Origin of the sequence: Salmonella sp. 32120201201600049SM (assembly GCF_017572835.1) — a bacterium.
Taxonomy (GTDB): Bacteria; Pseudomonadota; Gammaproteobacteria; order Enterobacterales; family Enterobacteriaceae; genus Salmonella; species Salmonella enterica.
In genome coordinates this window covers 171,811-229,481 of record NZ_JAGESA010000005.1, presented here as the reverse complement: position 1 = coordinate 229,481, position 57,671 = coordinate 171,811, and the positions used below count along the sequence as shown (strand labels likewise).

Below are 57,671 nucleotides of genomic sequence, written 5' to 3'. Positions count from 1 at the left end.
TTCGGTCAGCGCGTCGATCAGCGCCTGGTTTATCGGCATATCCATATACTGCTGGCTGAAATAACGAATCGATTCGTTGATTACATCGCCGGTACGGCGCACGTTCTCAAAGTTACGCATATGAGTAACCGTCGGCCAGGCGGCGGTACGGTTGCCCCACAGGCGCAAACCGGAGCCATAGCTGTTGAAGATGGTGGTGATGCCGTTTTCATTCAGTTGATTCACTTCGCTTTGCGGATCGTCGATCATCGCTGACAGCGAGCGCTCTACGCCGGTAATGCCCTGAATTTCCTGATTGGAGTTGCTCCACCAGAAGCCTTTTTCCAGATCCACTTTGGCACGCAGGCCAGCGGCGCGGGAGGAGAGCGGCTCCAGGACTTCGCTGTCCGTCGCGCTGTCGTACACTTTAACGTGCGGATAGCACAGACGCGCGCGATCGGAACTGGTATTGAAGTTAATCGCCCCCTGCGGGCCGCGCCCTGCCAGAACCTGCTGGAAAGTCGTGCCGATGGGCGCATCAATGTAGGTAATGGCTCCCAGCGCTTCTGCCTGAGCGATAAGCTTAACGGCGACCGAGTTTTGCGTACAAAAGACCGGCGCAATCAGGATCTTTGCGTAAAAACCAAACTGGTTCCAGGTGTCCTGTAACAGCTTCATGCCGGTACGGTCACCCGCCGTGTTTACCGCGCCAACAATATCGGCGGCAGTCACTTTGGTGGGGTCCGCGTAAGTATAATTTACATAGGCCTGAACGCCGGGTTTCAGGTTGGTCCCCATGCAGGTGATTTTACCGGTCAGCATATCAATGGTGTAATCGGTGCCTTTGATATAAGCGTTTCCGGCGTTCGTGCTGCGGCCAATGTTCATCGTTTGCACGGCCCCGTGCTTGAGTTGAATCTGACCGTTGTCATCAACCTTCACGGTTTCACTGGGAATGGTACTTTTGTGTACCGCCGGATTCAGCACGTTAATCACCACGACCGTCCCTGCGCCGTGATCGTAGATCGCCTTCAGCGCCTGCGGGATGGTGAAATTTGCCAGACCTGGACCAAACTGCGCCGCGTCGCTTTCAGAAAGACACAGCGTCGGCTGGTTAACCGGGCCGCATGGCGCGGTGCCGATCAGACCAATAACCGCAGATTTAACCGCCTTCACCGGACGTAGGCCGGTTTCGATCTCAATGGTCTCTACACCGTGCAGGTAATTAGCTGCCATGGACAATTTCCTCTTCGTTAATTTTTGCTTCTTCCGTGGCGACGGGGGTCAGATGGCGGCGTGCAACCATCGTCATCACCCACTCATTATCTTCCGGTAGCGAGATTTCGCTATTGGGCCACAGTAAGACTTCCTGACCGTCGGCGAGCGTGACGCCGCTTGCCGGGCCACTGTAGATATATTTCATTGAATTTCCTCATAATTAACGATTGTCAGCAGGGGGGGGGCCTTGCTTTCCTGTTCCGCGATAAACAGGGTGCTGGCGGTCATATCCAGGGCGTAACGGCAGAAGTTTGCGGCGTCGCCGATATATTTTTCGCTTTCCAGCCAGAGCGGACGATCACAGTCGGGAAGTTCAATGCCCCCCAACGAGCGACGTAGACGATCCAGCGCGTTTATCGCGTCACTTATTTGCGGAACAATAACGGTGGCGGAAATCCGGATTAGTTGTTTTTGTACTGTGGCATCCGTATTTTCTGGTTCGGCAAAAACCGAACCGCAGTAGTGAATTAATACCGTTACCTGCTGTCCTGTTGGGATATATACTTTCGCATCGGTTGATGAAATATGTATATCCATATCAGGGTTTAATTCACGTAGTCTATTCGCCACGGTATGTATAACAGATAATGTTTCCATATACGGTTTTCCTTGATTTACCGGGAGAGATAATATTCTCTCTTCGTTATCGTTCAGACGTATTTTGATGTATCAGGCATCAGGCGTCTTTTAATCTCCTTTAGAGAAAAAAGTTAAAACAAATAAAAAATCCCCGGCGTATAAACGACGGGGATTTGTTTAATGGTTACCTCGTTGAATCAGTTCTATTTTGCTATATAGCGCATCCAGTTTTGCTTCCAGAACGGCCTGGCCGCGAAGATAATCCTCGCGGCGGACATAATGCAGCGGTAAATCGGCGCGAAATTCCAGAAATTCTCTCTCCAGCCTGGACCAGCCCGCTTCTGATTCGCGCCGGGCAGCTTCCAGTGCTTCAAAACGTTCATTCAGCCGTTTTTCAATTTGCGCCAGCAGAAGTTTACCAGCGGCAAACATTAATCCAACAAACGAAAGTAAGAGGGAGATGACTTCCCAAAAATCGATACTGAGTTTCATTACTCCCTCTGATTAATGAATGCAGCTAGCCTGCCCCCATTGCAAATAACGGGGAGCATGTTGGTATAAAATCGCTTTGGGGTAGTGACGATTCTCGCGCCAGTTTGCGGCGCTGCGCCCGGCGTTAACGCGTTCTACATGTTCAAACCAGATGGACGCATCCAACCCCTTTGCGGCGGCCAGCTTTTTATCTCTGTTAACCCAGCCTTTCCCGCCGTTATAGGCGCTCAGAGTGAAAGCCATTCGCTGGCAGCTATTTTTTGCTGACATGCTTTTCCACAACTGGCGGTCATACTGTACCAGCGCGCGTATCGCCCAGGCGGGATTAAACGGCTTGTTTTCGTGGAGTTCCGGGTACAACTGGCTCACCCATTTTGCCGTTGCAGGCATAAATTGCGCCATACCCTGCGCGCCAGCCGGAGAAAGCGCGTCAGGCGCCCAGCCGGATTCCTGATGTAGTTGCCCGGCAAAATCCGCAACGGGGGCGTTAAGCCCCCAGATTTCGCGCGCGGTACGAATCACTTCGTTTCGCCATTGCAGAGAAGCGCGCGGCGGTTCGGCAGCGTCGGCAGACAAGAAAGTCATAGCGCAGACCAGGCATACGTATTGATAACGCATCGTTACAGCCCCAGCGCGACGGCAAGGCAAATTGCCGCAACGATGATCGCGCGACGAATCATCGCCGCGGCGCAGCACAGCGATTCTTCCCAGGGGCAAAAGGAGTCGGGACGCGCCCAGGGGAAAAGACTGCGGTCGAGCCAGTAACCCAGCACCGCTGATAACGAAACCAGGCTGAGTTTATAGATGACGACCGGAATTTGCGCTGATGATGTCCAGCCGATAAGCGCAAACAGTACGACAGAGGCAATCAGCCAGCCGGAAAGTCGGGGAACAATAATTTTTCGCATACTCTATCTCCTGATAATTGAGAGAGAAGTATCGCTTTTCCCCATAGCGGAAGAACGAAAAGGGCTTTAATAAATAACTTTAAAAAATGTTTAGCGCATGGTGTCAAATGCCAACAAATAAACGAATAAATAAAGCTTTCGGGGCAGGGGGTAGAGGCTGCCTGCGGAGAGTCAGTATGTGTCTGTGGCAGGCTACGATGGCGGTATTGCTGCGTCATAATAATCTTTGATTAAAATTATCTTATTGATTTTTAAAGTCAGTTTAAAAACTCACGCGATCGTGAGGAAAGCGATCTTTTTGATCGAACGCAGAAAAAAATGCAAAAAATTAACTGTATATACATACAGTATTGTGTAAAATGATGACATCAGTGAAGGCTTACTTCACCTATAAAATAAATACATATTATAAATTGAAAGCGATATATACATTCTTTTAATTTATAATTAAATGCCGTTGATAGTAAATATTTATATATATTTTGAATATATTGATAGGTAGTTATTGCACCGTTTTTTACGCTTCCCTTTTTGGTGCCGTCACGGGGAGCATGGTGCTGGATATGGAGATAAAATATGATTCAGAAATCAAAAGAAATGGTTCGGCTTCCGGAGATTATTAACGATCTGGCGTTTCATGCGTCGCAGGTACTTATTGAAAGCATGAATATTGATAGCGCGTCAGCCGAAAATGCCGGTCAGGCAATTGCTGACAGAATGATGCGCAACTGGGGCGGGCAAAGCATTTATTTCCCCAAAGGTATCTCTGGTCGGGCTTCGGAACGGGATTATCAGATTTACAGCGAGTGCGATGGGCGTAATTATGCGGAGCTGGCCAAAAAGTACAATTTGACACTGCAGTGGATCTATAAAATCGTTAAGCGGGTCCACACGGAAAAACAGCACCAGCGGCGTATGTTGTAAGCGATATCGGGTATGGCGTATAGCGACAAGCGCTATACGCCGGGAGCTGCGACAGGCCGGATAAGGCGCTTGCGTCGCGATCCGGCAGCGTATTGCCTGATAGCGCTCACCCGCTGTCGTGTCAGGGCGATTATTCAAATAAGTTCTGATGTAGCTTTTGCACCACTTTCTCGGCATCGTCTCCCGGCACGAGGAAGCACAGATTGTGGCTGGAGGCGCCGTAACAAATCATGCGAATGTTGAACGGTTCCAGGACGCCAAACACTTCTTTACCAACACCGCAGGCTTTTGACAGGTTGTTGCCAATCAGCGCGACCAGCGCCAGTCCTTCTTCGACTTCGACCCGACACAACGCGGAAAGCTCCATCAATAAGGATTGGGTCAGTAACGTATCGCCCGTGGAGGTGGAGCCGGTAGTATCCAGCGTCAGCGCGACGCTCACCTCCGAAGTGGTAATCAGATCTACCGAAATATTATGCCGCGCCAGAATGCCGAACACCTCTGCCAGGAAACCTCGTGAGTGCAGCATATTCAGGCTGTGCAGCGTCAATAGCGTTTGATTGCGGCGCAGCGCCAGCGCGCGGAACAGCGGCGGGTTTTGGGTTTTATTGCACACCAGCGTACCGCCCGCTTGCGGATCTTTACTGGAGCCAACGAAGACCGGGATATCGCTGCGCACGGCCGGGAGTAAGGTGGCTGGATGCAGTACTTTTGCGCCGAAGGTTGCCATCTCCGCCGCTTCTTCAAAGTCGATTTCATCAATTCGCTGCGCGACGGGCACTACGCGCGGGTCGGTGGTGTAAATACCGGGCACATCTGTCCAGATATCAACCCGCGCGGCATGGAGCGCTTCAGCCAGCAACGCTGCCGTATAGTCGCTGCCGCCGCGGCCTAACGTCGTGGTGCGGCCTTTGCTTTCACTGCCGATAAAGCCCTGAGTAATGACCAACGTTTCGCTCAGGCGCGGGAGCAACTGCTGCGCGGCCAGTTCCGCAAGCGCTGCGACGTCCGGTTCCGCACGACCAAAGCGATCGCTGGTACGCATCACTTTGCGCACGTCGAACCAGTGGGCCTGTACGTCGCGTTCACGCAGGATCTCAACAAATAGCAGGGTAGACATCAGCTCGCCGTGGCTGACCAGTTCATCGGTCAGGGCTGCCGATGTCGCCAGCGATGCCGCCTCCGCCAGAATAGTGATGTTTTCCAGCAGGCGTTCAATCTCTTCGCGAATGACATTCGGATGACGCAGACGATCAAGGATATCGAACTGGATTTTACGGATGGCGTCGAGCGTAGCGAAACGTTCGCCGGGCTCCATCCCTTCGGCCAGCGCCACCAGCAGGTTAGTGATGCCGGCAGACGCGGAAAGCACGACTAAACGAACATTGGTGTCGGAAAGTACGATATCCGCGCTACGGTTCATGGCGTCAAAATCAGCGACGCTGGTACCGCCAAATTTGGAAACAACGATCTCTGTCATATCAACCTCGTGTCAGGAAATGAAAAACGCGACCATGGCACAAGGGCAGAACAGAAACCGGTGCAGGCGCAAATGTAAGTAACGTATTTATAAATAAAAGTTGTGGCCTGGACTGTCAACGTTGGGATTATGCGGATTTTTTATGCTGAGTTTAGGCTCAGTAACAGCGCTTATAACCCCGATACCCATTTGCCGCCTTTCTGCACCTCGAATTATTTAGGGTATATACTTTTTATCCTCATTCGACAGTGCCTGGGGCAACGGCACTAAAACAATCACACTTTTCTGTGACTGGCGTTACAATCGATCCCAGTCACAATTCTCAAATCAGAAGAGTATTGCTAATGAAAAACATCAATCCAACGCAGACTTCTGCCTGGCAGGCGCTCCAGAAACACTACGATGAAATGAAAGACGTTACGATCGCTGAGCTTTTCGCGAACGATAGCGACCGTTTCGCTAAATTTTCCGCGACGTTTGACGATCTGATGCTGGTGGATTTCTCCAAAAACCGCATCACCGAAGAGACGCTGGCAAAATTACAGGATCTGGCGAAAGAGACCGATCTGGCCGGCGCGATTAAATCCATGTTCTCCGGCGAGAAGATCAACCGCACCGAAGACCGCGCCGTGCTGCACGTGGCGCTGCGTAACCGTAGCAATACGCCGATCATTGTGGACGGCAAAGATGTGATGCCGGAAGTGAACGCCGTGCTTGAGAAAATGAAAACTTTCTCGCAAGCGATTATCTCCGGTCAGTGGAAAGGCTACACCGGTAAGGCCATCACCGACGTGGTGAACATCGGTATCGGCGGTTCCGACCTCGGCCCGTTCATGGTGACCGAAGCGCTGCGTCCGTATAAAAACCATCTGAACATGCACTTCGTCTCTAACGTCGATGGCACGCACATCGCTGAAGTGCTGAAGAAAGTGAACCCTGAAACCACGCTGTTCCTGGTCGCGTCGAAAACTTTCACCACCCAGGAAACCATGACCAACGCCCACAGCGCGCGCGACTGGTTCCTGAAAAGTGCAGGCGATGAAAAACACGTGGCGAAACACTTTGCTGCGCTCTCCACCAACGCCAAAGCGGTCGGCGAATTTGGTATCGACACGGCCAATATGTTCGAGTTCTGGGACTGGGTCGGTGGTCGTTACTCGCTGTGGTCTGCCATCGGGCTGTCCATTATTCTGTCCGTCGGTTTCGACAACTTTGTCGAGCTGCTTTCCGGCGCGCACGCGATGGACAAGCATTTCTCCACCACTCCGGCGGAGAAAAACCTACCCATTCTGCTGGCGTTGATTGGCATCTGGTACAACAATTTCTTCGGCGCGGAAACCGAAGCCATTCTGCCGTACGACCAGTATATGCACCGTTTCGCCGCCTACTTCCAGCAGGGTAACATGGAATCCAACGGTAAATACGTTGACCGTAACGGCAACGCCGTGGATTACCAGACAGGCCCAATTATCTGGGGCGAACCAGGCACCAACGGTCAGCACGCGTTTTATCAATTGATTCACCAGGGTACTAAAATGGTGCCGTGTGATTTTATCGCCCCGGCTATCACCCATAACCCGCTATCCGATCATCATCAGAAGCTGCTGTCTAACTTCTTCGCGCAGACCGAAGCGCTGGCGTTTGGTAAATCCCGCGAGGTGGTTGAGCAGGAATATCGCGATCAGGGTAAAGATCCGGCGCAGCTTGAACACGTTGTGCCATTCAAAGTGTTTGAAGGCAACCGCCCGACCAACTCTATCCTGCTGCGTGAAATTACACCGTTCAGCCTGGGCGCGCTGATTGCGCTGTATGAGCATAAAATCTTTACGCAGGGCGCCATCCTGAACATCTTTACTTTCGACCAGTGGGGCGTTGAGTTGGGTAAACAGTTGGCTAACCGTATTCTGCCGGAGCTGGGCGATGATAAAGCTATTTCGTCCCATGATAGCTCTACCAACGGTCTGATTAACCGTTATAAAGCCTGGCGCGCCTGATGGCGCTGCGCTTATCCGGTCTACGTAATGCATAGCGTCTGTGGGCCGGATAAGGCGTTTCGCCGCCATCCGGCAAAAAGAGAATAAGATAATAAAAAGGCCGATATTCACATCGGCTTTTTTTATAAGATAATTCTGCTTGTCCGTCTTTATCCCCACAATTTTATATTGAGCTTAATCCTAAAATAAGCAATAACCAGAAAATCACTCTGCGTTATTTTCAGATTATACGGATGCTGATGTCTTTTAGTTTAATTTTAACTTATTGATTTTATTTGTTTGTTAATTAAATAATGTAGGCGTTACTTCTTTAAAGTTTAATTATCCTAAAACCTCGCTGTTATTTCTCCCGGACATAATCCGCCTGCTTTGGTTGTGTATACTCGGTAGCGCCCGAAATTCTTTTGGGTAAATCTCCATTCATTCAATGAAGGGAAATTATGATGAAAAAAATACTGTATGGCATTTTTGCCATAACCGCGCTTGCGGCGACATCTGTCTCGGCAGCCCCCGTTCAGGTGGGTGAAGCGGCAGGGTCGGCAGCGACGTCGGTATCGGCGGGAAGCTCCTCCGCTACCAGCGTTAGCACCGTAAGTTCGGCGGTGGGCGTCGCGTTAGCGGCAACCGGCGGCGGCGATGGTTCCAATACCGGAACCACGACCACCACGACCACCAGTACCCAGTAGTATCGGTACGTTTAACCATAACCACACTCCGGTGTGGTTATTTTGCCCCTCTGGAGAAGCGTCGTGAAGCGACTCGCACTTATCCTGATTTGCCTGCTATTACAGGCGTGTTCGGCCACCACCAAAGGCCTGGGCGATTCACTGTGGGACAGTTTGTTCGGTACGCCAGGCGTACAGCTAACGGATGACGATATTCAAAACATGCCTTATGCCAGCCAGTACATGCAGCTTAACGGCGGTCCTCAACTGTTTGTGGTGCTCGCTTTCTCGGAAAACGGGCAGCAGAAATGGGTGACGCAGGATGGCGCGACGATCGTGACGCAGCATGGCCGTCTGGTCAAAACTCTGCTCGGCGGCGACAACCTGATCGATGTGAATAATCTGGCGACCGACCCGCTGGCGAAACCAGGACAGATTATCGATGGCGCGACCTGGACTCGCACCCTGGGCTGGACCGAACATCGCCAGGTGCGTTACGCCACCGCCCGTTCCGTTTTTACATGGCGAGGGACCGATAGCGTTAGCGTCGGCAGTGAAGAGACCGCCGTGCGGGTGTTAGATGAAGAAGTGACGACCGATCAAACGCGCTGGCGTAATCGCTACTGGATTGATAGCGAAGGCCAAATTCGCCAGACGGAACAGTATCTGGGCGCGAATTACTTTCCGGTGAAAACCACGCTGATTAAGGCGGCAAAATCATGATGAAAAGGACGATAAGCGCGCTGGCGCTGGCCTTTATCGCGTCATCCGCCTTTGCCAGCGGCACTGTTACCGTTTTTACCCAAGGTAATAGCGAGCCTAAAACGCTGACAGACGCTGAGCGTCTGCTCGATTTAGTCGGACAGCCGCGCCTGGCAACGAGCTGGTGGCCTGCGGCGGTGATAGGCGAAGAACAGGCGACCGTGACGGCGCGTCAACAGCAGCAGGAACTTCTCGGGCGACTGGCGGCGCTCAGCGCTGAGGAAGATGGCGATGCGGCGACGATAAACACACTGCGCCGACAGATTCAGGCGGTGAAGGTGACGGGCAGACAATTAGTGAACCTTGATCCTGACGTGGTTCGGGTGAGCGAACGAGGTAACCCGCCGCTGCAAGGTCACTACACGCTCTGGGTCGGGCCGCAACCCACGCAGGTGACGCTCTTTGGCTTGATTAGCCAGCCGGGCAGCCAGCCGTTCGTCCCTGGGCGGGACGTCGCCAGTTATCTTGAGGGGCAGCGCTTACTCAGCGGCGCGGATCGTAGCTATGCCTGGGTGGTTTACCCTGATGGACGCAGCCAAAAAGCGCCGGTGGCTTACTGGAATAAACGTCATATCGAGCCGATGCCCGGCAGCATCATTTTTGTCGGTTTTGCCGATTCCCTTTGGCGCGGCACGCCGGAGGCGATAAATGCCGACATTCTTCATACCCTGACGCAGCGGATACCGGAATAATGAAAAAAACACATCTGCTCAGCGTGCTGGCGCTGGGTATTAGCGCGGCCTGCCATGCCGAAACATATCCAGCCCCTGTTGGGCCTTCACAATCTGACTTTGGCGGCGTGGGCCTGCTGCAAACGCCGACAGCGCGTATGGCGCGTGAAGGGGAGATGAGCCTGAACTATCGCGATAACGATCAGTACCGCTACTACTCGGCTTCGGTTCAGCTTTTCCCGTGGCTGGAAACCACGTTGCGCTATACCGATGTCCGTACGAAAAAGTACAGCAGCGTGGAATCATTCTCCGGTGACCAGACTTACAAAGATAAAGCGTTTGATGTGAAACTGCGGTTGTGGGAAGAGAGTTACTGGATGCCGCAGGTGGCGGTTGGCGCGCGCGATATCGGCGGGACGGGGCTGTTTGATGCGGAATATATTGTAGCGAGTAAGGCCTGGGGGCCATTTGATTTTTCATTAGGTCTCGGCTGGGGCTATCTTGGCACCAGCGGCAATGTGTCTAATCCTTTCTGTTCGTATAGTGATAAATTCTGTTCGCGTGATAACAGTTATAAAGAGGCAGGTTCCGTCGACGGTAGCGATATGTTTCACGGCCCGGCTTCGCTGTTTGGCGGCGTGGAATACCAGACCCCGTGGCAACCGCTAAGCCTGAAGCTGGAGTATGAAGGCAATAACTATCAGCAGGATTTTGCGGGTAAACTGGAACAGAAGAGCAAGTTTAACGTCGGCGCCATTTACCGCGTCACCGATTGGGCCGACGTTAACCTCAGCTACGAGCGCGGCAACACCTTTATGTTTGGCGTTACGCTGCGCACCAATTTCAACGATTTACGTCCCGCGTATCATGACAATTCACGCCCGCAATACCGACCACAGCCGCAGGATGCCATCCTGCAACATTCGGTAGTGGCTAATCAATTAACGTTATTGAAATATAATGCCGGTCTGGCGGACCCGAAAATCCAGGTCAAAGGCGATACGCTGTACGTTACCGGCGAACAGGTGAAGTACCGCGACTCCCGTGAAGGGATCGTGCGCGCTAACCGGATCGTCATGAACGATCTGCCGGAGGGGATCCGCACGATCCGCGTGACGGAAAACCGCCTTAATCTGCCGCAGGTCACCACTGAAACCGATGTCGCCAGCCTGAAACGCCATCTGGAAGGCGAACCGCTGGGACATGAAACTCCGCTGGCGCAAAAACGCGTGGAGCCGATCGTGCCAGAGAGTACTGAACAGGGTTGGTATATCGACAAGTCGCGCGTTGATTTTCATCTTGATCCCGTGCTGAATCAGTCGGTAGGCGGCCCGGAAAACTTCTATATGTATCAGTTGGGCGTAATGGGAACTGCGGATCTGTGGGTCACGGATCATCTGCTCACCACGGGCAGCGTGTTTGCCAATATCGCCAACAACTACGACAAATTTAACTACACCAATCCGCCGAAGGATTCGCATCTGCCGCGGGTGCGTACGCATGTCCGTGAGTATGTGCAGAACGATGTTTATGTGAATAACCTACAGGCCAACTACTTCCAGTATTTTGGCAATGGTTTCTATGGGCAGGTCTATGGCGGTTATCTGGAGACCATGTTTGGCGGTGCCGGGGCGGAAGTCCTGTATCGCCCGGTAGACAGCAATTGGGCGTTTGGTCTGGATGCCAACTACGTGAAACAGCGTGACTGGCGTAGCGCGCAGGATATGATGAAGTTTACCGATTACAGCGTGAAGACCGGACATTTGACCGCATACTGGACGCCGTCGTTCGCCCAGGATGTGCTGGTGAAAGCCAGCGTTGGTCAGTATCTGGCGGGCGATAAAGGCGGTACGCTGGAGATCGCCAAACGCTTCGATAGCGGTGTTGTTGTCGGCGGTTACGCGACGATTACCGATGCGTCGCCGGATGAATATGGGGAAGGGGATTTTACCAAAGGCGTATATGTTTCCGTGCCGCTGGATATCTTCTCGTCCGGCCCAACCCGAAGTCGTGCGGCAATTGGCTGGACGCCGCTGACGCGTGACGGTGGTCAACAGCTTGGCCGTAAGTTTGGCCTGTATGATATGACCAGTGACAGGAGCGTAAATTTCCGTTAATACTCAGGCCGGATAAGGCGTTTACGGCGCTATCCGGCAAATTATCTTATTGAACAAAATATAAACATAAATAAAAAATATAGATGCCCGTCACATTTGTGCGTTATACAGAAACCTCGCCGCAGAGAAAGAGGGGGCTGTTATGATGCCATTATCGCGCTCACGTCTTGAGTTTATCGCCACGATTTTACAAAACGTACTAAATTTGGGGCTGCTTACCCTCGGTCTGATCCTGGTCGTTTTTCTCGGTAAAGAGACGGTTCATCTGGCGGATGCATTATTCGCGCCTGAGCAAGCCAGCAAATATGAACTGGTGGAAGGGCTGGTGATCTACTTTCTTTATTTCGAATTTATTGCGCTGATTGTGAAGTACTTTAAGTCTGGCCTTCACTTTCCGCTGCGCTATTTCGTGTACATTGGGATCACGGCGATTGTGCGTCTGATCATTGTCGATCATAAAACGCCAATGGATGTATTACTCTATTCGGCGGCGATCCTCCTGTTGGTTATCACGTTGTGGTTATGTAATTCGAACCGACTACGGCGAGAATAGGCGTCGCCACACCGTAACGGACGTATGGCGTGGCAATAAATTAGCCGCTGTCTATAACGCATAAAAAAAGCGCTCCGAAGAGCGCCAAAATACGACCATAAGTGGGGATAACATAACTTGAGGGCAGTGGCATTGCCCGTTGCCGGGCAGGTACTTCGATAAAACTTAACCTTTCACACCCCCTGCCGTCAGGCCGTTGACCAGCCAACGTTGCGCCAACAGGAACACCAGGGTGATAGGAATAGCGGAAAGGACGGCGGCGGCGGCAAAGTCGCCCCACAGGTAGTTTTGCGGGTTGAGATATTGCTGCATACCCACGGCCAGCGTATAGCTGTCCACATCGCGCAGTAACAACGAGGCGACCGGAACTTCGGTAATCGCTGCGATGAACGACAGAATAAACACCACCGCCAGAATCGGTACGGAAAGCGGCAGCAGCACCAGGCGAAACGCCTGCCACGGGGTTGCGCCATCCAGCGCGGCGGCCTCTTCCAGCGAACTGTCGATAGTTTCGAAGTAGCCTTTAATCGTCCAAACATGCAGCGCGATGCCGCCAAGATAGGCGAAGATCACGCCGCCATGCGTATTCAGACCGATAAATGGAATGTATTGTCCCAGGCGATCAAATAACGCATACAGCGCTACCAGAGACAAAACCGCCGGAAACATCTGGAAAATCAGCATCCCTTTGAGCAGTGTTGCTTTACCTGGAAAACGCATTCGTGCGAAAGCGTAGGCGCAGGTGGTGGAGAGCGCCACGATGCCGATGGCGGTAATACCGGCGATTTTCACCGAGTTCCACAGCCACAGCAGGACCGGGAAGGGAGGCGGCGTTACCCGACCATCCGCATGTTCCACGCTGAAACCCAGCGCCAGCCGCCAGTGTTCCCAGGAGATTTTATCCGGGATCAGGCTTCCGGTGGCGAAGTTCCCTTCACGTAGCGAGATAGCGATGACCATCAGCAGCGGGAACATAATCGCTGCGATGAAAATCAGCAGCCCCAGGTGCGTGATGAGGAGACGCAGTTTCTGAGATTTGGGTTGGACCATAGCCATTGTTATTATCTCCCTTAATCAAACTTCATACGCGTGGCTTTCAGGTTCACTATTGCCAGCGCGCCTACCAGCAGGAAGATCAGCGTGGCAATGGCCGCCGCCAGACCGAAGTCCTGACCGCCGCCGCCTTCAAAGGCGATACGGTAGGTGTAGCTGACGAGTAGATCGGTATAACCGGCAGGCGTGGTGGTGCCGAGACGGTCTGGCCCGCCGTTGGTCAATAACTGAATCAGGACAAAGTTATTAAAGTTAAAGGCGAAGCTGGCGATCATCAGCGGCGTTAGCGGCTTAATCAGCAGCGGTAAGGTGATCTTAAAGAAATTCTGAAATGGACCGGCGCCGTCCATTGCGGAGGCTTCGTACAGGTCATCCGGAATCGCTTTCAGCAGTCCCATGCACAGGATCATCATGTAGGGATAGCCCAGCCAGGTATTCACGATAATCACCATTGCCCGCGCGGTGTTGGGGTCGCTGAACCAGGCAGGTTTAATGCCGAACAGCGCGCTCAGCATCATATTGATTTCACCAAAGCTTTGGTTGAATAACCCTTTGAAAATCAAAATTGAAATAAACGACGGTACGGCGTAGGGCAGAATCAGCAGGACGCGGTAGATAGCTTTACCTTTCAGCGCTTCCCACTGTACGAGGCAGGCCAATACCATCCCAACCGCCACGGTTAACACCACAGTGAGGACCGAAAAGACCACGGTCCAGACGAAGATAGCGAAAAAGGGCTTCTGGATCCCTTCGTCGGTAAAGACGCGCGTAAAGTTTTTCGCGCCGATAGTAACGGTATAACCAGGACTGAGTTTTTCATCACCCCAGCTTCCGTCGGCGTTGATCGACTGATAATAACCGCTATCGTTGTTTGGCCGGTATTTTACGCCGCTCTGGTTATTGGTCAGCAGGCCGTCATCAGCCAGTGTGTACAGCGGACGGGTACCGGAAAACTGACGCAGCGAGCTCATAATCACTTTGCTTTCATCCGGCAGGACGGCGGTTATCTGGTTCAACGCCAGACGGTTCTGGGTGATTATTCGCAGATTGGCGCGTTCGCCGCCCGGCAGGGCATCAGTCTCTTTCAGCTGTAATTTTTGTTCGCCGCCGAAGGAAAATGCGTCAGACAGGTAATGTTTGCCCGTTTCTCCGTCGGTGAGGGCCAGTTGCCACTCGTCGCCGGTCGGGTAAAGACCGAAGTTATAGGTTTTTCCTGCCTGATAAGAACGGTCCATCAGCACTTGCTGGGCGCGTTCAAAGGTGAGCTGGTTGGTGCTGCTGTAGTTAGTAAAGGCGATAGCGATGGTGCACACCAGCGGGAATAGCACAAACAGCCCCATGCCGGCGAGGCCAGGGTAAACGTAGCGCCAGGCGTAGGTTTTACGATTTGCGAAAATATACAGGCCAGCAGAGCTTAAAATCAGCGTCATGATGGCGAACAGATACTCCCCTTGTACGTACATTAAAACTACAAGGTAACCCACCAGCAGGCCCAGCAGACCAATTACTGACCATTTAAGCTGGTCGCTTTGCCACCAGTGTTTCTTTTTAATGACATCCATGGGGGTTTTCCTCTACAGCGTTGAAACTTCCTGGCCGGAGATGTGCCTGATGGCGCTGCGCTTATCAGGCCTACGGTGTGTTGTAGGCCGGATAAGGCATTTATGCCGCCATCCGGCACAGGCTCGCGGCATTACTTAGTGATACGGCTTTGTGCATCTTTCAGCGCGGCATCCACGGTTTGACGGCCGCTGGCGGCGTTGATCACAGCCGTACGTACCGCATACCAGAAGGCGGACATCTGCGGAATATTCGGCATGATCTCGCCTTTCTGGGCGTTATCCATGGTGGCGGCGATACGGGGGTCTTTCGCTAACTGCTCCTGGAAAGATTTCAGCGCCACGGCGCCCAGCGGTTTATCTTTGTTCACCGCTTCCAGACCCTGATCGGTCAGCAGGTAGTTTTCGAGGAACTCTTTCGCCAGCTCCTTGTTCGGGCTGGCAGCGTTAATCCCCGCGCTCAGCACGCCGACGAACGGTTTCGAGGGTTTACCTTTGAAGGTCGGCAGCAGGGTGACACCGTAGTTGACTTTGCTCTTGTCGATGTTCGACCATGCCCACGGACCGTTGATGGTCATTGCCGTTTCGCCTTTATTGAAGGCCGCTTCGGCGATGGAGTAATCGGTATCGGCGCTCATATTTTTGTTCTTGATCATATCGATCAGGAAAGTCAGGCCCGCTTTCGCGCCGGCGTTGTCGACGCCAACGTCTTTCACGTCATACTTGCCGTTTTCAAATTTGAACGCGTAACCGCCGTCAGCAGCGATCAAAGGCCAGGTGAAATACGGCTCTTGCAGGTTGAACATTATCGCCGACTTCCCTTTCGCTTTTAGTTCTTTATCCAGCGCCGGGATCTCTTCCCAGGTTTTCGGCGGGTTCGGGACGAGGTCTTTGTTATAAATCAGGGAGAGGGCTTCAACGGCGATGGGGTAGGCGATCAGCTTGCCGTTATAACGTACCGCATCCCAGGTAAACGGATAGAGTTTGTCCTGAAACGCTTTATCCGGAGTGACCTCCGCCAGCAGACCAGACTGCGCGTAGCCGCCAAAACGGTCGTGCGCCCAGAAGATAATGTCAGGACCGTCGCCGGTGGCTGCCACCTGCGGGAATTTCTCTTCCAGCTTATCCGGGTGCTCAACGGTCACTTTAATGCCGGTGTCTTGCTCAAATTTTTTACCGACCTCGGCCAGACCGTTATAGCCCTTGTCGCCGTTGATCCAGATAACCAGTTTACCTTCTTCAATTTTGGCGAGAGCCGGGGCGGAAATCATCATCGTCGTAAGTGCGGATAATGCGAGGATGCCTACGCCAGTTTTAATCTTCATATCTCCCATCCTTTTTGGTGATGTACACAGAGGTGGTTTAACGGTCTCTAGTTTCTTTATACGACAACCTCTTTCCATCCTCCCCGCCCCTACGCCCCACCCCGGCTTTATGTGATCTGTGTTACATAAATGTGAGTAATGCGTGCTGGCGCACATAAAAACACGCCGATTTTTGCGGGCGGCATCACGAAATTCCTTTTCTGCCCGCACCCGTGGTCTCAGGCGCTGTGTCCTCATCCTCCCGCCTCCTCCCCCATAAAAAAGCCGGGGGGTGGAGGATTTACCCCAGTCAGGGATCGCGCATAGTCAGGCCATCATGAATGTTGCTGTCAATGACAGGTTGTAACGAAGGGAGAAAGGCATGGCGAGCGTACAGCTACGAAATGTAACGAAAGCCTGGGGTGACGTGGTGGTATCGAAAGATATTAACCTCGATATCCATGACGGGGAGTTCGTGGTGTTTGTGGGACCGTCAGGCTGTGGTAAATCGACCTTGCTGCGTATGATCGCCGGGCTTGAAACCATCACCAGTGGCGACCTGTTTATCGGGGAAACCCGTATGAATGATATCCCGCCTGCTGAGCGCGGCGTGGGCATGGTATTCCAGTCTTATGCGCTCTATCCCCATCTCTCCGTTGCAGAAAACATGTCTTTCGGCCTCAAGCTGGCGGGCGCCAAAAAAGAGGTAATGAATCAACGCGTCAACCAGGTGGCGGAAGTGCTGCAACTGGCGCATCTGCTGGAACGTAAGCCAAAAGCGCTTTCCGGCGGGCAGCGTCAGCGCGTAGCGATTGGCCGCACGCTGGTGGCGGAGCCGCGTGTGTTTTTGCTGGATGAACCGCTCTCTAACCTGGATGCCGCGCTACGCGTGCAGATGCGCATTGAAATTTCTCGCCTGCATAAACGTCTGGGCCGCACGATGATTTACGTCACCCACGATCAGGTCGAGGCGATGACGCTGGCCGACAAAATCGTGGTGCTGGACGCCGGTCGCGTCGCTCAGGTCGGTAAGCCGCTGGAGCTGTACCACTATCCGGCGGACCGCTTTGTCGCGGGCTTCATCGGCTCGCCGAAGATGAACTTCCTGCCGGTGAAAGTGACCGCCACCGCGATTGAACAAGTCCAGGTCGAACTGCCGAATCGCCAGCAAATCTGGCTGCCGGTCGAAAGTCGCGGCGTGCAGGTCGGCGCCAATATGTCTTTAGGCATTCGGCCGGAACACCTGCTGCCGAGCGATATCGCCGATGTCACCCTGGAAGGCGAAGTCCAGGTGGTCGAGCAGTTAGGGCACGAAACACAAATTCATATCCAGATCCCCGCCATCCGTCAAAACCTGGTTTATCGCCAGAATGACGTGGTGTTGGTAGAAGAGGGCGCCACATTCGCTATCGGCCTGCCGCCAGAGCGCTGTCATCTGTTCCGCGAGGATGGCAGCGCATGTCGTCGTCTGCATCAAGAGCCGGGTGTTTAAGGCCTCCATAAAAAAACGAAACGCAAAACCATTCGCAGTTTTAGAAGGTGGCAGCGTTTAAAGAAAAGCAATGATCTCAGGAGATAGAATGATGATTACTCTGCGCAAACTCCCACTGGCAGTTGCTGTCGCAGCGGGCGTAATGTCCGCTCAGGCAATGGCTGTCGATTTCCACGGTTACGCCCGTTCCGGTATTGGCTGGACGGGAAGCGGCGGCGAACAACAATGTTTCCAAGTGACCGGTGCACAAAGTAAATACCGTCTTGGTAACGAATGTGAAACCTATGCGGAACTGAAACTGGGCCAGGAAGTGTGGAAAGAGGGCGATAAGAGCTTCTATTTCGACACCAACGTCGCCTATTCGGTTAACCAGCAGAACGACTGGGAATCGACCGATCCCGCCTTCCGCGAAGCGAACGTGCAGGGTAAAAACCTGATTGAATGGCTGCCGGGCTCTACCATCTGGGCCGGTAAGCGCTTCTATCAGCGTCATGACGTACACATGATCGACTTCTACTACTGGGATATTTCAGGTCCTGGCGCGGGTATCGAAAATATCGATCTGGGCTTCGGTAAGCTTTCACTGGCGGCGACCCGGTCTACTGAAGCGGGCGGCTCTTACACCTTCAGCAGCCAGAATATTTATGATGAAGTAAAAGATACCGCTAACGACGTCTTTGACGTACGTCTGGCTGGTCTGCAAACGAACCCGGACGGCGTACTGGAGCTGGGCGTTGACTACGGTCGCGCCAATACGACCGATGGTTATAAGCTGGCTGATGGGGCATCGAAAGACGGCTGGATGTTCACCGCCGAACACACGCAAAGCATGTTGAAAGGCTATAACAAGTTTGTCGTGCAATATGCCACCGATGCTATGACCACGCAGGGTAAAGGCCAGGCGCGCGGTTCCGACGGTTCTTCATCTTTCACTGAAGAATTGCCTGATGGAACCAAAATTAATTATGCCAATAAGGTCATCAATAATAATGGCGATATGTGGCGTATTTTGGATCATGGCGCCATCTCGCTTGGTGATAAATGGGATTTGATGTACGTCGGTATGTACCAGAATATCGATTGGGATAATAACCTGGGTACTGAGTGGTGGACCGTGGGCGTACGTCCAATGTACAAGTGGACGCCAATCATGAGTACCCTGCTGGAAGTCGGCTACGACAACGTGAAATCTCAGCAGACCGGCGATCGTAACAATCAATATAAAATCACCCTGGCGCAACAGTGGCAGGCGGGCGACAGCATCTGGTCGCGTCCGGCTATCCGTATTTTCGCCACCTACGCGAAATGGGATGAGAAATGGGGCTATATCAAAGACGGCGATAACATTTCCCGTTATGCCGCAGCGACTAACTCCGGCATTTCCACCAACAGCCGTGGCGATAGCGATGAGTGGACCTTCGGCGCCCAGATGGAAATCTGGTGGTAATACGATGGTCATCTGACGTAACGAGGGGCGCAAGCCCCTCTGAAACATCAGGTCTGATGATGCTTGTAAGCCGAATAAGGCGCCAGCCGCCATTCGGCGATATGTTTGGGTTGGCGCGCTATTGCCTGGCTACCGCTGAACCCGCCTTATTGAGGTGAGAATAATGAAAATGAAGAAAAGTCTCGTCGCCCTCTGTTTAACCGCAGGGCTGTTCGCCAGCGTGCCGGGTATCAGCCTGGCGGAAGTGAACTATGTACCGCAAAATACCAGCGCCGCGCCCGCTATTCCTGCTGCTGCGCTACAGCAATTAACCTGGACGCCTGTAGATCAGTCAAAAACGCAGTCTACCCAACTGGCGACGGGCGGCCAGCGCCTTGACGTCGCCGGCATTACCGGCCCGGTCGCCGCTTATAGTGTTCCGGCGAATATCGGCGAGCTGACATTAACTCTGACCAGCGAGGTCAATAAGCAAGCCAGCGTTTTTGCGCCAAACGTGTTGATTCTTGACCAAAATATGACGCCTTCGGCGTTCTTCCCCAGCAGTTACTTTACTTATCAGCAGCCGGGCGTCATGAGCGCAGACCGGCTGGAAGGCGTGATGCGCCTGACGCCTGCGTTGGGGCAGCAGAAACTCTATGTTCTGGTGTTTACGACCGAAAAAGATCTTCAGCAAACCACTACGCTGCTCGATCCGGCAAAAGCCTATGCCAAAGGCGTCGGTAACTCTATCCCGGATATTCCCGATCCAGTTGCTCGCCATACCACTGACGGCGTGGTGAAACTGAAGGTGAAAACCAACAGCAGCTCCAGCGTATTGGTCGGGCCGTTGTTTGGCTCGTCCGGTACCGGGCCGGTAACGGTAGGCAATACCGCCGCGCCGGTCGCTGCGCCAGCGCCAGTCGCGCCGAAGAAAAGCGAGCCGATGTTGAACGATACGGAAAGCTACTTTAATAAAGCGATTAAGGATGCCGTAGCGAAAGGCGACGTCGATAAAGCGCTGAAACTGCTTGATGAGGCCGAACGTCTGGGATCGACATCTGCCCGTTCCACCTTTATCAGCAGTGTAAAAGGCAAGGGGTAATTATTTCCCCACAGTGCTGATTTTGCAGCAACTGGTGCGTCTCCTGGCGCACCTTTTTTTATCATTTCATGCGAATTGTTATTTTTTTGTTGCGCAACAGATCACTTAATTGTGATTGCGCCCCCCGTAATGTCTTTTCTGAGATACAATGACTTTAGGTTATGAATCGGAGAGTAAGGCATGTCACACCCTGCGTTAACGCAACTGCGTGCGCTGCGCTATTTTGATGCGATTCCTGCGCTTGAACCCCATTTGCTGGACTGGCTGTTGCTGGAAGATTCTATGACTAAACGTTTTGAGCAGCAGGGAAAGCGGGTAAGCGTGACGCTGATTCGGGAAGCGTTTGTCGGCCAAAGTGAGGTCGAGGAAGCATCAGGTTTACTGCCATCCGAGTCCCGCTACTGGTTACGTGAGATACTGCTTTGCGCTGACGGCGAGCCCTGGCTTGCCGGACGTACCGTGGTACCGGAATCCACGCTGTGCGGACCTGAACAGGTCTTACAACATCTGGGTAAAACCCCGCTTGGACGTTATCTATTTACATCATCGACACTGACCCGCGATTTTATTGAAATTGGACGCGATGCAACGCTGTGGGGGCGCCGCTCTCGACTGCGGTTGAGCGGAAAGCCACTGTTGCTTACCGAGCTTTTTTTACCTGCATCGCCGCTGTACTGAGAGGAAGATAAAGATGGAGTGGAGTCTGACGCAGAGTAAGCTGCTGGCGTTTCACCGTTTGATGCGTACAGATAAGCCTATTGGCGCGTTGCTGCTGCTCTGGCCGACGCTTTGGGCGCTATGGGTGGCGACGCCGGGTATGCCTCAACTGTGGATTTTGGCGGTTTTTGTCGCTGGCGTGTGGTTAATGCGCGCGGCGGGCTGCGTGGTGAATGATTACGCCGATCGTAAATTTGACGGACATGTAAAACGTACGGTCAACCGGCCTTTACCCAGCGGCGCCGTGACAGAGAAAGAAGCGCGCAACCTGTTTGTGGTGCTGGTGCTGCTGGCGTTTCTGTTGGTGCTGACGCTGAACGCCATGACGATTCTGCTTTCCGTGGCGGCGCTGGCGTTGGCCTGGGTTTATCCCTTTATGAAACGCTACACCCACCTGCCGCAGGTCGTGCTGGGGGCCGCTTTCGGCTGGTCAATCCCCATGGCGTTCGCCGCGGTGAGCGAATCCCTGCCGTTGAGCTGCTGGCTAATGTTCCTCGCCAATATTCTCTGGGCAGTGGCTTACGATACGCAATATGCGATGGTCGACAGAGATGATGATATCAAGATAGGCATTAAATCGACGGCGATCTTGTTTGGTCGTTATGACACATTGATTATCGGGATTCTGCAGCTTGGCGTCATGGCGTTAATGGCGCTGATCGGCTGGTTGAATGGTCTGGGATGGGGATATTACTGGGCTGTGCTGGTGGCGGGCGCGCTGTTTGTCTACCAGCAAAAACTGATTGCGAACCGTGAGCGTGAAGCCTGCTTTAAAGCCTTTATGAACAATAACTACGTTGGCCTAGTGCTATTTTTAGGGCTGGCGATGAGTTACTGGCACTTCTGATGTCATGCCGGGCGGACCCGGCCTACAAAGCCAAAATTTTCAATACGTCATATCAGTTGCCCGATAAGCTTACGCCATCGGGCATTTCAGGCACTGGCTTACTCGCCCTGCGTCGCGCTTTCAATCGTCAGACGGACATCAGAGGTAATCAGATCGGCAAGCATCTGATATATCTTCATCGTTTCTGCCGGTTCGGCATCGCCCGTATCACTGATATAACCCTCATCCCGTAGCGTCAACACGAGTGAACTGAACACCGCTTTGTCGAAAAACTCCGGCGCGTTAATACCGTGCAGGACAGACAGACGTTGCGCCACGGTACGGCTTTCTTTCTCCAGCGTACTGCGGTTGATGGACGGATTGGCGCTCAACAGCCAGAACGTAATGGCATAACGCTGTAGCGTTTCGCGCGCGCCTGCCGCCAGCAGTTGCAGCGTACGGGAATGCGTCGGGTTGATATGCAGTTCATCATCCTGCAGGGTAATTAGCCCCTGACGCTGCATTTCACTGGCCAGCGCGTCAATGACCGAGGCTAACTCCTCGCGCTCCCAGCGCAGGAACAGCTCCGCTTTTAACATCGGATAGAGCGCTTCAACATGCTGCTGCAACGCATCACGCGAAATGCGACGATGCTGGGTGATAATCGCCGCCATCAGCGAAGGCATAATCAACATATGCGCGATATTGTTACGATAGTAGGTCATCAACACCGCCTGCTCGCGCGGCAGAATGATGATATCGCCAATGGTGTCTTTCTCGACCTCAAACTTATTCATCTGCAGCGCGTGAGCGATGAGCTCGCCAGCGCTGGCGGCAGGAACGGTTGAGTCTGTGGAATAAGGGACATTGCGCATCAGATCGAGATAGCAATCAAGCTGCTCGGTGAGCTGCTCGCGGGTGAGCGAGCGCTGACGCGACGCTAACAGCGCGGTACAACACAGGTTCATCGCGTTTGCCGCGCCAGCGTTGTTAATACGCACCATCAGATCGGCGGCGATACTATTTACCGTCGGCGTCAGCCAGGCTGGGCGTATGGCCTCTATAGGGTCGATAGATTCGCGCCACTCCGGCACATGCTGGTTCAGGTACGTCATGAGCGGCATCGGTTCGCCAAAGTTAACGTAGCCCTGACCCAGATTGCGCAGCTTGCTCAAGCCTTTCAGCATCTGCGGCAGGCTCTCTTTCTCTTTTGTCGCGCCGCGCAGTTCTTTCGCATAGGTGCCCACTTCCATGACGTGCTCATAGCCGATGTAAATAGGCACTAACGTAATTGGACGGGTACCGCCGCGCAGCATCGCCTGGATAGTCATCGACAGGGTGCCGGTTTTCGGGTCTAACAAACGTCCGGTACGCGAACGTCCTCCTTCGACAAAATACTCAACCGAGTAACCGCGGCTGAACAGCTCGCCCAGGTATTCGCGAAAGACGGTGGAATAGAGTTTATTCCCCTTAAAGGTGCGACGAATAAAGAACGCGCCCAGACGACGGAAAATCGGGCCAGCGGGCCAGAAATTAAGGTTAATACCGGCGGCAATGTGCGGCGGAACCAGTCCCTGATGGTACAGCACATAAGAAAGGAGCAAGTAGTCCATATGGCTACGGTGACAGGGTACATAGACGATTTCATGCCCGTCGTGCGCCAGTTGGCGTACGCGCTCGGCGTTATGCACGTTAATCCCCTGGTACAGTCGGTTCCAGGTAAACCCCAAAATCCTGTCGGTCAAACGAATCATCTCGTAAGAGAAGTTCGCCGCGATCTCTTCCATCAGCGCAATGGCGTTTTGCTGCGCTTTTTCATGAGAGATTTTTTTACTGCGCGCTTCGTCTTCTACCGCGCGGGCGATCGCTTTCGAGGCCAGCAGTTTGTTAAACAGATCCTGACGGGCGGGCAGGCGTGGGCCAACCGCCGCCAGGCGCTGGCGGGCAAAGTGCATACGCGCCACGCGAGCCAGCTTCTGCGCGATGATTTTATCGGTGCCGTGTTCATCAGCCATGCGACGCAATGAGACGGACGGCGAGAATCGGACAAAGCTATCGCGACCCAGCCAGGAGATGGCAAAGAATTTCTGTACGCCGTTCAGCATACGTAAAGGCGGGTTATCTTCTCCCTTTTCACGACCCGGCGCGCGGCCAAACATCACGGAAACGGGCACCATCTGCACGTCCAAAGCCGGATTACTCCGATGCAGATCGAGATAATCGTGAAAAAGTTTCACCGACTCTTCTTTTGGCGTGTAATAGGTAAAGACACGCGGTCCGCCGTGAATAAATACATAGCGTGGCAGCAGCGCGCCGTCGATCTCCAGCGGCTCCAGCGGATCCGGGAGATCGTGCGCCAGACATTGCGCCCGCAGCGTCAGTAAGTCCGCTTTTGAGTTGTATGGCAAGACATACATAATGGGGCGAGAAGTATCGAGCCCCAATTCCTGGGCGGGTTCCGCCGGAATAGACTTGCTTTTTACCAGTATGCTTAATGGTAAATTCAGTAATTTGTAGTAAATTCGTGGCCAGCCGGACATAAACGATGTAAAGCCTCTGGTTAATAATGCAAATGCGGTGCAAGGATATCAGAAAGTTTAGCGAATTTCTGTTGTATCCCGTCATACTTCGCGCTGCGTTACGGCAGTCCGAATCGTGCAGGGCAACCGTATAATGTCATTGACGTTAATAATGTAAAAAGGTTCTTTTGATGGCCAATAATACCACTGGATTCACCAGAATTATCAAAGCGGCAGGATATTCCTGGAAAGGATTTCGCGCCGCATGGACTCACGAAGCGGCGTTTCGCCAGGAAAGTATCGCGGTATTGCTGGGCGTCATCATCGCCTGCTGGCTGGATGTGGATGCGATTACCCGTGTGTTATTGATAGGTTCCGTTTTACTTATCATGATTGTTGAAATCCTCAACAGCGCTATTGAAGCGGTCGTGGACCGCATCGGTTCTGAATACCATGAGCTTTCCGGCCGTGCGAAAGATATGGGATCGGCTGCGGTGCTACTGTCTATTTTCGTTGCCCTGATGACCTGGGGCATCCTGTTATGGTCACATTTTCGATAAAGGTTCCAAATTTTATAAATCTCTTGTTTTTTGCGCCGTTTGTGGTTCCAAAATCACCTTTAACTGTATATACTCACAGCATGACTGTATATACACCCAGGGGGCGGAATGAAAGCGTTAACGGCCAGGCAACAAGAGGTGTTTGATCTCATCCGGGATCACATCAGCCAGACAGGTATGCCACCGACGCGTGCGGAAATCGCGCAGCGTTTGGGGTTCCGTTCCCCAAACGCGGCGGAAGAACACCTTAAAGCGCTGGCGCGCAAAGGGGTGCTTGAAATCGTTTCCGGCGCATCGCGAGGTATCCGTCTGTTACAGGAAGAAGAGGACGGATTACCGCTTGTCGGGCGTGTCGCGGCGGGTGAACCGCTTCTGGCGCAGCAGCATATTGAAGGCCATTACCAGGTCGATCCTTCGCTGTTCAAACCCAGCGCCGATTTCCTGCTGCGCGTGAGCGGTATGTCGATGAAAGACATCGGTATTATGGATGGGGATTTGCTGGCGGTACATAAAACGCAGGACGTCCGTAATGGCCAGGTGGTTGTCGCTCGCATTGATGATGAAGTGACAGTAAAACGCCTGAAAAAGCAGGGCAATAAAGTGGAGCTGCTGCCGGAAAACAGCGAGTTTACACCGATAGTGGTGGATCTGCGCGAACAAAGCTTTACGATTGAAGGGCTGGCGGTAGGCGTCATTCGCAACGGGGAATGGTTGTAGTCTCTTTTTAATCTCCTTGTAAGCCGTCATCCGGCAATCGTGCAGCCTGATGGCGCTGCGCTTATCAGGCCTACGGGAATGCAGTTCCTGAGATGATTAATTTGTAGGCCGGATAAGGCGTTACGCCGCCATCCGGCAATGCGCTCGTTTCCTTTAACTCCTTGTCAGGCTTTTCTCCATGCCGCTTTTTACCTCCTCTGATAAAGCTCTCTGGCGTCTCGCGCTGCCGATGATTTTTTCTAACATCACCGTCCCCTTACTGGGGCTGGTCGATACGGCGGTGATTGGTCATCTGGACAGCCCGGTTTTCCTGGGCGGCGTGGCGGTGGGCGCGACTGCCACCAGCTTTCTTTTCATGCTGCTGCTATTTCTACGTATGAGCACCACCGGCCTAACGGCGCAGGCATTTGGTGCCAAAAATCCGCAGGCGTTAGCCCGGGCGCTCATTCAACCGTTATTGCTGGCGCTGGGCGCTGGCGTGATGATTGTGCTATTTCGCACGCCGCTTATCGAGCTGGCTTTACATATTGTCGGCGGGAACGACGCTGTCCTGGTGCAGGCGAGACGCTTCCTTGAAATTCGTTGGCTAAGCGCTCCCGCGTCACTGGCGAATCTGGTACTGCTCGGTTGGCTGTTAGGCGTTCAGTATGCGCGGGCGCCGGTTATCTTGTTGGTCGTGGGCAATATTCTCAACATCGCGCTCGACCTGTGGCTGGTGATGGGACTTCATATGAACGTGCAGGGCGCCGCCCTGGCGACGGTCATCGCAGAATATGCCACGTTACTGATCGGCTTTATGATGGTACGTAAAGTTCTCCATCTCCGCGGTGTGTCGCTGGATATGCTAAAACAGGCCTGGCGCGGCAACGTGCGCCGCCTTTTAGCGCTCAATCGCGATATCATGCTGCGCTCATTGCTCCTTCAGCTTTGTTTTGGCGCAATCACGGTGTCAGGCGCGCGGCTGGGCAGCGATATTATCGCGGTAAATGCAGTCCTGATGACCTTACTCACCTTTACGGCCTATGCGCTGGACGGTTTTGCTTATGCGGTGGAGGCGCACTCCGGTCAGGCTTACGGCGCGCGTGACGGTAGCAAGCTACTGGACGTCTGGCGAGCGGCGTGTCGTCAGTCAGGAATTGTGGCCTTGTTGTTTTCCACAGTCTATGCCCTGGCAGGCGAACATATTGTCGCGTTACTGACCTCATTGCCGCAAATACAGCTACTGGCGGATCGGTATCTTATCTGGCAGGTGGTATTACCGCTGGTGGGCGTATGGTGCTATCTGCTCGATGGTATGTTTATTGGCGCGACGCGCGCTGCCGAAATGCGCAATAGCATGGCTGTCGCCGCGGGAGGATTCGCGCTGACGCTCTTCGCCCTGCCGGTATTAGGAAATCATGGTTTATGGCTGGCATTAACCGTGTTCCTGGCGCTTCGCGGTCTGTCGTTGAGCCTTATCTGGCGTCGTCACTGGCGCGAGGGTACATGGTTTGCCAGATCGTGACGGTTAAAAATTCTGAATATAAAACCGAAGGCCGAATTCCTGCCTACAATTATTATCACGTCCAGCAGAAATTGCAGTGCATTTGGGCGAATAACACCTGCTATTCCTAACCGAATGATGAGGACAAGATGATGAATAAAGACGAAGCCGGCGGTAACTGGAAACAGTTTAAAGGTAAAATGAAAGAACAATGGGGTAAACTGACCGATGACGATATGACCGTTATCGAAGGTAAACGCGACCAACTGGTAGGTAAAATCCAGGAGCGTTACGGTTACCAGAAAGATCAGGCGGAAAAAGAGGTTGTTGACTGGGAAACCCGTAACAACTATCGCTGGTAATATGTTTTCCCCTACCAGGAGTACATGGATGTGCTTCCCCCTGTTTGCTTATGAATGCGGGCGTGCCCCTCTCTACTGCCGCCCGTTTTCCGTTCAGGCTAACGCGGTTTTTTCTTCACCAGCACCGAGTGGTCGTGACCACAGTCGCCCGGATGGCGACACGCTTCCACTTCTACGCACGCAGGGCACAGACCGTGCGCCTCAATAACGTTATGTCGTAGCGCAAAGCCCATTTTAGCCGCCAGCGTATGCATGATGTCTTCCACGCCCTCGGCACACTCTTCCTTCACCACGCCACAACGATCGCAGATAAACATGGCCGAGCTGTGCGTCGGCTGGTCGAACAGGTGGCAAACCACATAACTATTGGTGGATTCCACTTTATGGACAAAACCCTGTTCGAGCAAAAAATCCAGCGCGCGGTAGATGGTGGGCGGTTTGGCCTGTGGTTCCGTTTCGCGCAGCAAATCGAGCAAATCGTATGCGCTGATTGCACCCTGCTGCAGACTCATCAGGCGCAGCACTTCGAGGCGCTGAGGCGTCAGGCGCACGTTGCGCTGCGCGCAGAGTTTCTCAGCTTGCGCCAGTAACTCTTGCGTTGTGGTCTTTTCCATGTAGCACCTCGAATGGCATGAAAGTCTAATCCGTTACTTTACCACGAGCTGCTTAAAACTCTGAAATTACCCCGCGACAATATATCGCCTGCTAAGCTTTTCCGCGCCAGTATTCTCATCTATACCTAATGAGGGTCGATATTATAACAACAGGATTTAACATCACTATTTCACAGCAATAGTTCGCCTCTGTCCGGTAAAGCGTGGCGGAGGGATTACTTCACTTGATAATAAGATGGGCTAACTGTGAACAAAAACGTCAAACTTTCACTGATTGCTATCGCGGTCTCGCTTTTTATGGCAAAGCAGGCGAGCGCCGCCAATACCTGGACGGAAGCGCGTAATGACGCAATGGGCGGGACGGGCGTCGCGTCCGCGAATTATGGCAGCGGAGTACTATTAAATCCGGCGTTACTGGCAAAAGCCAAACCGGAAGACAATATCACTGTTGTCCTTCCTGCGGTCGGCGTCCAGATTACGGATAAAGACAATCTCCAGGATGAAATTGACGATATCAGCGATAAAGTGGATTACTACGATGAGGTCGTCGATAACCTTACTCTGGGGCAAATTCTGCTCAATCCGCGAGGCGTGCTGAGTCAATTTCAGGGCGCCGCGCGCGACCTGGCCGATGAGCTGGAATATCTCAACGGAAAAACCGCCCGCGCCAATGCCGGCGCCGGGTTGGCGGTAAGTATTCCAGGGCAAACGCTTTCCGTGGCGTTTATCGCCAAAGGTTATGCGCATGGGCGCGTGAGTTCGTCCATTGATCAGAACGATATTCAGTATCTGCGCGATATCCAGCATGATGAACGTGTCGCGCTTCGTGAAGCAGGACGCGCTGCTTTGCTGGGGTCTGACGAAATTACAAAGCATTTAAACTCTACCGCGTCGGGGCGGGTAGCGATTGTATCTGACTACGGTATTGCGCTGGCGAAGCAGTTTGTGGTGGGCGAGGTGCCTGTTTCCATTGGCGTTACGCCAAAACTGCAAAAAACCTGGCTCTATAACTACACCACCTCAATTTATAACTACGACAGTAGCGACTGGAATAGCAGCCGCTATCGCAATGACGATACGGGTTTTAACATTGATGCGGGGCTTGCTGCCGATATCGGTGAAAACTGGACGTTGGGGCTGAGCGGGCAAAATCTGGTATCTCGCGATATCGATACGAAAGATATTTACATCACTAATGGTATGACGGGAGAAACCACCAACTACAAAGATACATACCAAATCCGCCCCCTGGTTACCGCGGGCATCGCATGGCATAACGATTTACTGACCGTAAGCGCCGATGGCGATCTGACGGAAACGAAAGGCTTTAAGAGCGAAGACAATTCACAGTACGTTGGCGTCGGCGCTGAAGTTCGACCGTTATCATGGCTGGCGGTGCGCGCAGGGTATCGTGCGGATGTGAAAAATAACGATAGCAATGTGGTTACCGGCGGTCTTGGCTTTGCGCCCTTTAACCGTGTGCATCTCGACTTAATGGGACTGTACGGCGAAGATGAAACCTGGGGGGCTGGCGCGCAGCTTACAATGACATTCTGAGGCGTTTTCACCGGAGGCGCTACGCCTCCGGTTTAGCGTTATGCTATAGTGACGCCCCTTTTTTAACCGGATGCTTATTTATTCGCCATGCAGCCTGAAACCCAGTCCTCCGCTTTCCCTGCTTATCGCTTCTCCATCGCGCCTATGCTCGACTGGACGGACAGACATTGCCGCTATTTCCTGCGTTTGCTGTCTCGCCAGACGCTGCTCTACACCGAAATGGTGACCACGGGTGCGATTATTCACGGTAAGGGTGACTATCTGGCTTATAGCGAAGAAGAGCATCCGGTCGCTCTACAGCTTGGTGGAAGCGATCCGGCTCAGCTTGCGCATTGTGCAAAGCTGGCGGAAGCGCGTGGCTACGATGAAATTAACCTCAACGTGGGGTGCCCTTCCGATCGCGTGCAAAATGGTATGTTTGGCGCCTGTTTGATGGGCAATGCGCAACTGGTCGCCGATTGTGTTAAAGCCATGCGTGATGTCGTCTCGATTCCGGTGACGGTAAAAACCCGCATTGGTATTGACGATCAGGACAGTTATGCGTTTCTGTGTGATTTCATCGATACGGTTTCCGGTCAGGGCGAATGCGAGATGTTTATTATCCATGCGCGCAAAGCCTGGCTTTCTGGCTTAAGCCCCAAAGAAAATCGTGAGATTCCGCCGCTGGATTACCCGCGCGTCTATCAGCTAAAGCGGGATTTTCCGCACCTGACCATGTCCATTAACGGCGGCATCAAATCGTTGGAAGAGGCGAAGGAACACCTGCGCCATATGGATGGCGTCATGGTTGGCCGCGAAGCTTATCAGAATCCGGGTATACTGGCCGCGGTGGATCGGGAGATTTTTGGCGCCGATACCACCGATGCCGACCCGGTTGCGGTGGTTCGCGCGATGTATCCCTATATTGAGCGTGAATTGAGCCAGGGAGCGTATCTGGGGCATATCACTCGCCATATGCTGGGGTTGTTCCAGGGTATCCCCGGCGCGCGGCAGTGGCGTCGCTATCTGAGCGAAAACGCCCATAAAGCTGGCGCGGATGTTGCTGTACTGGAGCAGGCGCTAAAACTGGTGGCAGACAAGCGTTAAAAGTTCGCCAAAAATTAGTCAATCTCACCACGCTCTGTGCAGTCTTGCAGGGCGTTTTCTTTATATATCAAAAACATAAATATTGGCATGATTTTTGTAATAGCTTACCTGACCAAACCCGGTAAGCGCCGTGCCGCCGGGCAATGCCATCTTTATGGGGAGCGACTATGCTGGAACTACTTTTTGTGCTTGGCTTTTTTCTGATGTTAATGGTGACGGGCGTCTCCTTGCTGGGCATTCTGGCCGCGCTGGTTGTAGCGACTGCCGTCATGTTCCTGGGTGGAATGTTCGCCCTGATGATCAAGCTGTTACCGTGGCTACTGCTGGCGGTGGCTGTGGTGTGGGTGATCAAAGCAGTAAAAACGCCAAAAATCCCACAGTATCAGCGCAATAACCGTCGGTTTTACTAAGGTATTGAGCGGTTCGTCACAACCTGGAACTTTGCCCTCACAAGCAAATAGGAATCGATTATTAAATCTGTCATGATTGCGCAGGTAACGAATTCATCGCGCTGTACCCTACATACAGCCGAACAAAAAAAGAAAGGGCTTCCCGGGTGGAAGCCCAATTTCTTTGCAGAGCTATTACGGAATCAGCAGGCTTGAGCCCTGTGTGGCCCGGCTTTCCAGCACTTCATGCGCGCGACGGGCATCTTTTAACGCATAGCGTTGATTTTCAGCCACATCGACTTTAATCACGCCGCTGGCGATCAATGAGAACAATTCATTGCTGGCTTCGGTCAGTTCTTCACGCGTCGTAATATACCCCTGTAGTGAAGGGCGCGTGGCATACAGAGAACCTTTCTGATTCAGAATACCTAAATTCACGCCGGTGACGGGGCCGGACGCATTGCCGAAACTGACCATCAGTCCCCGACGTTGCAGGCAGTCCAGTGAGGCTTCCCAGGTATCTTTCCCCACGGAGTCATAGACCACGCGGACTTTTTTGCCGCCGGTGATCTCTTTTACCCGTTCGACAATGCTCTCCTCACGGTAATTAATTACCTGCCAGGCACCGGCGTCCAGCGCCCGCTGCGCTTTTTGCGCGCTACCGACGGTACCGATAAGCTTCGCGCCCAGCGCTTTCGCCCATTGGCAGGCGATCAGACCGACGCCGCCCGCAGCGGCATGAAACAGGAAGGGTTCGTCGGGTTTCACTTCATAGGTTTTGCGCAACAGGTAAAAAACGGTCAACCCCTTGAGAAAAGAGGCTGCCGCCTGTTCGAAGGAAATGGCGTCAGGTAAAATCGCGGCTTTATCTGCGGGGACGTTATGGACGGAACTGTAAGCGCCGAGCGTTGACTGCGCGTAGACGACGCGATCGCCCACGCGAATGTGCTCCACGCCGTTGCCGACTTTACTGACCACACCCGCAGCTTCGGTTCCCAGGCCCGCAGGCAACGACGGGGGCGGATAGAGTCCGCTACGGATATAGGTGTCGATGAAGTTGATACCAATGGCTTTGTTCTCAACCTGGATTTCGTGTTCCGCCGGTTCCGCTGGCGTAAACTCCACGGTCTGAAGCACTTCCGGACCACCATGCTTGTGAAATTCAATACGCGTTGCCATGCTTCCTCCAAAAGAAATGTGGTAATCTTTCGACCCAATCACTATCTCGGTAACTCCATTCACTATGGCAGGAAATAAACCCTTCAACAAACCACAGACTGATGCCCGCGACCGCGATCCGCAGGTTGCCGGGATAAAAGTGCCGCCGCACTCGATTGAAGCGGAACAGTCGGTGTTGGGCGGTTTAATGCTGGATAACGAGCGCTGGGACGATGTGGCCGAGCGCGTGGTGGCGGAAGATTTCTATACCCGCCCGCATCGCCATATCTTTACGGAGATGGGGCGCTTGCAGGAAAGCGGCAGTCCTATCGACCTGATTACGCTCGCGGAATCGCTGGAGCGGCAGGGCCAACTGGACAGCGTCGGCGGTTTCGCCTATCTGGCGGAGCTGTCTAAAAACACGCCAAGCGCGGCGAATATCAGTGCTTATGCGGACATTGTGCGCGAACGCGCCGTGGTCCGCGATATGATCGCGGTGGCGCATGAAATTGCGGACGCCGGTTACGATCCACAGGGGCGCAATAGCGACGAACTGCTGGATCTGGCGGAGTCGCGCGTCTTCCAGATCGCGGAAAACCGGGCCAACAAAGACGAAGGTCCGAAAAGCATCGACCAGATTCTCGACGCTACCGTGGCGCGTATTGAGCAGTTGTTCCAGCAACCGCACGATGGCGTTACAGGCGTGGATACCGGCTATCAGGATCTCAATAAAAAGACGGCAGGGTTACAGCGTTCGGATTTGATTATCGTCGCGGCGCGCCCCTCCATGGGTAAAACCACTTTTGCGATGAACCTCTGCGAAAACGCGGCGATGTTGCAGGATAAACCGGTACTGATCTTTAGTCTGGAGATGCCCGGCGAACAGATCATGATGCGTATGCTGGCCTCGCTGTCCCGCGTCGATCAGACACGTATTCGTACCGGTCAACTCGATGATGAAGACTGGGCGCGAATCTCCGGCACGATGGGCATTCTGCTGGAGAAACGCAATATGTATATTGACGACTCCTCAGGTCTTACGCCGACAGAAGTCCGTTCGCGCGCGCGGCGTATTTTCCGCGAACATGGCGGGTTAAGTCTGATTATGATCGACTACCTGCAATTGATGCGTGTGCCGTCGCTTTCTGATAACCGTACTCTGGAAATCGCCGAAATTTCTCGCTCGTTGAAAGCGCTGGCGAAGGAACTCCAGGTGCCGGTCGTGGCGCTATCGCAGCTTAACCGCTCCCTGGAACAACGCGCGGATAAACGTCCGGTGAACTCCGACCTGCGTGAATCCGGCTCTATTGAACAGGATGCCGACTTAATTATGTTTATCTACCGTGATGAGGTTTATCACGAGAACAGCGACTTAAAAGGCATTGCTGAAATTATTATTGGTAAGCAGCGTAACGGTCCTATCGGTACGGTTCGTCTGACGTTCAATGGTCAGTGGTCGCGCTTCGATAACTATGCGGGACCGCAATACGATGATGAGTAACTCTCCGTCATTCTTTTAACAAGGAATTCAAATGCAAGCGGCAACAGTCGTCATTAACCGCCGCGCTCTGCGACACAACCTGCAACGTCTGCGTGAACTGGCGCCTGCCAGTAAGCTGGTTGCGGTGGTGAAAGCGAACGCTTATGGACACGGTCTTCTGGAGACCGCGCGAACGCTCCCTGATGCTGACGCTTTTGGCGTGGCGCGTCTTGAAGAGGCTCTACGTCTGCGAGCGGGCGGGATCACGCAGCCTATCCTGCTGCTGGAGGGTTTTTTCGACGCCGCCGATCTGCCGACCATTTCCGCGCAATGTCTGCATACCGCCGTACATAATCAAGAGCAGCTTGCCGCCCTGGAGGCGGTGGAGCTGGCGGAGCCGGTAACGGTCTGGATGAAACTGGATACCGGTATGCATCGTCTCGGCGTGCGTCCCGAAGAGGCGGAGGCGTTCTACCAGCGTCTGACGCACTGTAAAAATGTACGCCAGCCGGTGAATATCGTCAGCCATTTTGCCCGTGCGGATGAGCCGGAATGCGGCGCTACCGAACATCAGCTCGACATTTTTAATGCCTTCTGTCAGGGTAAACCCGGTCAGCGCTCTATTGCCGCGTCTGGCGGTATCCTGCTGTGGCCGCAGTCTCACTTTGACTGGGCGCGTCCGGGCATCATTTTGTATGGCGTATCGCCGCTGGAGCACAAACCCTGGGGGCCGGATTTTGGTTTTCAGCCGGTGATGTCCTTAACCTCCAGTTTGATCGCGGTGCGTGACCACAAAGCGGGCGAACCGGTGGGCTACGGCGGGACATGGGTGAGTGAGCGCGACACGCGCCTGGGCGTGGTGGCGATGGGTTATGGCGATGGCTACCCACGAGCGGCGCCTTCCGGTACGCCAGTACTGGTCAATGGTCGTGAAGTTCCGATTGTCGGGCGGGTGGCGATGGATATGATTTGCGTAGATTTGGGGCCAAACGCGCAGGATAACGCGGGCGATCCGGTGGTCTTATGGGGTGAAGGTCTGCCGGTTGAACGTATCGCTGAAATGACAAAAGTAAGTGCTTACGAACTTATCACGCGCCTGACCTCAAGGGTGGCGATGAAGTATATTGATTAAATACGCGGCGGGCCGGGTGGCGCTTGCGCTTATCCGGCTTGTATCGCACATTGGCTGTAGGCCGGATAAGACGTTCACGCCGCTATCCGGTAATATGCGCATCCACCACAACATCCTCTCGATCTTCTCGTCCTTCCGGTTTATTGTGTTATTTCCTGCCCTCTGTAAACCTGGAGAACCATCGCGTGTTTCAAAAAGTTGACGCCTATGCCGGCGATCCGATTCTTTCACTGATGGAGCGTTTTAAAGACGACTCCCGTCACGACAAAGTAAATCTGAGCATTGGCCTGTATTACAACGAAGACGGGATTATCCCACAGCTTAAAACGGTGGCCGAAGCCGAAGCCCGGCTTAACGCGCAGCCGCATGGCGCTTCGCTGTACCTGCCGATGGAAGGACTCAATACTTATCGCCATACTATCGCGCCTTTGCTCTTTGGCGCCGATCACCCGGTTCTTCAGCAACAGCGCGTGGCTACTATCCAGACATTAGGCGGTTCCGGCGCGCTGAAAGTGGGCGCGGATTTCCTGAAGCGTTATTTCCCCGACGCAGGCGTATGGGTGAGCGACCCCACCTGGGAAAACCATATTGCGATATTTGCCGGGGCAGGATTCGAAGTGAGTACTTACCCCTGGTATGACGACGCGACTAACGGCATCCGTTTTAACGATCTGCTGGCCACGCTGAATACGTTACCTGCGCGCAGTATCGTGTTGCTGCACCCCTGTTGTCACAACCCGACCGGGGCGGATTTAACGCCTTCGCAATGGGATGCGGTAATTGAAATAGTGAAAGCGCGCGATCTGATTCCGTTCCTTGATATTGCCTATCAGGGGTTTGGCGCAGGCATGGACGAGGATGCTTACGCTATTCGCGCCATTGCCAGCGCCGGGTTACCTGCGTTAGTCAGTAATTCTTTTTCGAAGATTTTCTCGCTGTACGGCGAGCGCGTCGGCGGCCTGTCCGTGGTGTGTGAAGATGCTGAAATTGCCGCGCGGGTTCTGGGACAGCTTAAAGCGACGGTGCGCCGAATTTACTCCAGTCCGCCGTGTTTCGGCGCTCAGGTGGTCGCTACGGTCCTGGGCGATGAGGCGTTAAAAGCGGGCTGGCTGGCGGAAGTCGACGCGATGCGTAACCGCATTATATCGATGCGCCAGACGCTGGTGAAGGAGCTGAAGGCGGAGATGCCTGACCGCAACTTTGATTACTTGTTACAGCAGCGCGGTATGTTCAGCTATACCGGGTTAAGCGAGGAGCAGGTCGATCGGTTGCGCGATGAGTTTGGCGTTTACCTGATTGCCAGTGGCCGCATGTGTGTCGCCGGGCTTAATGCTTCAAATGTACACCGCGTGGCGAAGGCATTTGCCGCTGTCATGTAATATTCAGGCCGGACGGCGATAACAGTGCCCTCCGGCCTGACAATAGCTGTTGTGATCATCCTCTTTTTTCGTAACAAAACCGCAGATAATCCTTCCTTTTGACCGTTACTGGCGTTATGGTCAGATAGTTTTTTGAGCAAAGACTCATCTTAATAATTATAATATTTTGAATTTTAAGGGAAAACCATGAAAAAAATAACCCTGGCGCTGAGTGCCGTCTGTTTGTTGTTTACGCTAAACCATTCCGCGAATGCGTTAGTATCTTCCCCTTCGACGCTCAATCCGGGCACTAATGTTGCAAAACTCGCGGAACAAGCGCCTGTCCATTGGGTCTCTGTCGCCCAGATTGAAAACAGCCTCACCGGACGCCCGCCGATGGCGGTCGGCTTTGATATTGACGACACCGTGTTATTTTCCAGCCCCGGATTCTGGCGCGGAAAGAAAACCTACTCCCCGGACAGCGACGATTATCTGAAAAATCCGGCCTTTTGGGAAAAAATGAACAACGGCTGGGATGAGTTCAGTATTCCAAAAGAAGTGGCCCGACAGCTCATTGATATGCATGTTCGCCGTGGCGACAGTATTTACTTTGTCACTGGTCGTAGTCAGACGAAAACGGAAACCGTGTCGAAAACGCTGGCGGATAACTTCCATATTCCGGCGGCGAATATGAATCCGGTGATTTTCGCCGGCGATAAACCGGAACAAAATACGAAAGTACAGTGGCTGCAGGAGAAGAACATGCGTATCTTCTACGGCGATTCGGATAACGATATTACCGCAGCTCGTGATTGTGGTATCCGCGGTATTCGCATCCTGCGCGCGGCTAACTCCACCTACAAACCGCTGCCGCAGGCAGGAGCGTTTGGCGAGGAAGTCATTGTCAACTCGGAGTACTAAAAATCAGGAGAGCGACAGGCTCTCCTTTTTTGCATGATTTTTGCACAAACTTGCCCCGCTGGCTTTTACCTTTTCCAGACTTGCTGCACACTATTCAGGAGACGTTTGTTTTTAGGAAGGAGCAGCCTATGTGGTATCAGCGCACCATTACACTGAGCGAGAAGCCGCGCGGGTTTCATCTGATAACAGATGAAATTATCGATAAATTGTCTGGCTTACCGCCTGTCGAAACGGGTTTGCTGCATCTGTTGTTGCTACATACCTCGGCCTCGCTGACGCTAAACGAAAACTGCGATCCCACCGTGCGCGCTGATATGGAGCGCCATTTCCTGAAAACCGTTCCCGATAATGCGGCGTATGAACATGATTACGAAGGCGCGGATGACATGCCTTCGCATATTAAGTCGTCAGTATTGGGCGTCTCGTTGCTGCTGCCTGTACGCCAGGGGCGTTTACAGTTAGGAACATGGCAAGGTATCTGGTTGGGAGAGCACCGTATTCACGGCGGTCCACGTAAAATTATCGCGACACTACAAGGGGAATGATAATGACCATTTCGGAATTACTGCAATACTGCATGGCAAAACCTGGCGCAGAGCAGAGCGTCCACAGCGACTGGAAAGCGACGCAAATTAAAGTGGAAGATGTACTTTTCGCGATGGTAAAAGAAGTTGAAGGACGCCCGGCAGCCTCTCTCAAAACCAGCCCGGAACTGGCAGAGTTGTTACGCCAGCAGCACAGCGATGTACGACCGAGTCGGCACCTTAATAAAGCGCACTGGAGCACGGTCTATCTGGACGGATCGCTGCCGGATTCACAACTCTATTATCTGGTCGATGCCTCTTATCAACAGGCGGTAAATGCGCTGCCGGAAGATAAACGCAAGCAGTTGCCGCAGTCCTGATTATAGCGCGCCGACCAACAACGCCAGGGCGATATCAATGAGGCGGATGACCGTAGACCGGATACGGCTGCCGAGGGCGATTTGCGCATTATTGGCGCGTAGCCTGGCGAGGTCCCGCTGTCCTTCCAGCAGAATAATCATATCGTCGTCGTCCAGCCAGCCGCGAGCATGTTCCTGAAGCGCGCGGGCGATAAACGCGGCGGACTCGCGGATACCGTCGTCGCTGTCTTCTCTTGCCTGCTTATACGTCTGGATAAACTCGGCAATCGCCGAGGAGGCTACAGGATGTTCGGCCCGGGCGGTGGTCATCAGGTAATGTATTTCGTTAATAGACGCCATTTTCTTCTCCCTGAGTACAGCGGGCGCCCCAATGCAGGCACTCACCCTGTATGGCTAATTTCCAGACCTGATTATTTTGCTGTTGGTATCTCTCAGCCTGGATGTAAGTAAGCGGTTGCTTACGTTGTATAACCCGCGCATAAAGACGCAAATAGTGATTTTTCAGCAGCGCCAGATTATCGAGTCGGTGTTTATCCCCACCCTGACAGGCGACCCGCTCAGCCTGAAAAAATGTCTGGCGGATATCGCGGTCATCCTTGAGCAGTGTCTCTTTTTGCCACGGTATTCGCGCCGCATCCTGCAGGAAGCGGGTTGAGCGCGCTTGTAATAGCGTCAGTTGTTGAAAAGCCACGGCGCTAAAGCGGTCAGGCAGCGTACAGGCGGATAAAAACAGGCACAGCAGTAGTGTGATTGCGTAGGGCAACTTCATGGTGTTTTCCATAACAGACCGTTTGCGCTATCACATGTCAGAGCGAGGCGGCACGCAAATCACAAATGCTCAACACGGATACAATGAGGTGGGATGAGGAAAAATGATGCCGCTTCCCGGCGAATCGGAAAGCGGCGTGAAGGTTATTTGAGCATAGGTTTAAGGAAGCGGGCGGTATGCGACGCCTCGCACTCCGCCACGGTTTCCGGCGTACCGGAGACGAGAATTTCGCCGCCGCCGCTGCCGCCTTCCGGGCCGAGGTCGACAATCCAGTCCGCCGTTTTAATGACGTCCAGGTTGTGTTCGATCACCACGATGGTGTTGCCCTGATCGCGCAACTGATGCAGAACGTCAAGCAACTGCTGAATATCGGCAAAGTGCAGGCCGGTGGTCGGCTCGTCGAGAATATACAGCGTCTGCCCGGTGCCGCGCTTCGACAGTTCGCGCGCCAGCTTCACGCGCTGGGCCTCGCCGCCGGAAAGCGTCGTCGCCGACTGACCAAGACGGATATAGGTCAGCCCCACGTCCATCAGCGTCTGCAGCTTACGCGCCAGCGCCGGAACCGCATCAAAGAACTCACGCGCTTCTTCAATGGTCATATCCAGCACTTCGTGGATGGTCTTGCCTTTGTACTTAATCTCCAGCGTTTCCCGGTTATAGCGCTTGCCTTTGCACTGGTCGCACGGCACGTAAATATCCGGCAGAAAGTGCATTTCGACTTTAATGACGCCATCGCCCTGGCACGCTTCGCAGCGACCGCCGCGCACGTTGAAGCTGAATCGCCCTGGCGTGTAGCCGCGCGAGCGAGACTCCGGCACGCCAGCAAAAAGCTCGCGAACCGGGGTAAAGACGCCCGTATAGGTCGCCGGGTTGGAACGCGGGGTGCGCCCGATCGGGCTCTGGTCGATATCGATCACTTTATCGAAATGTTCCAGCCCCTGAATATCCCGATACGGCGCCGGTTCGGCGATAGTCGCCCCGTTTAACTGACGCTGGGCGATGGGGAACAGCGTGTCGTTAATCAGCGTCGATTTACCGGAACCCGAGACGCCGGTGATACAGGTAAACAGCCCTACCGGTAGCGTAAGGGTCACATCTTTCAGGTTGTTGCCGCGCGCGCCGGTGAGTTTGAGCACTTTTTCTGGATTTGCCGGCACGCGTTGTTTCGGCACTTCAATTTTGCGTTTACCGCTCATGTACTGGCCGGTCAGCGATTCCGGTACCGCCATAATGGCTTCCAGCGGGCCTTCCGCCACCACCTCGCCGCCGTGAACGCCCGCGCCGGGGCCAATATCGATCACATGGTCGGCGGCGCGAATGGCGTCTTCATCGTGTTCCACCACAATCACGGTATTGCCAAGATTGCGCAGATGAATCAGCGTACCCAGCAGCCGTTCGTTATCGCGCTGGTGCAGACCGATGGACGGCTCATCCAGCACATACATCACGCCGACTAACCCGGCGCCTATCTGGCTCGCCAGACGAATACGCTGGGCTTCGCCGCCGGAAAGCGTCTCTGCCGAGCGGGAGAGCGTGAGATAGTTCAGGCCGACGTTCACCAGAAACTTGAGGCGATCGCCGATCTCTTTTAGCACTTTTTCGGCGATTTTCGCTCGTTGCCCGGAAAGCTTGAGATTAGTGAAAAAATCCATCGCATGGCCAATGCTCATATCGGAAATAGCAGGCAGCGGCGTATTTTCCACAAATACATGGCGCGCTTCGCGATTCAGTCGCGTGCCTTCACAGCTGGCGCAGGGGCGATTACTGATGAACTTCGCCAGCTCTTCGCGCACCGCGCTGGATTCCGTCTCTTTATAACGGCGCTCCATATTATGCAGCACGCCTTCGAACGGATGGCGGCGCACGGAGGTATCGCCGCGATCGTTCATATATTTAAATTCAATGTTCTCTTTGCCGGAACCGTACAGCACGACTTTATGTACGTTGGCGCTGAGGCTTGCCCACGGCGCATCCACGTCGAACTTATAGTGTTCCGCCAGCGACTTGAGCATTTGAAAGTAGTAAAAATTGCGACGATCCCAACCACGAATCGCGCCGCCTGCCAGCGACAGGTCGGGATTCTGGATCACGCGGTCCGGATCGAAATATTGCTGAACGCCGAGGCCGTCACAGGTCGGGCAGGCACCTGCCGGGTTGTTGAACGAGAACAGACGCGGTTCCAGCTCGCGCATACTGTAGCCGCAAATCGGACAAGCAAAATTAGCGGAGAACAGAAGCTCCTCCGCTTTCTCATCGTCCATATCGGCAACAACCGCCGTGCCGCCGGATAATTCCAGCGCCGTTTCGAACGACTCCGCCAGGCGTTGGGAAAGATCGTTGCGAACTTTGAAGCGATCGATCACCACCTCAATGGTATGTTTCTTTTGCAGCTCCAGCTTCGGCGGATCGGAGAGATCGCAGACTTCGCCGTCAATACGGGCGCGAATGTAACCCTGGCTTGCCAGATTTTCCAGCGTTTTGGTGTGTTCGCCTTTACGCTCTTTAATAATCGGCGCGAGCAGCATCAGACGTTTGCCTTCCGGCTGTGACAGTACGTTATCGACCATCTGGCTAACGGTTTGCGCCGCCAGCGGCACGTCATGGTCCGGACAACGCGGCTCGCCCACGCGGGCAAACAGCAGGCGCAGGTAGTCGTGGATCTCGGTAATAGTACCCACCGTAGAGCGCGGGTTGTGCGATGTCGATTTCTGTTCAATTGAGATCGCGGGCGATAGCCCCTCAATATGGTCGACATCCGGTTTTTCCATGAGCGACAAAAACTGCCGCGCGTAAGCGGAGAGCGATTCAACGTAACGACGCTGCCCTTCGGCATACAGAGTGTCGAAAGCCAGTGAGGATTTGCCTGAACCCGAAAGCCCGGTCACGACAATCAGTTTGTCGCGGGGGATGACGAGGTTAATATTTTTGAGATTATGGGTGCGGGCGCCCCGAACTTCGATCTTATCCATTCACCTTTCCCGGTAGAGACTCGGATGCCTGGTTTGTTTGAAGGACAAACGGCAGAAACGGCTAATTATGACACAATTTAACCTGTTTGAATATACAGTATTGGAATGCATCTTCAGCTAAAGTATGCAACAATATGAGGTTCGCGCGAGTGACCTGGAACCTGCATCGCAGCTATTAAAATGCTACGTGGAAATGGTACACTCACGCGTTTACACTATTTATGAAACGTATTCAGGAGACTCAATTATGGCCAGCAGAGGCGTAAACAAGGTGATTCTCGTTGGTAATCTGGGCCAGGACCCGGAAGTACGCTATATGCCGAGTGGCGGCGCTGTCGCCAACTTAACGCTGGCTACTTCTGAATCCTGGCGCGATAAGCAGACCGGCGAAATGAAAGAGCAGACTGAATGGCACCGGGTGGTGATGTTCGGCAAACTGGCGGAAGTGGCCGGCGAATATCTGCGTAAAGGTTCTCAGGTGTATATCGAAGGTCAATTGCGTACCCGCAAGTGGACCGATCAGAGTGGCCAGGAACGCTATACGACTGAAATTAACGTTCCGCAGATCGGCGGCGTGATGCAGATGCTGGGTGGTCGCCAGGGCGGCGGCGCACCGGCAGGCGGTCAGCAGCAGGGGGGTTGGGGTCAACCGCAACAACCTCAGCAGCCGCAGGGCGGCAACCAGTTCAGCGGCGGCGCGCAGTCACGTCCACAGCAATCCGCGCCAGCGCCGTCTAACGAACCGCCAATGGATTTTGATGACGACATTCCGTTCTGATTTTTGGTAAAAAAGTCAAAGCGTTATTTGCATTTTCGCTATAGCTCTCGTCTGCTGAAATGCCTGGTGTAAACCAGGCATTTTCTTACCTGGTATTATTGTCTTAGAGCCTATCCCACCAGGCGTTATTGGTGCAGCCAGTTTGGACACGGACAGCGCGCAAAAACCGGAGCGTACACGTAGTACGTGAGGATTTTGAGCACTGCCCAGGACCAAAATGGCAAGTAAAATAGCCCTAATGGGATAGGCTCTTAGTATCCCTTTCAAAAAAGAGAAGCGCATATCTTACGGAAAAATGTCGCTTATCGCCTCTGGCCGACTCGCCTCGGCACATCATTATCCAGCCGAAGTTCATAAATGTACTGCAATAACCCGGATTGTCTTAAATATGAAAGAGAAAACTCATCTGCAAAATATATAATTTATAGCCATTTTTTGACAACAAAAAGATATTATAAAATAACGTTAGAGAATGGTCGGTATTATCAATAGTTAATTAAATGTTTGCTTTAGCTTGTGATGAGCTCAAATATGATATGTGCATCTTGCTTTATTTTTAATTGCTGAAGATAAAGTTGTTACTTATAGCTGGCTTTATATAAAAAATGGTTTTATTTGTGTGTGTTTTTACGCAATTCTGATTTTTTACTCCCCACTTATTATATTTTTAATGATTTAAGTTATATTGAAGTCCCTATGACCCTATGTTTTAATTGTGAAAATTAATTTTATCCTCTGGAGGCAAATTTATTAAATACGTATGGTTATAACGCGTATTAAAAAGAAATATGTCCTTAAAATGATTTAGAGTTTCAATGATTAGCTAACAAATCTATTTATCGATGGGTGGTTTTAATTTGCTGATGACTATTTTTTATTTATGAGTTGAGAGCTTATGCGATACCTATTATTGGGGAAGATATAGTTAGTGCAATAATTGATGTTTACCTAATTAAAAAAATGAAGAGTGTTTTTAATTAAAGCACTCATCTTTGTTGTGGGCGCATAAAAATGGCGTCATTGTTTTTATTTTTCTGATTACGAGATGTAAGAAAACTGAACTCTATAAAGCGTATTGGTAGCAGGAAGCCAAGGGCGGTAGCGTTCACTTTCTGAATAAGTTGAGCATCCATTATCCTTTCTAATCCACAAAAACATTTTATTCACAATGTAATATCAGGAGACAACATGGAAGACGAAAGTAATCCGTGGCCTAGTTTTGTTGATACATTCTCTACGGTATTGTGCATTTTTATATTTCTTATGTTGGTGTTTGCACTTAATAATATGATTATTATGTATGACAACTCAATTAAAGTTTATAAAGCAAATATAGAGAGTAAGACTAAATCTACTGCTCAAAATAGCGGAGCCAATGACAATTCAAATGCTAATGAAATAATTAATAAGGAAGTGAATACCCAAGATATGTCGGACGGAATGACTACAATGTCAGGTAAGGAGGTTGGAGTATACGATATCGCCGATGGTCAGAAAACTGATATAACGTCTACAAAAAATGAGCTTGTTATTACGTATCATGGCAGGCTGAGAAGCTTTTCAGAAGAGGACACTCATAAAATAAAGGCTTGGTTAGAAGACAAAATCAATAGTAATTTATTGATAGAAATGGTTATTCCTCAGGCAGACATCTCTTTCTCTGACTCTCTACGACTGGGATATGAACGGGGAATTATTTTGATGAAAGAGATCAAGAAAATATATCCTGATGTAGTTATTGACATGAGTGTTAACTCCGCAGCATCAAGTACAACGAGTAAAGCTATTATCACGACTATTAATAAAAAGGTGTCAGAGTGAAATATATAAATCATTACCGCTATTTGTTTGTCTGTTTTTTCCTTGCCATACTCCCTTTTTTCGCTTTATCTTTTCCCGGTATAAGAGAGTATGTTTTTGATAACTTCATGGTTTCTGCAATTTACAATGGAGTCATTATTGCCATTTATATTACAGGTTCTTTGTGTGCATTATTCACTATTCTTAAAAATATTTCAGCAAAAGACATATTAATAGCTCAGGACGCCAGTAGAAAAAATAGCATTCTTTCTAACCTCAATCAGGTTTTGTTTGCCGGGGAACCCAAACAGTGTGATTTCAATTTGCTGATGGAATTAGATGACAATGTGTCTACCGCCCGTAATCAACGATTGTCATTTATTATGAGCTGTAGTAATGTGTCGACGCTTGTTGGCCTGTTGGGGACGTTTGCGGGTCTGTCTATTACGATTGGTTCAATCGGGAACTTATTGAGCTCGCCATCAGATGTTGGCGGTGATAATGCAAGTAATACACTCAATATGATCGTGACAATGGTAGCGTCGCTTTCTGAACCATTGAAAGGGATGAATACCGCATTTGTATCTTCTATCTATGGTGTTGTTTGCGCCATACTCCTGACCTCACAAAGTGTTTTTGTTCGCAGCTCCTATTCCCTTGTTTCTACGGAAATCAAAAAATTAAAAATCATAAGCAACAGATCCAATAATAAACAACGAAGCCTGCGGGTTGAATCAGAGACGCTTGTAGAATTTAAAGAGTTGTTTAAAGCGTTTTTTGATAACTACCTGACAGTTGAAAACTTACGGACGCAGGATGAAGAAAAGAAACGAGTGATGCTATCAGATAGCTTTGTCACTTTGCAAAACCGGCTATTGGATAACTCAGCAAAACTAGAGCAACTTTCTACGCTGATTGATGGTTATCTGGTAAGCAGTAACGAAAATCTCAAAAAATTATCTGACGGTGTAATAACAATTACCTCGCGTTTATCTGAAGGTAATATCCTGCTTGCTGATAATAATGCACGACTGGAGGCAATGAGTACAATACAAAATATTATAGATAAAAAGAATGATTCAATAATGGCATCAGTTGATAAATGCTATCAGGAATCTCTTTCACATGGTAAGACCATAAACGATATTGCCGCTGGCAGTGCCGATATTTCTCATACTCTCGATGGGCTGAGAAAAGAAATGGATGAGGATATGAACAATGTTCATTTAGCGCTATCCGATCTATCGGCTACTGATAAAAAGATTATTACTAATACTAAAGAGATTAGTGCTGAAATGGTTAGCTACCGTGATACCTATATGCCATTAATGGAAAAAATAACATCTATGCATCAGGAAATAGTAAAGCAACGTTTGTTAAACAAGGAGGAAAAAAATGAAGATTAAGATGTTTTTTCTGACGACTGCTTTTATTACACAAAGTACATACGCCAGCGAGCTTCCGGTCATTCCTCTAAGAGATTTAGTTAATGCCGCATTAACTCATCAGCCCTCTGTTGCTGTTTCATATTATGAGACTGAAAAGAAAAACAGTGACTTAGATCTTTCACGGGCAGCACTTTATCCTACCCTGGATCTAACATCTGGCCTTAATAATAACAGGAAAGAGTCATCAGGTACCGAGAGGAACGTTGAAAATAAGGTGTCTTTATCATACCGAATAACGGATTTTGGAGTGAGGGGGGCTAATATCAGGAAATCTGAATATGAAAGAGATAATAGTAAAACTGACTATGAAAAAACAAAGAATATAGTGTCTCAGGAGGTTGTGACAACCTATTACAACATCAGTAAATATCGTGAAATGATTGATGGCGTAAATCTGGAGAAAGAGTTTTATAAAAAGATGCTGGAAACTTTTTCGCTGCTGGTATCTTCCGGTGTAGCTATGCAATCTGATATGCGTAAAGTACAAGTATCTATCGATGCATTAAATACCAGAAGCATTATGTATCAGTCGATGTTGGATGATGAAATGTATAAAATGCAGAACATGACTGGTCTGAATTTATCACCAGTTCAGATTCAAAGCGATGAAAAATTCAACCTCTTCAAAAAATATATCTTTGTCGAAAGCCCTGAAAAACTTATGGACATGGTGATGAAATACAACGATGACTATAAGATGCTTGTCAATACCCGAAAAGCCGCGACCGAAGATATTAATGCCGCAAAATCATCCTATTTTCCGACTGTAGATCTTGTTTCCAGCTATGTACAGAATAACCCGAGCGGTAGTGCCAAAAAAAGTGATTATGAAGATGAATTTAAAACGGGTATCAATGTCAGTTTCAACATTTTTAATGGGTTCAGAAATTCAGCCCAGGAAAGAAAAATGGTGGCAAGTTACTCGCAGGCTAAGCTGCAAATTGACGATTTTTTGATTAAAACGCGTTATAACATTGATTCACAACTTTCAAGATACGCCGCTGCAAAAGAGACTTACTCAGTGGCGGAACGTTCACATACAAACGCGTTACAGCTTACTGAATTATATGAGCAGGAGTTTCAGTTAGGGCAAAAAAGTTTGCTTGATTTAATTTCAAGCCGTAATGAAGCATTTCAGGCATATGTAAGCATGGTCGACAGCAAATATAGCCTGTATATTTTAAAGCTACAGCAACTCTCATTGATTTTTCATTTAATGGATTATTTAAAAGGAAATACTGAAAGTGAGTTAAATGTAATGAAATGAATAGAAGACAAAGCGATCATCTCATGATGATAATTATTTCTTTGACGATCTTAATTATTATCCTTACCTACTTTATAGAAATTAATTCAGTGGTTCATGGTCAGGGCGTTATCACTACTAAAGATAATGCTCAGTTAATATCTCTTTCTAAAGGAGGGACGATACAAGATATTTATGTAGCCGAGGGTGATACTGTAAAAAAAGGAGAACTCCTTGCAAAGGTCGTTAACCTTGATCTGCAAAAAGAATATCAAAGGTATAGAACTCAAAAAGGGTATCTGGATAAAGATGTTAACGAAATATCTTTCATTCTTGATAAAGAAAATGAGAGTGGATTGATTACCCTGGATGGCACCCGTTCTTTAAGCAACAAAGAGGTAAAAGCAAATATTGAATTAGTGCATAGTCAGATAAGAGCTAAAGAGTTAAAAAAAACCTCTCTTGATTCTGAGATTAGCGGATTACAAGAGAAGCTGAGTTCGAAAGAAAAAGAACTCGCATTGCTTTCCGAAGAAATAAATATTCTTTCCCCACTGGTAAAAAAAGGAATTAGCCCATATACCAATTTTCTTAACAAGAAACAGGCGTATATAAAAGTTAAGTCTGAAATTAATGATATTGAAAGTAGTATCACTTTAAAAAAAGATGATATTGAGCTGGTTGTTAATGATATTGAGGCGCTTAATAATGAATTGCGACTATCTTTATCTAAAATAATATCTAAAAATCTTCAGGAACTTGAGGTTGTTAACTCTACATTAAAAGTAATAGAGAAGCAGATAAATGAGGAGGATATCTATTCACCGGTTGACGGTGTAATTTATAAAATCAATAAAAGTGCCACTACTCATGGTGGTGTGATTCAGGCGGCGGACTTACTTTTTGAAATAAAACCAAAAGTAAGGACTATGCTGGCCGATGTGAAAATATTACCCAAATACCGTGACCAAATATATGTAGATGAAGCCGTTAAACTGGATGTGCAGTCAATTATCCAACCAAAGATAAAATCGTATAATGCGACTATCGATAATATTAGCCCTGATTCCTATGAGGAAAATACCGGAGGAACAATTCAGCGTTATTATAAAGTAATTATTGCATTCGATGTTAATGAAGATGATTTACGGTGGTTAAAACCAGGTATGACTGTTGACGCCAGTGTAATTACCGGAAAACACAGCATTATGGAATACCTGTTATCTCCCTTGATGAAAGGCGTGGACAAAGCCTTTTCAGAACCAGTTAATACTAAACGATTAGATACACCTTGAGAGTGAATATAATATTATGGGAAATAAAAGCATACAAAAGTTTTTTGCCGATCAAAATTCTGTAATTGATTTATCTTCTTTGGGTAATGCCAAAGGCGCAAAAGTTTCTCTTTCCGGGCCAGACATGAACATTACCACGCCGCGTGGTTCAGTGATCATTGTCAATGGCGCTCTTTATTCAAGTATCAAAGGCAATAACCTCGCTGTTAAATTTAAAGATAAGACTATTACTGGCGCTAAAATTCTGGGCAGCGTAGATTTAAAAGATATTCAACTGGAGAGAATTGACAGCTCATTGGTTGATTCTGCTCAGGTAGAAAAGAAAGGTAATGGCAAACGACGAAATAAGAAGGAAGAAGAGGAATTAAAAAAGCAGCTTGACGAGGCTGAAAACGCAAAGAAAGAAGCTGATAAGGCGAAGGAAGAAGCAGAGAAAGCTAAGGAGGCTGCAGAAAAAGCGCTCAATGAAGCGTTTGAAGTACAGAACTCGTCAAAGCAAATGGAAGAAATGCTGCAGGAATTTTTGGCTGACAATGTAGCAAAAGACAATCTGGCTCAGCAAAGCGATGCTTCCCAGCAAAATACACAGGCTAAAGCAACGCAGGCTTCTAAACAGAACGATGCTGAAAAAGTTCTTCCTCAACCTATTAATAAAAATACCAGCACTGGCAAAAGTAATAGCAGTAAAAATGAGGAAAATAAGCTCGATGCCGAGTCTGTTAAAGAGCCGCTTAAAGTCACATTAGCGCTTGCGGCCGAAAGTAACAGCGGTAGCAAAGATGATAGTATAACTAATTTTACCAAACCTCAGTTTGTAGGTAGCACTGCTCCCAATGCCACGGTCATTATTAAAATTAATGGTATTGCTGTCGGTCAGGCTGTAGCGGATAGTTTGGGTAACTTCACCTTTACAGCGCCTGAAACATTGACTGATGGAACATACAATCTGGAGGCAGAGGCCAAGACTGCTGATGGGAGCGGTAGCGCCAAACTTGTCATTACTATCGATTCCGTTACCGATAAGCCAACATTTGAACTTTCGCCTGAAAGTAGTGTGTCTGGTCATAAGGGCTTAACGCCGACCTTGACGCCTTCAATTGTTGGTACGGCGGAAGAGAATGCCAAGGTTGACATTTATGTAGATAATAAACTGGTTGCCAGCGTTGATGTCGATAAAGATGGAAACTGGAGTTATGAATTTAAAGATAATGAACTATCTGAGGGCGAAAATAGTATAAAAGTCGTTGCCGTGGATAAAGCAGGTAATAAAAACGAAACGACGGATAGTATCATAACCGACACCATTGCTCCGGAAAAGCCGACGATTGAGCTGGATGATAGTAGTGATTCCGGCATTAAAAATGACAGCATTACTAATAGCACCCTGCCAACATTTATTGGTGTGGCGGAACCCGGTTCTACAGTCTCTATTTATCTTGGACTTAAACATCTTGGTGAGGTCATTGTTGCTAAAGATGGGACATGGAGCTATACGCTTACTACGCCGCTCAAGGATGGCGAATACAATATAACAGCAACAGCTACTGATATTGCCGGGCATACCTCAGCGACGGCAAATCTGCCTTTTACTATTGATACACGTATCAGCTATTTCAGCGCTGAGATTGAAACTACTGATGATAGCGGTATTGTTGGAGATAACGTTACTAACAATACTCGCCCAACCTTTACAGGTAAAACTGAGCCAAATGCTATTATCAGTGTCATAAATAGTGAGACTGGCGAAGAGGTTATTTTTAAAGCGAATGACAAGGGCGAATGGACGTTCAATTTCACTTCCGACTCAGTGGAAGGGGTTAACAATCTTACGTTCACTGTTGAAGATGTCGCTGGCAACAAAAAGGATTTTTCCTTTAGTTACGTTATCGATACTGTTGCCCCTGTACCTCCGACAGTTTCTTTGGAGGATTTTGTTGTTTTACCGAATGGTATAATTTTATCAGGGAATGATTTACCGGCTTTAGTCGGTACGGCAGAGCCAAAGTCTACCATCTTATTGATGCGAGATGGTAAATTATATGACAGCATTGAGGTTGACTCAAACGGGACCTGGAATTATCAGTTTAGTAATAAATTTCTTCAGGGTGCCTATGATATTGAAATCATTTCTCAGGATGCCGCCGGTAATAAATCCTCTACTGTTAAATATTCTTTTACTATTCAAACTGAAGTTGTACCTCCAAAAGCGGAACTCGATGCCAGTGATGATTCCGGTGCAAAAGGCGACTGGATTACCAATAAACATAATGCTCTGACGTTACTGGGAACAGCGGATAGGTTTGCTACCGTAAATATCCTTATTGATGGTAAAACGATAGGCGTGACGACTGCGGATGCAGACGGTAACTGGAATTTTGATATTTCCCGAAATCTGTCTGACAATGTTTATAAGATTACGGTTGAATCCATCGATCCTTTAGGAAGAACGTCATCTGTAGATTATCAGCTTACCATTGATAGCTTTACGCCGATCCCTACTGTTATGTTGCATGATAGCGCTGATTCTGGCGTTAAAGGCGATATGATTACTAAAATTAATACGCCGTTGTTTACCGGGATGGCTGAAGCTAATGCTAAGGTTTCCATCTATGTTGACGGTGTGTTAAGTGGTGAGGCTATTGCTGGCGATGATGGTGTATGGAATTTTCAATTTACCACAGCGTTATCCGATGGCTCGCATGACGTAACGGTAAAGGTAGAAGATATTGCCGGTAATACTGCCTCCTCATCAGCGTATAATTTCCAAATCGTAACGCAAACGCAAAAACCAACAATAGAGTTGGTCAACGATACGGGGGTTGATAATACAGACCATATTATTAATGAAAAGAATCCTGCACTGACAGGAACCGCTGCACCCTATTCAACGGTTAAACTCTATATTGATGGCGCACTGATCGCTGAGGTCAGAACAAATAAAGATGGCAGATGGGAGTATACCCTGAAAGCCGATCAAGGTTTGGTTGATGGCGATCATAGAATAACCGCTTCAGTTGAAGATATCGCTGGCAACATTGCCCATTCGGATCCTTTCTTAATTAGCGTCGATACTGCTATTTCAATACCGATAGTTTCATTGAGCCCGGATTCAGATTCGGGAATTGCAGATGATAATTTAACGAATATCGTTAAACCTACCTTGCACCTAAAAGATATTGATCCGGACATTATCAGTGTTCAGGTATGGGATGCCATGTCTGATACGCAGATCGGTGTTGCCACGCAACAACCTGATGGTTCATGGGCCTATACCTTTACTTCAGATTTAACGGAAGGCTTGCATCAGGTTTATGTCAAGGTTGAGGACATTGCGGGTAATAAAGCGAACAGTGCGGTATTCGATTTTACTATCGATACCACAGTATCAACGCCGGTGATTTCCCTGCTTTCTAAGGATGATACGGGGGTTACAGGCGATAACCTGACCAATATCAATAAGCCAGGTTTTGCTATTTCCGGTGTTGATGCTGATGCGCATCGGGTCGTCGTACAGGTGATGCACAATGGCGTGAGCGAAGAGATCGAACTTTCCCACCTCAATGGTAGTTGGTTATTTACACCAGGGAATACGTGGGCGGATGGCAGCTACACGTTAACGGTGAAAGTAGAAGATAAGGCAGGAAATACCAACTACTCAGCGCCGCTGACGGTCGTTATCGATACCCAAATCGCCATTGATGGGGTGGAACTGGTCAACGATAGCGGCGTGAAAGGCGATAATATGACCAACGACGACCGTCCCCACTTTCGTGTGACGGTACCTACGGATGTCAATGAAGTCCGTCTGAGCATTGACGGTGGTAATTCGTGGGTTCAGGCAACTCCGGGCGTGGCAGGAAGCTGGGAGTATATCTGGCCGACAGACCTGGCAGATGGTCAATACACGCTAACGGTGGAAGCGACTGATAAAGCAGGCAATACAGTGACGAAGACCATCGATTTCGCGGTGGATACCACGCTGTCAGTGCCGGTCATCGTACTGGATAGCGCGGACGACACCGGCATCCAGGGCGATAACATGACGAATAGCACCCAGCCGACATTTGCCCTGCAGCATATTGATGATGATGCCGTTCGCGTTACGGTCAGCGTGGAGCATGGCGGCGTCACCACCACATTTGACGCCACGAAAGGCACAGGCGGATGGAGCTTTACGCCGACAGGGGCGTGGGCGGATGGTGATTATACCCTGAGTGTGTCAGTCGAAGATAAAGCGGGGAACACCAGCCATTCTGCATCGTTGACGGTGACGGTGGACACGCAAATCGCCATTAATAACATTGAACTGGTCAATGACAGCGGTATTCCCAACGATAATCTGACTAATAACGTGCGTCCGCACTTCCAGGTGACGGTACCGACGGATGTCAACGTGGTGCGCCTGAGCATTGACGGCGGCAAGACGTGGTTCAACGCTACCCAGAGCGCGACGCCGGGCGCCTGGGATTATATCTGGCCGGATGATGTGGCCGACGGAGGCTATACCCTGACGGTAGAAGCGACCGACAAGGCGGGAAACAAGACGACGCAGGAACTTGATTTCACCATCGATACCACTCTGTCTGTGCCGACCCTCTCGCTGGACAGCGCAGATGACAGCGGCATCGCGGGCGATAATATCACCAATGTTAAAACGCCGGGCTTTACCCTCAACAATATTGATACCGATGTCAGCCGGGTAACAGTGGAGGTAATGCACAATGGCATTAAACAGGAGGTGCCACTGGTTCAGACCGGCGGACAGTGGCGCTTTGCGCCGACCAGCGACTGGGCGGACGGCGACTATATCCTGACGGTGAAGGTAGAAGATAGGGCCGGAAATGTGAAGCAGTCCGCGCCGTTGACGGTGACAGTGGACACGCATATCGCCATTGACCGTATTGAACTGGTTAACGACAGCGGTATCCCCGGCGATAATCTGACCAATGAAGCGCGCCCGCACTTTCAGGTGACAGTACCGGCGGATGTTAACGGTGTAAGACTGAGTATTGATGGCGGCAAAACGTGGTTTGACGCCACGCAGAGCGCGACGCCGGGCGTTTGGGATTATACCTGGCTGACGAATGTGGCTAACGGCCCTCACACCCTGATGGTGGAAGCGTCCGACAAGGCGGGAAACAAAACGACGCAGAAACTGGACTTCATCATCGATACCATGCTGTCAGAACCGACGATTACCCTGGACAGTGCGGATGACAGCGCCGCTGGCGATAACATCACCAACGTTAAGATGCCAGGCTTTACCCTCGGTAATATCGACGCCGACGTGACCAAAGTGGTGGTGACGGTGGCGCATGATGGTAAGAACCAACAGATAGAGTTGATTAAGAACGGCGGTGTGTGGCGCTTTACGCCGGGCGCAGCCTGGACCGATGGCGACTATACGTTGACGGTAAAGGTAGAAGATAAGGCGGGTAATACAAATTATTCTGCGCCGCTGACGGTGACTATCGATACGCAAACGTCTATTGATCGCATTGAGCTTCTTAATGACACGGGTATTGTCGGGGATAACCTGACCAATGAAGCACGTCCACAGTTTCATATTACGGTACCGACGGACGTGAACTCTGTGCAACTGAGTCTTGATGGCGGCATCAACTGGGTTAACGCAACGCTGACGTCTGACGGCGTTTGGGAGTATATATGGCCGACAGATCTGGTCGAAAATACGTATACCCTGACAGTGAAAGCAACCGATGTTGCAGGCAACACGGCGACGGAAACGCTCAATTTTATCATTGATACCACATTGTCGACACCGACCATCACGCTGGATAGCGCAGATGATAGCGGCACCGCCAACGATAATAAGACTAACGTTAAAACGCCGGGTTTTATTATCGGAGGTATTGATTCTGACGTGACTCAGGTCGTCGTGCAGGTGATGCGCGATGGTCACAGCGAGGAGGTGGAGCTGACGCAGACTAACGGGCAGTGGCGTTTTGTACCCGGCAGCGCGTGGACTGATGGCGACTATACGCTGACGGTAACGGTGAAAGATGAGGCGGGTAATATTCGCCACTCAGCGCCGTTGACGGTCACCATCGATACGCAAATCGCCATTGACCATATTGAACTGGTCAATGACAGCGGTATTCCCGACGATAATCTGACCAATGAAGCGCGCCCGCACTTCCAGGTGACGGTACCGACGGATGTCAACGTGGTGCGCCTGAGCATTGACGGCGGCAAGACGTGGTTCAACGCTACCCAGAGCGCGACGCCGGGCGTCTGGGATTATACCTGGCTGGCTGATGTGGGAGAGGGTAAGCATACCCTGACAGTGGAGGCGACCGACAAGGCGGGAAACAAAACGACGCAGCAACTGGACTTCATCATCGATACCCTACTGTCAGAACCGACTATCGTGCTGGACAACACGGACGACAGCGGAACAAAAGGCGATAACCTGACCAACGTAAATAAGCCGACGTTTTTACTGGGCAATATTGACGCAGACGCGCGGTATGTCACGGTTGAGGTGCAGCATGGCGGCACGAAAGAAGTGCTGACGGCCACCAAAGACGCGACCGGCAACTGGAGCGTAACACCGACCGGCACATGGGCAGATGGCGACTATACGCTGACGGTGAGGGTGGAAGATGAGGCGGGGAACGAAAAACACTCAGCGTCGCTGACGGTCACTGTTGATACCCAAATCACCATTGATGCTATTGAACTGGTTAATGATAACGGTATTCCCGGCGACAATATGACTAACGACGCCCATCCGCAGTTCCGCGTGACGGTACCGGGGGACGTTAACGAAGTCAGTCTGAGCATTGACGGTGGCGTGACCTGGGTTAAGGCGACACAGAGCGCGACGCCGGGCGTCTGGAATTATACCTGGCCGGGCACCGTGCCGGATGGCGACTATACGCTGAATGTGAAAGCGACTGACAATGCGGGTAATACGGTGACGGAGACACTCCACTTCACTATTGATACCACGCTGTCGACGCCGGTCATCGTACTGGATAGCGCGGACGACACCGGCATCCAGGGCGATAACATGACTAATCGCACCCAGCCGACATTTAACCTGCAACATATTGATGATGATGCCGTTCGCGTTACGGTCAGCGTGGAGCATGGCGGCGTCACCACCACATTTGACGCCACGAAAGGTGTAGGCGGATGGACCTTTACGCCGCCGACATCATGGGGGGCGGGCGATTATACCCTGAGTGTGTCAGTCGAAGATAAAGCGGGGAACACCAGCCATTCGGCATCGCTGACGGTGACGGTGGACACGCAAATCGCCATTAATAACATTGAACTGGTCAATGACAGCGGTATTCCCGACGATAATCTGACTAATAACGTGCGTCCGCAGTTCCAGGTGAAGGTACCGACGGATGTTAACGAGGTGCGCCTGAGCATTGACGGCGGCAAGACATGGTTCAACGCTACCCAGAGCGCGACGCCGGGCGTCTGGGATTATACCTGGCTGGCTGATGTGGGAGAGGGGAAACATACCCTGACAGTGGAGGCGACCGACAAGGCGGGAAACCAGACGACGCAGAAACTGGACTTCATCATCGATACCCTACTGTCAGAACCGACTATCGTGCTGGACAGCACGGACGACAGCGGAACAAAAGGCGATAACCTGACCAACGCGAATAAGCCGACGTTTTTACTGGGTAATATTGACGCAGACGCGCGGTATGTCACGGTTGAGGTGCAGCATGGCAGCACGAAAGAAGTGCTGACGGCCACCAAAGGCGCGACCGGCATCTGGAGCGTGACACCGACCGGCACATGGGCAGATGGCGACTATACGCTGACGGTGAGGGTGGAGGATGAAGCGGGTAACGTAAAATACTCGGCGCCGCTGACGGTCACGGTTGATACCCAAATCACCATTGATGCTATTGAACTGGTTAATGATAACGGTATTCCCGGCGACAACCTGACCAATGACGTTCGTCCACACTTCCGTGTCACGGTGCCAGGGGATGTCAACGAGGTACGTCTGAGTATCGACGGCGGTAATACGTGGGTTCGTGCAACACAGGGCACGGCAGGGATCTGGGATTACACCTGGCCGAAAGATGTGACCGACGGGCTACATACCCTGACGGTAGAAGCGACCGATAAGGCGGGAAATAAGACGACGCAGACGCTCGATTTTACCATTGATACCCGGCTGTCAACGCCTACCATCACTATGGATAGCAGGGACGATACAGGTGCCATTGGCGATCATATTACGAGCGTCAAAAGACCGGGCTTTACCATTGGCAATATTGACTCCGATGCGCAATCGGTCATTTTGCGGATCACACAGGGCGGCAATAGCCAGGAAGTGACACTAACCCAAGTTGGAGGACAGTGGCGCTTTACGCCAGATGCTGACTGGGCGGACGGTAGCTATACACTGACGGTAGAGGTAACGGATAACGCAGGAAACGTTCGTCAGTCCACGCCGCTGATAGTGACGGTAGATACGCAAACCAGCATTACTGATATTACATTGGTCAATGATCATGGCGTGCCGGATGACAATCTAACTAACAGCACCCGTCCGCAGTTTGAGATCACGGTGCCGGCGGATGTGAATTCTGTGCAACTGAGCATTGATGGCGGCGCAAACTGGGTGAGCGCGGCGCAGGGTATCGAAGGCGTCTGGGGCTATACCTGGCCAACGGATATGGGCGATGGAAAACACATCCTAACCGTCATGGTCACCGACAGAGCGGGCAATACGGCGACGCAAACGCTTGAATTTTTCATCGACACCCGGTTGTCGACGCCGACCATTGCGCTGGATAGTACGGATGATACCGGTACGCCTGGCGATGATATGACCAATCGCACCCGACCGACCTTTATTCTGCAGAATATCGATTCGGATGTTATCAACGTTACAGTCAGCGTCACGCATAATGGAACGACAACCTCGTTTACTGCGACACAGGGGGCTGGAGGATGGAGCTTTACACCGCCAGCGCCGTGGGGCGACGGTGATTATACGCTGACGGTGACAGTGGAGGATCGGGCGGGAAATACGCGTCCGTCTACGCCGCTGACGGTGACAGTGGATACGCAAATAGCCATTGATCATATTGAATTAGTCAACGATAGCGGCGTCCCTGGCGATAATGTCACAAAACATGTGCGTCCGCAGTTCCAGATCTCGGTACCGGATGATGTGGAAAAGGTTCTTCTGAGTATTGACGGCGGCACGACTTGGGTTACTGCAATCAAGAGTTCGA

Annotated in this window: 48 protein-coding genes (2 of these 48 only partly in view); 32 read left to right on the top strand and 16 right to left on the bottom strand. The window is 51.1% G+C overall.

What is annotated here, in order from left to right; genetic code table 11:
• The 6 genes from J4650_RS13740 to J4650_RS13715 form a co-directional block, all read right to left on the bottom strand.
• A protein-coding gene (locus J4650_RS13740) for a phage tail sheath family protein (RefSeq protein ID WP_023993549.1) crosses the window boundary here: on the bottom strand, window positions 1-1,215 show its 5' portion. Its footprint begins 213 nt before the window's first position; the window shows 1,215 of its 1,428 coding nt (coding positions 1-1,215); its start codon is at window positions 1,213-1,215; its stop codon lies off the left edge, out of view.
• Window positions 1,205-1,402, bottom strand: a complete 198-nt coding sequence (locus J4650_RS13735; protein WP_023993548.1) for a hypothetical protein — start codon at window positions 1,400-1,402, stop codon at window positions 1,205-1,207. Before J4650_RS13735 ends, J4650_RS13740 begins: the two co-directional genes overlap by 11 nt.
• On the bottom strand, window positions 1,399-1,854 hold the full coding sequence (locus J4650_RS13730; RefSeq protein WP_023994533.1) for a Gp37 family protein: 456 nt from the start codon (window positions 1,852-1,854) through the stop codon (window positions 1,399-1,401). Before J4650_RS13730 ends, J4650_RS13735 begins: the two co-directional genes overlap by 4 nt.
• 159 nt (window positions 1,855-2,013) lie before the next feature.
• On the bottom strand, window positions 2,014-2,328 hold the full coding sequence (locus J4650_RS13725; protein ID WP_000777266.1) for a membrane protein: 315 nt from the start codon (window positions 2,326-2,328) through the stop codon (window positions 2,014-2,016).
• A gap of 12 nt (window positions 2,329-2,340) precedes the next feature.
• Window positions 2,341-2,946: a lytic transglycosylase domain-containing protein gene (locus J4650_RS13720; RefSeq protein WP_023993546.1), complete on the bottom strand. Its 606-nt coding sequence runs from the start codon at window positions 2,944-2,946 to the stop codon at window positions 2,341-2,343.
• Window positions 2,947-2,948: 2 nt separating this feature from the next.
• Window positions 2,949-3,236, bottom strand: coding sequence for a putative holin (locus J4650_RS13715; protein WP_001226439.1), 288 nt, complete (start codon window positions 3,234-3,236; stop codon window positions 2,949-2,951).
• A 576-nt stretch (window positions 3,237-3,812) separates the two neighbouring features.
• Between J4650_RS13715 and J4650_RS13710 the strand changes: the two genes are divergently transcribed.
• Window positions 3,813-4,160: a Mor transcription activator family protein gene (locus J4650_RS13710; RefSeq protein WP_000615248.1), complete on the top strand. Its 348-nt coding sequence runs from the start codon at window positions 3,813-3,815 to the stop codon at window positions 4,158-4,160.
• Window positions 4,161-4,290: 130 nt separating this feature from the next.
• On the opposite strand, the gene lysC is transcribed toward J4650_RS13710, so the two are convergent.
• Entirely contained in the window at window positions 4,291-5,640 is a 1,350-nt protein-coding gene (lysC, locus tag J4650_RS13705) for a lysine-sensitive aspartokinase 3 (RefSeq protein ID WP_000136400.1), read from the bottom strand.
• Between the two features lie 344 nt (window positions 5,641-5,984).
• Here lysC and pgi point away from each other — a divergent pair, with 344 nt between their 5' ends.
• The 6 genes from pgi to psiE all read left to right on the top strand — a co-directional run bounded on the left by pgi (window position 5,985) and on the right by psiE (window position 12,402).
• Window positions 5,985-7,634: a glucose-6-phosphate isomerase gene (gene pgi, locus J4650_RS13700; RefSeq protein WP_000790024.1), complete on the top strand. Its 1,650-nt coding sequence runs from the start codon at window positions 5,985-5,987 to the stop codon at window positions 7,632-7,634.
• A gap of 443 nt (window positions 7,635-8,077) precedes the next feature.
• Window positions 8,078-8,320 (top strand): exopolysaccharide production protein YjbE, encoded by a 243-nt coding sequence (gene yjbE / locus J4650_RS13695; protein ID WP_023994532.1) that lies wholly within the window; start codon window positions 8,078-8,080, stop codon window positions 8,318-8,320.
• Between the two features lie 63 nt (window positions 8,321-8,383).
• Window positions 8,384-9,022, top strand: a complete 639-nt coding sequence (locus tag J4650_RS13690; protein WP_000824801.1) for a YjbF family lipoprotein — start codon at window positions 8,384-8,386, stop codon at window positions 9,020-9,022.
• Window positions 9,019-9,753 (top strand): capsule biosynthesis GfcC family protein, encoded by a 735-nt coding sequence (locus tag J4650_RS13685; RefSeq protein WP_023993545.1) that lies wholly within the window; start codon window positions 9,019-9,021, stop codon window positions 9,751-9,753. The genes J4650_RS13690 and J4650_RS13685 overlap by 4 nt, the downstream gene beginning before the upstream one ends.
• Window positions 9,753-11,849: a YjbH domain-containing protein gene (locus J4650_RS13680; RefSeq protein WP_124235004.1), complete on the top strand. Its 2,097-nt coding sequence runs from the start codon at window positions 9,753-9,755 to the stop codon at window positions 11,847-11,849. Before J4650_RS13685 ends, J4650_RS13680 begins: the two co-directional genes overlap by 1 nt.
• Window positions 11,850-11,991: 142 nt before the next feature.
• Window positions 11,992-12,402 (top strand): phosphate-starvation-inducible protein PsiE, encoded by a 411-nt coding sequence (psiE, locus tag J4650_RS13675; protein WP_000982749.1) that lies wholly within the window; start codon window positions 11,992-11,994, stop codon window positions 12,400-12,402.
• Between the two features lie 165 nt (window positions 12,403-12,567).
• On the opposite strand, the gene malG is transcribed toward psiE, so the two are convergent.
• From malG to malE, 3 genes are all read right to left on the bottom strand, one after another.
• Window positions 12,568-13,458 (bottom strand): maltose ABC transporter permease MalG, encoded by an 891-nt coding sequence (malG, locus tag J4650_RS13670; protein ID WP_001252085.1) that lies wholly within the window; start codon window positions 13,456-13,458, stop codon window positions 12,568-12,570.
• A gap of 14 nt (window positions 13,459-13,472) precedes the next feature.
• Window positions 13,473-15,017 (bottom strand): maltose ABC transporter permease MalF, encoded by a 1,545-nt coding sequence (gene malF, locus J4650_RS13665; RefSeq protein WP_000382573.1) that lies wholly within the window; start codon window positions 15,015-15,017, stop codon window positions 13,473-13,475.
• Between the two features lie 131 nt (window positions 15,018-15,148).
• Entirely contained in the window at window positions 15,149-16,339 is a 1,191-nt protein-coding gene (gene malE, locus J4650_RS13660; RefSeq protein ID WP_000695415.1) for a maltose/maltodextrin ABC transporter substrate-binding protein MalE, read from the bottom strand.
• A 361-nt stretch (window positions 16,340-16,700) separates the two neighbouring features.
• Here malE and malK point away from each other — a divergent pair, with 361 nt between their 5' ends.
• The 5 genes from malK (at window position 16,701) to ubiA (ending at window position 21,902) form a co-directional block, all read left to right on the top strand.
• Window positions 16,701-17,810, top strand: coding sequence for a maltose/maltodextrin ABC transporter ATP-binding protein MalK (gene malK / locus J4650_RS13655; RefSeq protein ID WP_000179176.1), 1,110 nt, complete (start codon window positions 16,701-16,703; stop codon window positions 17,808-17,810).
• A gap of 88 nt (window positions 17,811-17,898) precedes the next feature.
• Window positions 17,899-19,257 (top strand): maltoporin, encoded by a 1,359-nt coding sequence (locus tag J4650_RS13650; RefSeq protein ID WP_000973678.1) that lies wholly within the window; start codon window positions 17,899-17,901, stop codon window positions 19,255-19,257.
• 163 nt (window positions 19,258-19,420) lie between these two features.
• On the top strand, window positions 19,421-20,338 hold the full coding sequence (gene malM, locus J4650_RS13645) for a maltose operon protein MalM (protein ID WP_000782497.1): 918 nt from the start codon (window positions 19,421-19,423) through the stop codon (window positions 20,336-20,338).
• A gap of 180 nt (window positions 20,339-20,518) precedes the next feature.
• Window positions 20,519-21,016, top strand: coding sequence for a chorismate lyase (gene ubiC, locus J4650_RS13640; RefSeq protein WP_000019219.1), 498 nt, complete (start codon window positions 20,519-20,521; stop codon window positions 21,014-21,016).
• A 13-nt stretch (window positions 21,017-21,029) separates the two neighbouring features.
• A complete protein-coding gene (ubiA, locus tag J4650_RS13635) occupies window positions 21,030-21,902 on the top strand; it encodes a 4-hydroxybenzoate octaprenyltransferase (protein WP_000455249.1) in 873 nt (290 codons plus the stop codon).
• Between the two features lie 98 nt (window positions 21,903-22,000).
• On the opposite strand, the gene plsB is transcribed toward ubiA, so the two are convergent.
• The gene (plsB, locus tag J4650_RS13630) at window positions 22,001-24,421 is read right to left on the bottom strand and encodes a glycerol-3-phosphate 1-O-acyltransferase PlsB (protein ID WP_000017360.1); all 2,421 of its coding nucleotides are present in this window, start codon (window positions 24,419-24,421) and stop codon (window positions 22,001-22,003) included.
• A 170-nt stretch (window positions 24,422-24,591) separates the two neighbouring features.
• On the opposite strand from plsB, the gene J4650_RS13625 reads away from it, so the two are divergent.
• The 5 genes from J4650_RS13625 (at window position 24,592) to J4650_RS13605 (ending at window position 27,522) form a co-directional block, all read left to right on the top strand.
• Window positions 24,592-24,960 carry a diacylglycerol kinase gene (locus J4650_RS13625; RefSeq protein ID WP_000002900.1) on the top strand — a complete coding sequence of 123 codons (369 nt, stop codon included), beginning with the start codon at window positions 24,592-24,594 and terminating at the stop codon, window positions 24,958-24,960.
• A 108-nt stretch (window positions 24,961-25,068) separates the two neighbouring features.
• On the top strand, window positions 25,069-25,677 hold the full coding sequence (lexA, locus tag J4650_RS13620; protein ID WP_000646079.1) for a transcriptional repressor LexA: 609 nt from the start codon (window positions 25,069-25,071) through the stop codon (window positions 25,675-25,677).
• 178 nt (window positions 25,678-25,855) lie between these two features.
• Window positions 25,856-27,181 carry an MATE family efflux transporter DinF gene (gene dinF / locus J4650_RS13615; RefSeq protein WP_001128112.1) on the top strand — a complete coding sequence of 442 codons (1,326 nt, stop codon included), beginning with the start codon at window positions 25,856-25,858 and terminating at the stop codon, window positions 27,179-27,181.
• Entirely contained in the window at window positions 27,178-27,291 is a 114-nt protein-coding gene (locus J4650_RS13610) for a hypothetical protein (protein WP_001575282.1), read from the top strand. Before dinF ends, J4650_RS13610 begins: the two co-directional genes overlap by 4 nt.
• A 21-nt stretch (window positions 27,292-27,312) precedes the next feature.
• Window positions 27,313-27,522, top strand: a complete 210-nt coding sequence (locus J4650_RS13605) for a CsbD family protein (protein ID WP_001030592.1) — start codon at window positions 27,313-27,315, stop codon at window positions 27,520-27,522.
• Between the two features lie 98 nt (window positions 27,523-27,620).
• On the opposite strand, the gene zur is transcribed toward J4650_RS13605, so the two are convergent.
• Window positions 27,621-28,136 carry a zinc uptake transcriptional repressor Zur gene (zur, locus tag J4650_RS13600; protein WP_000416271.1) on the bottom strand — a complete coding sequence of 172 codons (516 nt, stop codon included), beginning with the start codon at window positions 28,134-28,136 and terminating at the stop codon, window positions 27,621-27,623.
• A 246-nt stretch (window positions 28,137-28,382) separates the two neighbouring features.
• On the opposite strand from zur, the gene J4650_RS13595 reads away from it, so the two are divergent.
• The 3 genes from J4650_RS13595 (at window position 28,383) to pspG (ending at window position 31,189) form a co-directional block, all read left to right on the top strand.
• Complete coding sequence (locus tag J4650_RS13595; RefSeq protein ID WP_001039342.1) at window positions 28,383-29,693, top strand: conjugal transfer protein TraF; 1,311 nt, start codon at window positions 28,383-28,385, stop codon at window positions 29,691-29,693.
• An 87-nt stretch (window positions 29,694-29,780) separates the two neighbouring features.
• A complete protein-coding gene (gene dusA / locus J4650_RS13590) occupies window positions 29,781-30,779 on the top strand; it encodes a tRNA dihydrouridine(20/20a) synthase DusA (RefSeq protein ID WP_001182224.1) in 999 nt (332 codons plus the stop codon).
• A gap of 167 nt (window positions 30,780-30,946) precedes the next feature.
• Window positions 30,947-31,189: an envelope stress response protein PspG gene (gene pspG, locus J4650_RS13585; RefSeq protein ID WP_000891414.1), complete on the top strand. Its 243-nt coding sequence runs from the start codon at window positions 30,947-30,949 to the stop codon at window positions 31,187-31,189.
• Window positions 31,190-31,363: 174 nt separating this feature from the next.
• On the opposite strand, the gene J4650_RS13580 is transcribed toward pspG, so the two are convergent.
• A complete protein-coding gene (locus J4650_RS13580) occupies window positions 31,364-32,347 on the bottom strand; it encodes a quinone oxidoreductase (RefSeq protein WP_000235550.1) in 984 nt (327 codons plus the stop codon).
• 64 nt (window positions 32,348-32,411) lie between these two features.
• Between J4650_RS13580 and dnaB the strand changes: the two genes are divergently transcribed.
• The 6 genes from dnaB (at window position 32,412) to J4650_RS13550 (ending at window position 38,121) form a co-directional block, all read left to right on the top strand.
• Window positions 32,412-33,827, top strand: a complete 1,416-nt coding sequence (gene dnaB / locus J4650_RS13575; protein ID WP_000918353.1) for a replicative DNA helicase — start codon at window positions 32,412-32,414, stop codon at window positions 33,825-33,827.
• Window positions 33,828-33,858: 31 nt separating this feature from the next.
• Window positions 33,859-34,938 carry an alanine racemase gene (alr, locus tag J4650_RS13570; protein WP_001147297.1) on the top strand — a complete coding sequence of 360 codons (1,080 nt, stop codon included), beginning with the start codon at window positions 33,859-33,861 and terminating at the stop codon, window positions 34,936-34,938.
• A 185-nt stretch (window positions 34,939-35,123) separates the two neighbouring features.
• Complete coding sequence (gene tyrB / locus J4650_RS13565; protein WP_000486909.1) at window positions 35,124-36,317, top strand: aromatic amino acid transaminase; 1,194 nt, start codon at window positions 35,124-35,126, stop codon at window positions 36,315-36,317.
• A gap of 186 nt (window positions 36,318-36,503) precedes the next feature.
• On the top strand, window positions 36,504-37,217 hold the full coding sequence (gene aphA / locus J4650_RS13560) for an acid phosphatase AphA (RefSeq protein ID WP_000724435.1): 714 nt from the start codon (window positions 36,504-36,506) through the stop codon (window positions 37,215-37,217).
• Between the two features lie 128 nt (window positions 37,218-37,345).
• The gene (locus J4650_RS13555; protein WP_000270392.1) at window positions 37,346-37,762 is read left to right on the top strand and encodes a secondary thiamine-phosphate synthase enzyme YjbQ; all 417 of its coding nucleotides are present in this window, start codon (window positions 37,346-37,348) and stop codon (window positions 37,760-37,762) included.
• Between the two features lie 2 nt (window positions 37,763-37,764).
• On the top strand, window positions 37,765-38,121 hold the full coding sequence (locus J4650_RS13550) for an MmcQ/YjbR family DNA-binding protein (protein ID WP_000155665.1): 357 nt from the start codon (window positions 37,765-37,767) through the stop codon (window positions 38,119-38,121).
• Here the strand turns inward: J4650_RS13550 and J4650_RS13545 are convergent, their stop codons facing one another.
• The 3 genes from J4650_RS13545 to uvrA form a co-directional block, all read right to left on the bottom strand.
• Complete coding sequence (locus J4650_RS13545; RefSeq protein ID WP_000146600.1) at window positions 38,122-38,460, bottom strand: hypothetical protein; 339 nt, start codon at window positions 38,458-38,460, stop codon at window positions 38,122-38,124.
• On the bottom strand, window positions 38,447-38,902 hold the full coding sequence (locus tag J4650_RS13540) for a hypothetical protein (RefSeq protein ID WP_000432209.1): 456 nt from the start codon (window positions 38,900-38,902) through the stop codon (window positions 38,447-38,449). The genes J4650_RS13545 and J4650_RS13540 overlap by 14 nt, the downstream gene beginning before the upstream one ends.
• Before the next feature lie 131 nt (window positions 38,903-39,033).
• Entirely contained in the window at window positions 39,034-41,859 is a 2,826-nt protein-coding gene (gene uvrA, locus J4650_RS13535) for an excinuclease ABC subunit UvrA (RefSeq protein WP_000357725.1), read from the bottom strand.
• A gap of 247 nt (window positions 41,860-42,106) precedes the next feature.
• Here uvrA and ssb1 point away from each other — a divergent pair, with 247 nt between their 5' ends.
• The 6 genes from ssb1 to siiE all read left to right on the top strand — a co-directional run.
• Window positions 42,107-42,637, top strand: coding sequence for a single-stranded DNA-binding protein SSB1 (ssb1, locus tag J4650_RS13530; protein ID WP_000168322.1), 531 nt, complete (start codon window positions 42,107-42,109; stop codon window positions 42,635-42,637).
• Between the two features lie 1,188 nt (window positions 42,638-43,825).
• The gene (gene siiA, locus J4650_RS13525; RefSeq protein ID WP_000389245.1) at window positions 43,826-44,458 is read left to right on the top strand and encodes an SPI-4 type I secretion system auxiliary protein SiiA; all 633 of its coding nucleotides are present in this window, start codon (window positions 43,826-43,828) and stop codon (window positions 44,456-44,458) included.
• Window positions 44,455-45,843: a MotA/TolQ/ExbB proton channel family protein gene (locus J4650_RS13520; RefSeq protein ID WP_000875193.1), complete on the top strand. Its 1,389-nt coding sequence runs from the start codon at window positions 44,455-44,457 to the stop codon at window positions 45,841-45,843. The genes siiA and J4650_RS13520 overlap by 4 nt, the downstream gene beginning before the upstream one ends.
• A complete protein-coding gene (siiC, locus tag J4650_RS13515) occupies window positions 45,833-47,152 on the top strand; it encodes an SPI-4 type I secretion system protein SiiC (RefSeq protein WP_023993544.1) in 1,320 nt (439 codons plus the stop codon). The genes J4650_RS13520 and siiC overlap by 11 nt, the downstream gene beginning before the upstream one ends.
• Window positions 47,149-48,426, top strand: coding sequence for an SPI-4 type I secretion system protein SiiD (siiD, locus tag J4650_RS13510; protein ID WP_023993543.1), 1,278 nt, complete (start codon window positions 47,149-47,151; stop codon window positions 48,424-48,426). Before siiC ends, siiD begins: the two co-directional genes overlap by 4 nt.
• Before the next feature lie 16 nt (window positions 48,427-48,442).
• Window positions 48,443-57,671: the 5' portion of a non-fimbrial adhesin SiiE gene (siiE, locus tag J4650_RS13505; protein WP_023993542.1), read on the top strand. The gene runs 7,457 nt beyond the window's last position; the window shows 9,229 of its 16,686 coding nt (coding positions 1-9,229); the start codon lies at window positions 48,443-48,445; its stop codon lies beyond the right edge, outside the window.

Coding starts and splice junctions, on each gene's coding strand:
- J4650_RS13735 (WP_023993548.1), bottom strand. CDS start 1,402: ATGAAATATATCTACAGTGGCCCGGCAAGCGGCGTCACGCTCGCCGAC.
- J4650_RS13730 (WP_023994533.1), bottom strand. CDS start 1,854: ATGGAAACATTATCTGTTATACATACCGTGGCGAATAGACTACGTGAA.
- J4650_RS13725 (WP_000777266.1), bottom strand. CDS start 2,328: ATGAAACTCAGTATCGATTTTTGGGAAGTCATCTCCCTCTTACTTTCG.
- J4650_RS13720 (WP_023993546.1), bottom strand. CDS start 2,946: ATGCGTTATCAATACGTATGCCTGGTCTGCGCTATGACTTTCTTGTCT.
- J4650_RS13715 (WP_001226439.1), bottom strand. CDS start 3,236: ATGCGAAAAATTATTGTTCCCCGACTTTCCGGCTGGCTGATTGCCTCT.
- J4650_RS13710 (WP_000615248.1), top strand. CDS start 3,813: ATGATTCAGAAATCAAAAGAAATGGTTCGGCTTCCGGAGATTATTAAC.
- lysC (WP_000136400.1), bottom strand. CDS start 5,640: ATGACAGAGATCGTTGTTTCCAAATTTGGCGGTACCAGCGTCGCTGAT.
- pgi (WP_000790024.1), top strand. CDS start 5,985: ATGAAAAACATCAATCCAACGCAGACTTCTGCCTGGCAGGCGCTCCAG.
- yjbE (WP_023994532.1), top strand. CDS start 8,078: ATGAAAAAAATACTGTATGGCATTTTTGCCATAACCGCGCTTGCGGCG.
- J4650_RS13685 (WP_023993545.1), top strand. CDS start 9,019: ATGATGAAAAGGACGATAAGCGCGCTGGCGCTGGCCTTTATCGCGTCA.
- J4650_RS13680 (WP_124235004.1), top strand. CDS start 9,753: ATGAAAAAAACACATCTGCTCAGCGTGCTGGCGCTGGGTATTAGCGCG.
- psiE (WP_000982749.1), top strand. CDS start 11,992: ATGATGCCATTATCGCGCTCACGTCTTGAGTTTATCGCCACGATTTTA.
- malG (WP_001252085.1), bottom strand. CDS start 13,458: ATGGCTATGGTCCAACCCAAATCTCAGAAACTGCGTCTCCTCATCACG.
- malF (WP_000382573.1), bottom strand. CDS start 15,017: ATGGATGTCATTAAAAAGAAACACTGGTGGCAAAGCGACCAGCTTAAA.
- malE (WP_000695415.1), bottom strand. CDS start 16,339: ATGAAGATTAAAACTGGCGTAGGCATCCTCGCATTATCCGCACTTACG.
- malK (WP_000179176.1), top strand. CDS start 16,701: ATGGCGAGCGTACAGCTACGAAATGTAACGAAAGCCTGGGGTGACGTG.
- J4650_RS13650 (WP_000973678.1), top strand. CDS start 17,899: ATGATGATTACTCTGCGCAAACTCCCACTGGCAGTTGCTGTCGCAGCG.
- malM (WP_000782497.1), top strand. CDS start 19,421: ATGAAAATGAAGAAAAGTCTCGTCGCCCTCTGTTTAACCGCAGGGCTG.
- ubiC (WP_000019219.1), top strand. CDS start 20,519: ATGTCACACCCTGCGTTAACGCAACTGCGTGCGCTGCGCTATTTTGAT.
- ubiA (WP_000455249.1), top strand. CDS start 21,030: ATGGAGTGGAGTCTGACGCAGAGTAAGCTGCTGGCGTTTCACCGTTTG.
- plsB (WP_000017360.1), bottom strand. CDS start 24,421: ATGTCCGGCTGGCCACGAATTTACTACAAATTACTGAATTTACCATTA.
- J4650_RS13625 (WP_000002900.1), top strand. CDS start 24,592: ATGGCCAATAATACCACTGGATTCACCAGAATTATCAAAGCGGCAGGA.
- lexA (WP_000646079.1), top strand. CDS start 25,069: ATGAAAGCGTTAACGGCCAGGCAACAAGAGGTGTTTGATCTCATCCGG.
- dinF (WP_001128112.1), top strand. CDS start 25,856: ATGCCGCTTTTTACCTCCTCTGATAAAGCTCTCTGGCGTCTCGCGCTG.
- J4650_RS13605 (WP_001030592.1), top strand. CDS start 27,313: ATGAATAAAGACGAAGCCGGCGGTAACTGGAAACAGTTTAAAGGTAAA.
- zur (WP_000416271.1), bottom strand. CDS start 28,136: ATGGAAAAGACCACAACGCAAGAGTTACTGGCGCAAGCTGAGAAACTC.
- dusA (WP_001182224.1), top strand. CDS start 29,781: ATGCAGCCTGAAACCCAGTCCTCCGCTTTCCCTGCTTATCGCTTCTCC.
- pspG (WP_000891414.1), top strand. CDS start 30,947: ATGCTGGAACTACTTTTTGTGCTTGGCTTTTTTCTGATGTTAATGGTG.
- J4650_RS13580 (WP_000235550.1), bottom strand. CDS start 32,347: ATGGCAACGCGTATTGAATTTCACAAGCATGGTGGTCCGGAAGTGCTT.
- dnaB (WP_000918353.1), top strand. CDS start 32,412: ATGGCAGGAAATAAACCCTTCAACAAACCACAGACTGATGCCCGCGAC.
- alr (WP_001147297.1), top strand. CDS start 33,859: ATGCAAGCGGCAACAGTCGTCATTAACCGCCGCGCTCTGCGACACAAC.
- aphA (WP_000724435.1), top strand. CDS start 36,504: ATGAAAAAAATAACCCTGGCGCTGAGTGCCGTCTGTTTGTTGTTTACG.
- J4650_RS13555 (WP_000270392.1), top strand. CDS start 37,346: ATGTGGTATCAGCGCACCATTACACTGAGCGAGAAGCCGCGCGGGTTT.
- J4650_RS13550 (WP_000155665.1), top strand. CDS start 37,765: ATGACCATTTCGGAATTACTGCAATACTGCATGGCAAAACCTGGCGCA.
- J4650_RS13545 (WP_000146600.1), bottom strand. CDS start 38,460: ATGGCGTCTATTAACGAAATACATTACCTGATGACCACCGCCCGGGCC.
- J4650_RS13540 (WP_000432209.1), bottom strand. CDS start 38,902: ATGGAAAACACCATGAAGTTGCCCTACGCAATCACACTACTGCTGTGC.
- uvrA (WP_000357725.1), bottom strand. CDS start 41,859: ATGGATAAGATCGAAGTTCGGGGCGCCCGCACCCATAATCTCAAAAAT.
- ssb1 (WP_000168322.1), top strand. CDS start 42,107: ATGGCCAGCAGAGGCGTAAACAAGGTGATTCTCGTTGGTAATCTGGGC.
- siiA (WP_000389245.1), top strand. CDS start 43,826: ATGGAAGACGAAAGTAATCCGTGGCCTAGTTTTGTTGATACATTCTCT.
- siiC (WP_023993544.1), top strand. CDS start 45,833: ATGAAGATTAAGATGTTTTTTCTGACGACTGCTTTTATTACACAAAGT.
- siiD (WP_023993543.1), top strand. CDS start 47,149: ATGAATAGAAGACAAAGCGATCATCTCATGATGATAATTATTTCTTTG.